This is a genomic window from Actinomyces gerencseriae DSM 6844, assembly GCF_000429265.1.
GTDB lineage: Bacteria > Actinomycetota > Actinomycetes > Actinomycetales > Actinomycetaceae > Actinomyces > Actinomyces gerencseriae.
Genome location: NZ_AUBN01000019.1, coordinates 1 through 45,973, shown reverse-complemented (window position 1 = coordinate 45,973; position 45,973 = coordinate 1). Strand labels below are relative to the sequence as shown.

Annotated in this window: 36 protein-coding genes, 3 tRNA genes and 1 pseudogene; 13 read left to right on the top strand and 27 right to left on the bottom strand. The window is 68.1% G+C overall.

The window, feature by feature from the left end; genetic code table 11:
* A partial coding sequence (locus G448_RS0109085; protein WP_156910873.1) for an ISAs1 family transposase occupies positions 1 to 347 on the top strand: 347 nt, incomplete at its 5' end.
* Here the strand turns inward: G448_RS0109085 and G448_RS18400 are convergent.
* From G448_RS18400 to G448_RS15985, 3 genes are all read right to left on the bottom strand, one after another.
* Complete coding sequence (locus G448_RS18400; protein WP_169720845.1) at positions 328 to 699, bottom strand: hypothetical protein; 372 nt, start codon at positions 697 to 699, stop codon at positions 328 to 330. The two genes, G448_RS0109085 and G448_RS18400, sit on opposite strands and share 20 nt — an antisense overlap.
* A 28-nt stretch (positions 700 to 727) precedes the next feature.
* Positions 728 to 1,201, bottom strand: a complete 474-nt coding sequence (locus G448_RS0109080) for a helix-turn-helix domain-containing protein (protein ID WP_084436590.1) — start codon at positions 1,199 to 1,201, stop codon at positions 728 to 730.
* Between the two features lie 135 nt (positions 1,202 to 1,336).
* On the bottom strand, positions 1,337 to 2,224 hold the full coding sequence (locus G448_RS15985) for a DNA-methyltransferase (RefSeq protein ID WP_051268841.1): 888 nt from the start codon (positions 2,222 to 2,224) through the stop codon (positions 1,337 to 1,339).
* On the opposite strand from G448_RS15985, the gene G448_RS15980 reads away from it, so the two are divergent.
* Positions 2,211 to 2,405, top strand: a complete 195-nt coding sequence (locus tag G448_RS15980; RefSeq protein ID WP_245572266.1) for a helix-turn-helix domain-containing protein — start codon at positions 2,211 to 2,213, stop codon at positions 2,403 to 2,405. The two genes, G448_RS15985 and G448_RS15980, sit on opposite strands and share 14 nt — an antisense overlap.
* Before the next feature lie 261 nt (positions 2,406 to 2,666).
* Complete coding sequence (locus tag G448_RS17600; protein ID WP_156910994.1) at positions 2,667 to 3,524, top strand: hypothetical protein; 858 nt, start codon at positions 2,667 to 2,669, stop codon at positions 3,522 to 3,524.
* Between the two features lie 13 nt (positions 3,525 to 3,537).
* Here the strand turns inward: G448_RS17600 and G448_RS18150 are convergent, their stop codons facing one another.
* The 4 genes from G448_RS18150 to G448_RS0109050 all read right to left on the bottom strand — a co-directional run bounded on the left by G448_RS18150 (position 3,538) and on the right by G448_RS0109050 (position 7,681).
* Positions 3,538 to 4,044, bottom strand: a complete 507-nt coding sequence (locus G448_RS18150; RefSeq protein WP_156910993.1) for a hypothetical protein — start codon at positions 4,042 to 4,044, stop codon at positions 3,538 to 3,540.
* A 19-nt stretch (positions 4,045 to 4,063) separates the two neighbouring features.
* Complete coding sequence (locus G448_RS18145) at positions 4,064 to 4,981, bottom strand: hypothetical protein (protein ID WP_156910992.1); 918 nt, start codon at positions 4,979 to 4,981, stop codon at positions 4,064 to 4,066.
* Between the two features lie 338 nt (positions 4,982 to 5,319).
* Positions 5,320 to 5,535 carry a hypothetical protein gene (locus tag G448_RS0109055; RefSeq protein WP_026407717.1) on the bottom strand — a complete coding sequence of 72 codons (216 nt, stop codon included), beginning with the start codon at positions 5,533 to 5,535 and terminating at the stop codon, positions 5,320 to 5,322.
* Between the two features lie 991 nt (positions 5,536 to 6,526).
* Complete coding sequence (locus tag G448_RS0109050; RefSeq protein WP_026407716.1) at positions 6,527 to 7,681, bottom strand: MFS transporter; 1,155 nt, start codon at positions 7,679 to 7,681, stop codon at positions 6,527 to 6,529.
* Between the two features lie 137 nt (positions 7,682 to 7,818).
* Between G448_RS0109050 and G448_RS0109045 the strand changes: the two genes are divergently transcribed.
* From G448_RS0109045 to G448_RS0109030, 4 genes are all read left to right on the top strand, one after another.
* Entirely contained in the window at positions 7,819 to 8,190 is a 372-nt protein-coding gene (locus tag G448_RS0109045; protein WP_026407715.1) for a MerR family transcriptional regulator, read from the top strand.
* A 195-nt stretch (positions 8,191 to 8,385) separates the two neighbouring features.
* Positions 8,386 to 8,472, top strand: a tRNA-Ser gene (locus G448_RS0109040).
* Between the two features lie 305 nt (positions 8,473 to 8,777).
* Positions 8,778 to 12,329 carry a S8 family serine peptidase gene (locus G448_RS0109035; RefSeq protein WP_156910991.1) on the top strand — a complete coding sequence of 1,184 codons (3,552 nt, stop codon included), beginning with the start codon at positions 8,778 to 8,780 and terminating at the stop codon, positions 12,327 to 12,329.
* A 317-nt stretch (positions 12,330 to 12,646) separates the two neighbouring features.
* A tRNA-Arg gene (locus tag G448_RS0109030) sits at positions 12,647 to 12,719 on the top strand.
* Positions 12,720 to 13,070: 351 nt separating this feature from the next.
* Here the strand turns inward: G448_RS0109030 and G448_RS0109025 are convergent.
* A complete protein-coding gene (locus G448_RS0109025; RefSeq protein ID WP_026407713.1) occupies positions 13,071 to 15,014 on the bottom strand; it encodes an alpha/beta hydrolase in 1,944 nt (647 codons plus the stop codon).
* Between the two features lie 94 nt (positions 15,015 to 15,108).
* On the opposite strand from G448_RS0109025, the gene G448_RS0109020 reads away from it, so the two are divergent.
* Positions 15,109 to 16,554: a GuaB1 family IMP dehydrogenase-related protein gene (locus G448_RS0109020; RefSeq protein ID WP_026407712.1), complete on the top strand. Its 1,446-nt coding sequence runs from the start codon at positions 15,109 to 15,111 to the stop codon at positions 16,552 to 16,554.
* Between the two features lie 671 nt (positions 16,555 to 17,225).
* Here G448_RS0109020 and G448_RS17080 read toward each other — a convergent pair.
* The 15 genes from G448_RS17080 to G448_RS15955 all read right to left on the bottom strand — a co-directional run bounded on the left by G448_RS17080 (position 17,226) and on the right by G448_RS15955 (position 35,881).
* On the bottom strand, positions 17,226 to 18,959 hold the full coding sequence (locus G448_RS17080) for a hypothetical protein (RefSeq protein ID WP_156910990.1): 1,734 nt from the start codon (positions 18,957 to 18,959) through the stop codon (positions 17,226 to 17,228).
* A gap of 995 nt (positions 18,960 to 19,954) precedes the next feature.
* Complete coding sequence (locus G448_RS0109005; RefSeq protein ID WP_026407711.1) at positions 19,955 to 21,130, bottom strand: hypothetical protein; 1,176 nt, start codon at positions 21,128 to 21,130, stop codon at positions 19,955 to 19,957.
* On the bottom strand, positions 21,127 to 21,420 hold the full coding sequence (locus G448_RS0109000) for a hypothetical protein (RefSeq protein WP_026407710.1): 294 nt from the start codon (positions 21,418 to 21,420) through the stop codon (positions 21,127 to 21,129). The genes G448_RS0109005 and G448_RS0109000 overlap by 4 nt, the downstream gene beginning before the upstream one ends.
* Positions 21,417 to 21,869 (bottom strand): SAV_915 family protein, encoded by a 453-nt coding sequence (locus G448_RS18810; RefSeq protein ID WP_245572265.1) that lies wholly within the window; start codon positions 21,867 to 21,869, stop codon positions 21,417 to 21,419. Before G448_RS18810 ends, G448_RS0109000 begins: the two co-directional genes overlap by 4 nt.
* A 58-nt stretch (positions 21,870 to 21,927) precedes the next feature.
* Positions 21,928 to 23,259, bottom strand: a complete 1,332-nt coding sequence (locus tag G448_RS15965) for a PLP-dependent transferase (protein ID WP_084436586.1) — start codon at positions 23,257 to 23,259, stop codon at positions 21,928 to 21,930.
* A 116-nt stretch (positions 23,260 to 23,375) separates the two neighbouring features.
* Positions 23,376 to 24,767 (bottom strand): MalY/PatB family protein, encoded by a 1,392-nt coding sequence (locus G448_RS0108985; protein ID WP_026407709.1) that lies wholly within the window; start codon positions 24,765 to 24,767, stop codon positions 23,376 to 23,378.
* Positions 24,768 to 25,137: 370 nt separating this feature from the next.
* The gene (locus G448_RS18140; protein ID WP_156910989.1) at positions 25,138 to 25,320 is read right to left on the bottom strand and encodes a hypothetical protein; all 183 of its coding nucleotides are present in this window, start codon (positions 25,318 to 25,320) and stop codon (positions 25,138 to 25,140) included.
* Between the two features lie 401 nt (positions 25,321 to 25,721).
* Positions 25,722 to 26,195: a hypothetical protein gene (locus G448_RS0108975; RefSeq protein ID WP_026407708.1), complete on the bottom strand. Its 474-nt coding sequence runs from the start codon at positions 26,193 to 26,195 to the stop codon at positions 25,722 to 25,724.
* A gap of 549 nt (positions 26,196 to 26,744) precedes the next feature.
* The gene (locus tag G448_RS0108970; RefSeq protein WP_026407707.1) at positions 26,745 to 28,154 is read right to left on the bottom strand and encodes a hypothetical protein; all 1,410 of its coding nucleotides are present in this window, start codon (positions 28,152 to 28,154) and stop codon (positions 26,745 to 26,747) included.
* Positions 28,155 to 28,190: 36 nt separating this feature from the next.
* Entirely contained in the window at positions 28,191 to 29,045 is an 855-nt protein-coding gene (locus G448_RS15960; RefSeq protein WP_245572264.1) for an ABC transporter ATP-binding protein, read from the bottom strand.
* Positions 29,042 to 30,073, bottom strand: a complete 1,032-nt coding sequence (locus G448_RS0108960; RefSeq protein ID WP_026407706.1) for a FecCD family ABC transporter permease — start codon at positions 30,071 to 30,073, stop codon at positions 29,042 to 29,044. The genes G448_RS15960 and G448_RS0108960 overlap by 4 nt, the downstream gene beginning before the upstream one ends.
* Positions 30,073 to 31,176, bottom strand: coding sequence for an ABC transporter substrate-binding protein (locus G448_RS0108955; protein ID WP_026407705.1), 1,104 nt, complete (start codon positions 31,174 to 31,176; stop codon positions 30,073 to 30,075). Before G448_RS0108955 ends, G448_RS0108960 begins: the two co-directional genes overlap by 1 nt.
* Positions 31,177 to 31,455: 279 nt before the next feature.
* On the bottom strand, positions 31,456 to 32,094 hold the full coding sequence (upp, locus tag G448_RS0108950; RefSeq protein WP_026407704.1) for a uracil phosphoribosyltransferase: 639 nt from the start codon (positions 32,092 to 32,094) through the stop codon (positions 31,456 to 31,458).
* A 1,195-nt stretch (positions 32,095 to 33,289) separates the two neighbouring features.
* Positions 33,290 to 34,045, bottom strand: a complete 756-nt coding sequence (locus tag G448_RS0108940; RefSeq protein ID WP_026407703.1) for a response regulator — start codon at positions 34,043 to 34,045, stop codon at positions 33,290 to 33,292.
* Between the two features lie 240 nt (positions 34,046 to 34,285).
* Positions 34,286 to 35,881: a sensor histidine kinase gene (locus G448_RS15955; RefSeq protein WP_084436584.1), complete on the bottom strand. Its 1,596-nt coding sequence runs from the start codon at positions 35,879 to 35,881 to the stop codon at positions 34,286 to 34,288.
* A 143-nt stretch (positions 35,882 to 36,024) separates the two neighbouring features.
* On the opposite strand from G448_RS15955, the gene G448_RS15950 reads away from it, so the two are divergent.
* The gene (locus G448_RS15950; RefSeq protein WP_051268833.1) at positions 36,025 to 36,801 is read left to right on the top strand and encodes an ABC transporter ATP-binding protein; all 777 of its coding nucleotides are present in this window, start codon (positions 36,025 to 36,027) and stop codon (positions 36,799 to 36,801) included.
* Positions 36,798 to 38,153 carry an FtsX-like permease family protein gene (locus G448_RS0108925; RefSeq protein ID WP_026407702.1) on the top strand — a complete coding sequence of 452 codons (1,356 nt, stop codon included), beginning with the start codon at positions 36,798 to 36,800 and terminating at the stop codon, positions 38,151 to 38,153. Before G448_RS15950 ends, G448_RS0108925 begins: the two co-directional genes overlap by 4 nt.
* A 454-nt stretch (positions 38,154 to 38,607) precedes the next feature.
* Here the strand turns inward: G448_RS0108925 and betT are convergent, their stop codons facing one another.
* Positions 38,608 to 40,830 carry a choline BCCT transporter BetT gene (gene betT / locus G448_RS0108920; protein ID WP_026407701.1) on the bottom strand — a complete coding sequence of 741 codons (2,223 nt, stop codon included), beginning with the start codon at positions 40,828 to 40,830 and terminating at the stop codon, positions 38,608 to 38,610.
* A 232-nt stretch (positions 40,831 to 41,062) separates the two neighbouring features.
* Between betT and G448_RS0108915 the strand changes: the two genes are divergently transcribed.
* From G448_RS0108915 to G448_RS18135, 3 genes are all read left to right on the top strand, one after another.
* The gene (locus G448_RS0108915; RefSeq protein ID WP_051268843.1) at positions 41,063 to 41,494 is read left to right on the top strand and encodes a nucleoside deaminase; all 432 of its coding nucleotides are present in this window, start codon (positions 41,063 to 41,065) and stop codon (positions 41,492 to 41,494) included.
* Between the two features lie 1,492 nt (positions 41,495 to 42,986).
* Positions 42,987 to 43,616 carry a DapH/DapD/GlmU-related protein gene (locus G448_RS15945; RefSeq protein ID WP_051268831.1) on the top strand — a complete coding sequence of 210 codons (630 nt, stop codon included), beginning with the start codon at positions 42,987 to 42,989 and terminating at the stop codon, positions 43,614 to 43,616.
* A gap of 112 nt (positions 43,617 to 43,728) precedes the next feature.
* Positions 43,729 to 43,817 (top strand) — tRNA-Ser (locus G448_RS18135).
* A gap of 215 nt (positions 43,818 to 44,032) precedes the next feature.
* Here G448_RS18135 and G448_RS0108905 read toward each other — a convergent pair.
* The 3 genes and pseudogenes from G448_RS0108905 to G448_RS15940 all read right to left on the bottom strand — a co-directional run.
* Positions 44,033 to 44,578 carry an arginine repressor gene (locus G448_RS0108905; protein WP_034494912.1) on the bottom strand — a complete coding sequence of 182 codons (546 nt, stop codon included), beginning with the start codon at positions 44,576 to 44,578 and terminating at the stop codon, positions 44,033 to 44,035.
* Positions 44,579 to 44,713: 135 nt separating this feature from the next.
* Positions 44,714 to 45,685: a carbamate kinase gene (gene arcC, locus G448_RS0108900; RefSeq protein WP_026407698.1), complete on the bottom strand. Its 972-nt coding sequence runs from the start codon at positions 45,683 to 45,685 to the stop codon at positions 44,714 to 44,716.
* Positions 45,682 to 45,973, bottom strand: a pseudogene (locus tag G448_RS15940) (hypothetical protein); the annotation flags it as partial. The gene arcC and the pseudogene G448_RS15940, both read right to left, overlap by 4 nt.

Below are 45,973 nucleotides of genomic sequence, written 5' to 3'. Positions count from 1 at the left end.
AGAGTCCGGGCAAGAACGGTAAGGCCAAGAGGACAACCGTTGAGGTGGTCTACCTGGTCTGCTCGCTGCCTATGGAGCAGGCTCAGCCCGAGCAGGTTGCGGCCTGGGTCCAAGGGCACTGGGGAATCGAGAACCGGCTCCACTGGGTCAGGGACGTGGTCTTCGATGAGGACCGCCACCAGCTGCGCACCCGTAACGGCCCCGAGATCATGGCCGCCCTGCGCAACCTGGCCATCGGCCTCATCCGCCTGGTCCACGGCCCCGGCGCCGGTATCGCCTCGACCACCAGATCCCTGTCACGACGCCCAAAACGAGCCATCAAGCTCATCACCCAGCCAAGCACCTGACCCGACTTTGCCGACCCCCTGGGCCGTAGTCGATGATGTGCTTGAACTTGTGCAACAGTGCCAGGCGGCTGGGCGGTGCTGGCTGGCGGCAGTTGAGGCAGATGATCCAGTCGCGGCCGTTCCAGCGGCTGAAGCTCGGCACCGGCAGGGGCTCGCGCACTACTCGAATGTGCGGCAAGGCAGCGACCCGCTCGTCGGCCGATGTGCGGGGCTGCCCTGGGCTGCTGGTGAGGTAGCGCGTCAGTGTGGCAGCCTGCCGCTCGGCCACGGTAAGCGACTGGCCGAAGCGGCAGCGCGTGCGTGGAATGAGGGCTCGGAGGCTACCCAGGACAGAGCTTTGCGTGGTGTTCATAAAATGCCTCCTTTCATTTGATGAATTGTCAGGTGTGGCGACGCGGTGTGGAATCCGTCGTCTCATCCTGGCCGGGAGCCGGCTCTGCGTGGTGTGGCGTTAGGTCATATTTCTTGGCGATCCGCTCGAAGACGGCGACTAGTTCTTGCTGCGCCTGGCTGGGCATATGGCGGTAGTGCGTGCGCAGATACGTCAGAAATGGCGGCAGGTCGGCCGGTGGTGCATAGCCGGCGGCCTCGATGACGTCGAGTGGCTCGAGGTCGTAGGCGGTGGCCAGACGGCCGAGACGCTGCAGGCTGATGTCCTGCACCTTGCCCTGCTCCAGCATGGAGATGAAGCCGATGGATAGGCCGGATGTGGCAGAGGCTTGCCTGATGCTGAGCCCGGCGGTCACCCGTGCATCGTGCAGGATTGCACTCAGGCTGGGCTGGTGGGCGTCTGCGGCGCGGTCTGTCGCGCGATTAGTGGTTTCCTCCTCTGCTGTGCATTTTCCGGTATCCATGTACCTATTTTACAAGTTCCGTTTGCATATGTGAACAGATTTTCTGTACATAATAGGCGTTCTCTCGGCTGGTTGTGCAATATTGATAGGAATGAACTGTGGTGAATGTGTGGATATGTCTGTGGGGTACGCTGGTCATAGTTTTCTGTCTGCGCGCGCGAAGAATTGGTGGGTCTGGCCTGTCGGCCATTTCTGCGGTGGCACAGTGGTGGCCGCCGTCTGGCGTCGGGTCTGGCGGATGCGGCCGTGTGCCAGGGCGACAAAGGCCGGGTTGATCTCGACCCCCAGCCAGTGCCGCCCCAGCCGTTCGGCGGCGACGGCGGTGGTGCCCGAGCCGAGAAAAGGGTCGAGGACGATGCCAGGCTGAGCTGTTGCCGGAGCGCAGTGGCAGGTCGGCTGCAACGGCAGTCGGGTGGCGGCGGTGCCGGAGCGACGCAGAAGCTGGATGTAGGGAGCGCGGCAGACGGCGCAGCGCTGCTGAGGACAGGCAGCGTGCAGGATGCGCTCCACCAGGTGCTCGGGATAGGTGGCGAAGTGCGCCCCGCGATAGCTCGAGACGGTCAGCTGCCAGACGTCGCCCGGGTTCTTGCCCAGCGGGTGGCTGATGGCGCGCCGCCGCTTCATGGCGCGCAGGCCTTCGTTGGCGTCGGTGTGGTGACCACGCCAGGCCGCTGGCAGCCCCGTTCGATGCGGGTGGCGTGGCCAGCGTGGTGGCTGGCCAGGGCGCGTGGGTGGGTGCTTGGTGAGCGGCTCCTGGCGGATGGCGTCCAGGTCGAAGAAGTAGCGCGGAGCACGGCTGAGCAGGTAGATGATCTCGTGCTTGCAAGCCAGGCGGTCGGTGACGCTGGAGGGAGTGGTGTTGGTCTTGGCCCAGATGATCTGGTTGCGGATGATCCAGCCGTCCGCCAGCAGCGCCAGGGCCAGGCGCTCAGGCCCGAGCAGGAGGGACTTGCGCGGCGCGCCTTCGCGGCGGTGCGTGCTGTAGGCGTCGCCGAGGTTGAGCCAGAGCGTGCCGGTCGGCACCAAGAACCTAAGCCAGGAAGCCCTGGCCCACGCCGCCGGCATCTCCACCTACGCATACCAAAAGTTCGAGAAGGGCGAGTCCCGCCCCGGCACCCCCATGAACCCGCGCCTGCGCACGCTCATCGCCCTGGCGGCGGCGCTGGACATGCAGGTGGAGGAGTTGGTGGGTGGGGTAGTGTGAATAGTTCATACCCCCGCCCGTACTGAAGTGCTTGACTGAGATGCGTGGGCGAGTGCTGGTACCAGTCGCTACACTGTGACCGTGAAAAATCGACGTCGATTCCAGGTTGCTTGAGGCGCGCTATCCGTGCATATCAAGCGAGCATTTAGAAAAGCCAGAACCTGCTCTGCGAAACACATGACGGTGCGCGAAGAGATAGGTTTACGCTGGAATGAGACGACGGTTAGTGAAATCCTGATGTCTTAGGTTGCTCAAGCCGAGGTGGTCTCCGTTGTTCCTTTTACACAACCTGCTGAGGCAATCAGTGGTGCAGATTGGATCTGGTGGTGGGTGGATGATGCGGGCGCATACGGCATGCTGGTTCAAGCCAAACGGGTGACCATCACCGAAGGTAAATGGTGGTTTGGCTTTAATTATGCCAGTGGCCAGCCTAAACGATCGCAGTATAAGCTGCTCCGCTCCACTGCAAATGCGCTTGGCCTTCTGCCGGTATACGCCTTGTATTTGGGTGGCGGTGACTGCCGGAACTGGGAACGGTGCTCTCGCGAGCATCAAGAGCGCAATCACTGTCCCATATGTATGAGACGATCGATCTCTCTTATGCCTGCGTTGCTCGCTTCAGACTGGGCGATCAGCGACGCGAAATCCACGTACGAAGCATCCGTCGCCCTTGGAGATTTATGGACACTTCCAAATGAGCCCGCATCTCTGTGGCCGGCAATGAAGCGTCAATTGGTATCTGAGCTGTTGGATTTCTTGCAAACACGACAAGATGGAACGTATGCGGTGACACGCTCTATGATCGATCGGGTGTTGCGAGCACGCATGGGGCAATTTTTCGATGCGCGGCTAGACGCGCGTGCTCCGATGTACCGGCAGAAGTACGACTACTTCAAGCCTGTCTTCGATCATCTTCCTGATGACTTGGGCCATTGGGACATTCCCTACTTTCCCCACGTACTGAGGCCACTCCGACGGATCGCTCCAGATTATGTACTTGAGATTCTGGACGATCCAGAAGACTTCGGTAGAGGTGATTTTCTTCGAAATGCCTCTGTTGTGACGAATAGTTACCAAGGTAACGTTGCAATGATTGTAGTAGTGCGATTGTCGTGTTAAGTAAGTTAGGCAACTATCGTTGAATATTTCGATACACTGCGCGGAGCCGTTTGATACACATAAGGATAACGAACAGGTAGTGGATGCCTAGCGCGATTATTGCTCCAGCACCCCAACGGCCTACCTGGTCGTTGCCATCACCTGCCGCAGCACACAGCATCAGTGCCGTTGTTAATGCCAGCCCGACAAGCACTGAGTACAGGATGTTGTAGAAAAATTCATCCAGTAGATGGAGCTGGGGTGAACCTTTAGTGGCAACTGTTGCTTGTCTTGTCTGGAAAGCAAAGATCGCGAGACCGAACGAAAATGCGGTGAAGATGGCCGCACCTGCCAGAAGGCTGGATGCACCGTTGAGCGTGAGGTTGCTAGCAACGCCAAGGGTGCCCAGTGCGATAGGAATGCCGAATTGAATGACGTAATCCCATAGGTTGATAGTTGGTTCTTCGGATGCCTGTCCTTGGTTGACAAGCGTGCCGAGATGGTCCTCCACTACAGGTCGAACGTCGAGTTTGCTGGCCATCGTGCACCACCTCCGTTGTCTAGTGCTCCCAGCTAGTGTCCCACCGCCCACCGACACGTTCCATGATGTCATTGACCTCCTCGGCACACATGCGAATGTGGGCGTCGTCACTCAGTGCTGGTGTGCCGTAGTCCGAGAAGAGCCAGCGCGCCATGGGGGTTCGTTCCTCGTCAATAGCAAAAGTCTTGGTTTTGCCGCTGCCTTCCATCGTGACAGAGATCGAGTCGGGTTCTTTGTCGTCATCGCTGCGCCCGACAAGGCGGCCAGCAAGCTTTTTGTTGTCGCGCACCAGGTTTAGTGTCCGTCTTGGGAAGTACTTACCCTTTGCTGGTTTGAGAACGGAGGTGACGCTGCCTGCGATGGCTTCTTCTCCGTGGTCTGCGATGTCGGCTTGCTGATCAAGATACTTGACCTCTATTTTAGTCATCTCGGCCGTCTCAAGCCAGGACTCCGACTCGACGATGTTGTCCACCTTGAGAGTGAATCTGGGAAACTTTGTATTCCATAGTTCTCGCAAAGCTGTCACATATGGCTGCTTAAGGCTGCCTTCTTGGATCATCTCGACAACCATATACGCCTGCAGGCAAGGATGCGTGTCGGGTACGGCAAGCACAAGGCGAACTTCGGGTTCGTTAACGAGATTTCCGTCGTGCTCCATGATGATCTCATCATCGTCAATATTTCGAATGCGAGCCGGTTCCCCGTAATGGCCGATGCGGCCCTTCAGTAGTGCTATGCGCCCATGGATTACCGGCTCTGTGATGTCATAGACTTTTTCGAGCTCGTGATCTTTGGTGGAAACTCCCTTCCATGCTTCGACAGCGAAGTCAAAGAAGTCTGTTCCGTCGGGGAGGGTTCGAAGGTTGCAGTCTGGCGCTCCTCTTCGGTATTTTTCGTGGTACTTGAAGGAGATTGCGGTTGCGGTGTGACGCGGCATTTGCTCCCTCTCTTGTTGCTGCGGGTGGGCTGCTGGAGTGCTAGCCCCATGGGCGATTATCGCGAGGGGCTCGTGTGGTTGCGGCAGAAGTGATCAATTCGTAATATTGGCGGCACGCCCGACGCTGGGGGGTGCTGAGTGTCATGACCGATGGCTCTTGCGAGCCCGATGGTCACGATCGGTGTGGAGGGCGGTTTGCGCCGAAGTTGTCTGACCGGCACGCTCTGCGTCTATAGATGGGCTACCGGGCGCTGGGGCATGTAGGTGTTGCCTCGTGTCATGGGGGACATGCTGTGCATGCTCTTGGGGGCGGTTTGGGAGACGTATTGGTGCGGAGACTACGTGAGCGCCTCCGCTCGCTCGCGCTTGGCCTGCTGGATGTACTTGCCGACTGTGCTCAGTGCCACACCGTACTTTTTGACGACCTTTGTGTAGGTCAGCCCGCGGTCGAGGTGGTCGGCCACCAGCTGCTCGATGCCTCGCCGCCCGAACCGCACCAGGAGGCTGCGCTGCTTGAGGTTTACTCGCTGCTCAGCCTGCCTGCCTCCAGCCATCGCCGCCTCCAACGCGCGTCGGGTTGCTGCCAGTGTGTAGCCGTATCTGGAGTAAGCCTGCAAGATCTCCGCTGCTCCCCCGGAGGCCCTCGACGGCACGGGGGCGGCCGGGGCCTGCTGGTTCTCGGCGTGCGCCGGGCTTCCGCAGGGTGGATGGCTCTGCGCTGCCGAGACTGCCGAGCACCTGCCCGTGATCCGGGTCCGACGACGGCGCCGTCGGAGCCGGGGCCAGCCCTCCTGCGGCTCCGGTGGCGCGCCATCACTTGTTCCCGGGCCCGGCACTCACCCTGCTTACGCAACAGGCCCTAAGCCTCGTCTCACCACCTGGTACACCCTTACCACGATGATCATCGCCTCTATCCGACAGAGCACCGCGCCAAGGGATTTGCCCCGCACCCCCGCGAGGGCCGCCCGCGCCGCCGCGTTCTCCGCGGACAACGGTGACGCCCTCCCGCACCCCCGCGAGGGCTGCCCGCGCGGTCGTACCCGAGGTCGCGCGGTCGTACCTTAGAGTCTTCCTAAGGTACGACCCGGGGCGAGAGGGTACGACCGCGTGGAGTTTCGTACGACCGCGCGGCACCGCGTCCGACCCCGGCGCACGAGGGCGCGACCGCGCGGCACCCCGGGAGCACCGAGCCACCGGCACCCACCCTTCCGGTGGGGCGCGTGGGGCTCCTGTGGTGCAACGGGACTCATCCGGGCGGATACGTGTCCGAATCTGCCGCAAAGAGCTCGTTCTGCACCATGCGGCGCGCTGCGGATCGTTGGAATCACGCGGATCTCCCACGTCCTCGAGTGGACAAGAATCGCCTTTGTGGCAGATGCGGACATCTTCGGAGATCGAGGCCGCCGTGGGCGGCAGCGCCAAGGCGCCATCGCGCCATCGAAGCGGGCGTCATCGAGACGGGAGCCATCGACGTCCGCGACGGGTCGTTCTCGCGTTCGGTCCAGGACCGCGCCGCTGGCCGGCACCGCCCCTGCGAGCGGTCCACTACTGCTCGATTTCCGCCCGGGGCCTGTCCGGACGGATCATCAGCGCGCTGACGGTGCTCAGGAGGAACGCGGTGATGCCGATGGCGGCGAAGTCGTCGGTGAGGGTGAGCAGGGGTCCGCCGATGAGCCCCGCGACGGTCGTGCCGAGGTACATCACCGCGCTGGTGAGGGTGGAGATGGTGCCGCGTGCCGTGCTGCCGAGCTGCTGCAGGTGGAGCATGCGGACGCTGAGCATCGCGCCGCCGCAGGCGAAGAGCGGCAGGAATACCAGGCCCACGACGACCGGGGGCGGGGAGGCTGCCAGTGCCAGGTAGGCGATGCCCATCACTGCGGCGCTCAGGTGGATCGCCCGGGTCGGGGTCACGCGACCGGTCAGTCGGACGCCGAAGAGGCTGCCGATCGTGTTGCCGATCCCGCCGGCCAGGACGATGAGCGCCACGGTGGCCTTCGAGGTGCCCAGACCGTCCTCCAACCAGGTCGGTGCGTAGGTGAACACGGTGAAGAACGCCAGGGTGTACACGAGGTAGGACAGGAATCGTGTGATCGCCTGTGGCGCGTGGAGCAGGGTCGGGTACGGCTCCTTCTTAGTCGCCGCGGTCGGCCGGATATCGGGGATCTGGTACCAGAGCATGACTGTCAGCCCCAACGAGCAGACCCCGATGATGGGGAAGACGATGCGCCAGTCGATGATCGCGAGAAGACTTCCAAGAGGCACCCCGACGACCTGAGCGATCGACAGCCCGGCGGTCGCATAGCCCATCACGCGCAGGACGCGTTCCGGCGTCGGGCCGACGAGTGCGGGAATCATGGCCCACACTTGCGGTGCAGCGATGGCCGCCGCACCGCCAGTGATGAAACGGAAGGTGAACATCATCCAGAACCCCGGGGAAACTGCACAGGCGGCCGTCGCCAACGCGAAGACCACCATCCCAAGCGTGAGTATGGTCCGGCGATTGCCCCGGTCCGAGACCGGCCCGGACACCAGTCCGGTGACCGCGTAGCCGATCGCGTAGACGCTGACCAGCCATCCGCTCTGCGACGTCGACACCTCGAAGGTCTTGGCGAGCGACGGCAGCAGTGGCGCGACGACGAAGGTATCCGAGCCGATCAGGAACATGACCGCGAACCCGAGTAGCGAGAGCTTTCGATCCATACCATCCTCCTGTTGTCCGGGGTGAGCGCCCCGATGCTAAACTTTGACAGCGCTGTCAATGTCAAGGGCGCGGGTCGATACGGCGCGAGGCCGATCGGCGCCGGGCCGGCCGAGTCCGTCGAGAGGGGGAGTCGCGCATGCGCATCACCGAAGCCGCTCAGTGCGCCGGCACCAGTCCGCGGATGCTGCGCTACTACGAGGCCGAGGGGCTGCTGGCGCCCATGCGCCGCGACAATGGCTATCGCGATTACGGCGCCGGGGAGGTCTCGGCGGCCCGCCAGATCGTTGCGCTGTCTCGCGCCGGACTCCCGCTCTCGCTCATCAGGACGGTGCTGCCCTGCACCACCGAGAACGGTGCGCTGAGGGCCTGCCCGTCCGTCGCGCCCGAGCTGCGTCGTCGCCTCCACGACGTCGAGGAGCAGATCGAGGTGCTCGCGGACAGTGCCAGGGTCATCAGGGACTTCCTCGACAACCTTCAGGACGTCGTCCCCGCCCGGCCCACCTCCTGACCGCGGCGACGGCGTCGTGCTCGGGCTGCGGAGCGCCCGCCTGCTGCCGATCGTCCGCGCGAGGTGAGCCGGGCCCCGCCAGGATCGACAGACGATCCGCGACATCGATCATCCGTGTGCGGTGAGCCATGCCCGACGGTGCGCTTGGCTCTGGCCCATGCCCTGAGGTAGGCTCGTTGAGCCGGTTCGGCACCTGGAGATGTCGCATAGTGGCCTAGTGCGCCTTCCTGCTAAGAAGGTTGGGGATAAAACCCCTCGGGAGTTCGAATCTCCCCATCTCCGCTCTTGAATCCCCGTGCTCCCGCTGTAAGGCCGTGGCGGGAAGCGCCGGGCGATACGCGCTCGTGGCACGATCGCCGTCGTCCTCCGCCCCGGATCTCCACTCGCGGACCGGAATTCCCGGCCTCCTCGCCCCTGCCCGGCCGACGGTGCGGGCATGACCGCGATGCCCTCGGTTCGGCCCTGCGCGGCGCAGCGCGACTCATCCCATGTCACATGATGGACCATCCTGCGCCATATGGTGGCGATCACTTCCGCGAGCCGCTCCGTGGAGGATACCGTGGCAGAAAGAGCACCCCGCTCTTCCCATGACGCACCACGACGTGCGCCTGACCCTGCCAGGAAGAAGAACCGTGCGCCACATCCCGTCACTGCGCCGTGTCGTCGCGGCCAGCGCCGCGGCCCTGATCCTCGGAGCGCTCGTCGCCCCGACCGCGGCCGCCGCCCCCGACCAGTCCCAGACCGTCACCGGCGATCCGTCCTCGAAGATCACCTCCAGGCTGACCAAGCCCGATGGCACCCCCGTCGCCGCGGTCGAGGATCACTGGTTCGTCCAGCTGTCCTCCCCCGCCGTCGCCCAGGGCGGCTCCCGGGCCACGATCGAGGCCGAGCAGACCGACCTCGTCAACGCGATCGAGGGCGCCGGCATCGACGCCCGGGTCACCACGGAGTACAAGACTCTGTGGAACGGCGTGGCCCTGTCGGTCGACGACTCCGAGGTCGATTCCCTCGCCGAGCTCGACCAGGTCGTCTCCATCCAGCCGATCGTCAGCATTCCGCGCCCGAGCGTCGATACCGCGGACGACGCCCGTACCGACGAGGAGAAGGCCGAGGGCGTCTCCTCCCCCCAGATGGCTCACGCCCTGGGTATGACCGGCGTCGACATCGTCCACTCCAAGCTCGGTTACACAGGCGGCGGGGTCAAGATCGGCATCATCGATACCGGCGTCGACTACGACCACGTCGAGTTCGGCGGCACCGGCACTCCGGGCGCCGAGGCCCCCGGCGGCGACGGGTCCACAGGATTCCCGACCTCCAAGGTCGTCGCGGGCTACGACTTCGTCGGCAACGCCTACGGCGACCCCGGCATCGCGGATGAGACGGCGCGCTACACGCCCGCCCCGGACGCCTACCCCGATGACTGCGGCGGTCACGGCACCCACGTCGCCGGTATCGCCGCGGCCAAGGGAACGCCCGGCACCAATCAGATCACGGGTGTCGCCCCCGACGCCGAGCTGGGCGCCTACCGCGTCTTCGGCTGCCAGGGCGACTCCACCTCCGAGGTCTTGACGACCGCCATGGAGAGAGCCGCCGATGACGGCATGGATATCGTCAACATGTCCTTCAGCGCCGACTTCATGGTCTTCAAGGACTACCCGACCGCCGTCGCCGCGGAGAGCCTGGCCTCCAAGGGCGTCATCGTGACCGGCGCCCAGAGCAATGCCGGTGCGACCGGCCGCTGGAGCATGGGCGCCCCCGCCTCGGCCGAGCACGTTCTGGCCGTCGGCAGCGTCGACAACACGGTGGAGACGAACTTCTACCTGACCGTCTCCACCAATCCCGATCAGAAGTACCTCTACTCGGTCGCCGAGGGCGGCGGCGCCCCGATCATCCGTGACAACGCGGTCGCGCACCCGCTCATCGCCACCGGCGATCCGGCCGCCGACGGCGGGGACGAGGCGACCGACGCCTCCCTGCTGTGCACCGCCCCGCCGGCCGGCGCCTACTCCGGCAAGACCGTGCTGATCCGGCGCGGGGCATGCCCCCAGCGCCAGAAGGTTCTCAATGCCCAGGCCGCGGGCGCCACCACCGTCATCCTCGACAACAATCAGCCCGGCGCCTTCACCGCCGACCTCTACGGCGACGGCGAGCAGATCACCATCCCGGTGGCCACCATCTCCCAGGCCGACGGCGATGCCATCCGCGGTGGGCTCACCTCCGACTCCACGCTGACCTTCACCGAGAACGTCGCGGAATTCGACCGGGCCACGGCCGGTCTCGTCTCCTCCTTCTCCTCCTGGGGGCTCAATGAGTCCCTCCAGACCAAGCCCGACGTCGTCGCCCCGGGCGGTAAGATCTGGTCCACCTGGCCGATCGACCACGGAGGTCCGTACCTGACCACGGCGGGGACCTCGATGGCGTCGCCGTACGCGGCCGGCGTGGCGGCTCTCATCATGCAGGCGCACCCGGAGATCAAGGACGCCGCGGGCCTCGAGGCCTTCGACCAGCTCGCCTGGCGCCTGCGCTCCACCTCCAACCCGGTGCCCTGGACCGGGGCCGAGGGTGACACGAGTCTGCTCGAACCCATCGCTCGCCAGGGCGCCGGTCTCATCAGCGCAGACACGGCCATCACCACCTCGATGCAGACCAGCGCCTCGACGATCAGCATGGGCGAGTACGAGAAGTATCCGGACGGCTACCAGACCTCGGTCTCCCTGACCAATCACTCGGGCGCGTCGGAGACCTACACGCTGTCCCACGAGGACACCGTGACGACCACCGGCCCCTCGGAGGCTCCCCAGCGGGGCACGACCTCGCCGGCGACCGTCTCCTCCGACGGCCGGTCGATCACGGTCCCGGCCGGCGGTACCACCACCGTCGACGTCACCATCGGGGCACCGGCCGGCATCGTCGACGGCGACTTCTTCGGCGGCTGGATCGTGCTGACGCCGTCCTCCGGCACCAAGCCGGTGCGCATCCCCTTCCAGGGCGTGGGCGGCAACCTCGCGCTGGCCGGCGTGTTCGGGGGGTTCACCTCCCTGGGCAACCTCAAGGGCGAGGCCGTCGACCCGGCCGGCTACGTGTACGGGGACTCCGCACTCAGCAGTCTGGGCGCCTACGAGGATCTTCCTGTCATGATCATCCAGCCGAGCATCCCCTATCGCGGCTCGACCATGTCGGTCTCCCGCGTCAACGCCGACGGCACCACGGAGGATCTCGGCGTGGTGGCCTCCAGCCCGAGTGCCCGCACTCGCGCGGACCACCCGATCTTCGTGTGGGACGGCAGCTACATGGTCGGCGACAAGGTCATGCAGGCCCCCACCGGGCAGTACCGGATCACCGTGCGCGCGCTTCCCGTCAACGGGGACAAGGACACGGCCTCCGACTGGGCGGAGTGGACCTCGCCGACCTTCAGCATCGACTGGAAGACCGAGGGCTACATCCCCCAGAGCCAGTTGGCCGTCTCCTCGCCCGGCAATGCGGGCGGCGATACCAGTGCGCTGTCCGACGACAACATCTTCACCGTCGCCGAGAGCTCCACCGAGGCCACCTACGATATCGATCTCGGAGGCGTCTACGACATCAGCAAGGTCCACTACACGCCCGAGCAGCGAGTGAGGGCGGGCCATGCGACGCGGTGGACCGTGCAGGCGTCTCCGGACGGGGCGACATGGACCGACGTCGGAGCGGGCGACATCGAATCGGGCTCCTTCAACCCCACGATTCTCGAGTTGGACGCCGCCGTGCGCGCGCGGTACGTCCGGGTCTCCCTGACCAACGGCCAGGACGGCGCGACGGCCCTCCAGGTCGCCGAGCTGCGCGTCGCCGGGACTGCCGCGGGCGACCCGACGCCGGGACCGGGCGACCCGACGTCGGGACCGAGCGGTGCGCCGGCGCCGACCGATCCCGCGCAGCCGGGGTCGCCGACCGCGACCTCCCGGGGATCCGAGGCCGCGGAGGGGGCCGGTGCGGCGTCCGCGACATCCGTGGCGTCCGCTCAAGGACACCACTCCCTCGCCAGGACCGGTGCGTCCATCGGGATCGGGGTCGTCGCCCTCATCCTCCTGGTGGCCGGGGGGCTTCTTCTCCTTCGCCGTCGCGGGGCCGGATCCGATGAGGACGAGCACGGGGAGGAATGAGCCGGGCGGATCCCCGCACGCGGGAACCGCGGCCACCACGACCTGCTGACCACCCGCTGACGGCCGCATGGCGATCCCCGCACGCGGGATCCGCCGTCGGCGAGCGCCTCCGGGGCCCGCGCTCGTGCGATTGACGGACGCCCCGGCGGGCTCTGGGACCGCCGAGTCCCGGAGCCCGCCCCGGGCCCAGGCGGCTCGGTGATGGCCGGACCGCCGGACGGTCCGACCGTGCGCCTTCGCGTGTGCGCAGGCTCACGAGTCTGCGATTTGTCGGGAACCTGGGTGCCGAGTAACCTTCGGATTGTCGAAAACGACATGCGCCAGTAGCTCAACGGATAGAGCATCTGACTACGGATCAGAAGGTTGGGGGTTCGAATCCCTTCTGGCGCACTGACGCCCCGATATCGGCTGAATAGTCGGTTCCGGGGCGTTTTCCATTTCTCCAGTTCCTCCGGTGCTGTTCACTGCTTTCCGCACTTTCCGCCGACGCTGATTTCTCCAGGAGTTCTTCTGAAGAAGGACGAGTCGAGGAGGGCGGTGACAAGACGACGGGAGGACGGACGGTGGAGCGGTGGCGCGACCCCGACTCGGGCCGCGCCACCACCGGCCTCCTTCCGTCCCGCCGTCGTCCTCCCCGTCCTCGGGCGGGGCGCACCTCGGTCGGGGCGCGGGAGGGGGAGACTCACCGGCAACATGTCGCCGCGGACCCGTGTGCATCGGTCGGGGCGGGGAGGGGGACGGTCATCCCGTGATCTCCTGCGCGGGGTCGGCCTCGCAGGTGGCGCCCTCCTCGGGCAGGGTCCCATCCATCAGGAATGCGCTGACGGCGTTGGCGGCGCAGTCGTTGTGAGTCACCGCGCCATGGATGGCGTCCTTGACGGTCAGGAGGTGGCCGTCGTCGAGCTGGCTCGCCAGGGACACCGCCCACGGGTAGGGGGTTTGCGAGTCGGCGGTATTGCCGATGACGATCACGGGTCCCGCTCCCTGCGCGGTGACGGAATGCGGCTGCGTGGTGGTCGTCGTGTGCCCCCAGCCATGGCAGAAGGCGTCCATGTAGGCGGACGACATGTTGTACGAGATCGGGTAGGACGCCTTGAGGTCGGCGGCGTGCGCGTTCCAGGACGCGGTGTCCCCGGTGTCCTGGTAGTCCGAGCACTGCACGCCGTAGTAGGTCACGGCCGCGTTCCGCGGGTCCGCCGGCGTGGTCGGGCCGGCGATGTTCCCGTAGTAGGCGTCCCGCACCTTCTGGTAGTTCCCGTACAGCGTGGTGCCGTTGCCGGTGGTCATGGCCTGAGCCAGGCCACTGGTGAGGTAGGGCAGGTACTCCGGGCGCCGGTTGGACATGAACCGGATGATCGATCGGGTCTGGGTGGTGCTCAGAAGCGTGTTCTTCCCGTCCATCGTCAGGGGCTTGGCGTCGAGGCCCTCCAGGAATGTCTGCAACTGCGTCATGGCCTCATCGACCGTGCCGCTCAAGGGGCAGTTGTCACCGACCTGGCCCGCCATGCAGGACTCGGCGTACGTGCGCAGAGCCTGCTCGTCGTGCGCGATGTTCTCCGAGTGGATCTGGGATCGGGTCATCGAGGGATCCATGGCCGAGTCCAGGATGATGCGCCCGGCGTGAGTGGGGAAGAGGTCCAGGTACATGGCGCCGAGGTAGGTGCCGTAGGAGAGTCCGAGGTAGTTCAGCTTCGTGTCGCCCACCACGGACCGCATGACGTCCATGTCGCGAGCCACCGAGGCGGTGTCCATGTGGTCGAGGATCTCCGGGGTCTCGGAGTTCTCGGCGCAGCCCGCGGCCCGAGTCCTGCCCTGGGTCTCGAAGGTCGAGGCGTCGGCGGTCTGCGCGGCCGGCTGGCCACCCGCCTGAGGACCTGCGGCCTCCTCCTCGGCGCCGTCGTCCGACTCGGTCTCCGGGACGAGCGTCGTGATGTCCGGGACGGTCGTGATGTCGGGGAAGTCCGGGGTGTCCGTGACGCCCGGGACGTCGGCGGCGCCGGGGTTGTCCGGATCCTCGGCGTCCTGCTGGCCGTCGGCGGCGTCCTGCCGCGGGACGTTCTGCTGACCGCCGTCGGCGTTCTGCTTGTTCTGGGTCCAGCAGGTGAGCGGTGTGGATCGTCCGACGCCCCGCGGATCGAAGCCGACGATGTCGTAGTTGGCGTTCACCCTGGACGTCAGCGAGCGGGAGATTCTCTCGACGCTATCGACCCCGGAGTTCCCAGGGCCCCCGGGATTGGTGAACAGGGTTCCGCGATCCGCCTTTCCGTCGGTGGCCATCACCTTCTTCATCGCCACCTTGATGGTCTGGCCGCCGGGGTCGTTGTAGTCCAGCGGAACGGTAATGGTGGCGCAGCTGGTGGCGACGCTGCCGTCATCGCAGTTGGCCCAGGTGATCTCCTGCTCGTAGAAGGTCGTCAGCTCGGCGGGGACGGCGGGTTGATCGGCGGCGGGTTGATCGGCGGCGGGGTGGATGGCGTCGGGCTGGTCGGCGATCGTCTGGGCGGAGACGGGCGGGGCGGTGATGAGATCGGAGGCCGGTGGCGCCGTCGCAGGTTCGGAGCTCCCGGCGGCGAGTGCCGGGTCGTGCCGGCCGGCGACCAGGACGAGCGAGAGCGACACCGATAATGACATTGTGATGAGCGCGGCCGCGCTCCTCTTCTTCAGGGAGTGAGTGAAGGGCCTCATATTGATCACTCTCTCCTCTTGATCCGTGGGGCGCCTCCTCCTGAAGGAGGAGATCACGATCGGGTCACGAGGGGCCGTGCCGTAGGCTCCCGGGGTGGAGTTCCTCAACGGCCTGGAGCCGACCTTCGACCTCACCTACGACGACGTCTTCATGATCCCGTCCCGGTCCGCCGTCGGATCGCGGCTGGCGGTGGACTTGGCCACCGATGACGCCACCGGCACGACGATCCCGCTCGTCGTGGCCAACATGACGGCGGTGGCGGGCAAGCGCATGGCGGAGACGGTGGCGCGGCGCGGGGCGATGGCGATCATCCCTCAGGACATCCCCATCGACGTCGTCGGCGACACGGTCGCCCGGGTCAAGGCCTCGCACCGGCTCTACGACACCCCGGTCACCGTCAAACCGCACCACACCTGCGGCTACGCCCTCGGCCTCATCCCCAAGCGCGCGCACGGCGCGGCCATCGTCGTCGACCCGGACACGAACGTGCCGGTGGGCATCGTGGACGCCTCCGACGTCTCCGACGTGGACCGCTTCACCCAGGTCCGCGAGGTCATGTCCACCGAGCTGGTCACCCTGCCCGAGGGCGTCGATCCGCGCGAGGCCTTCGCCCGCCTGCGGGCTGCCCGCCGCCGCCTGGCGCCCGTCGTGGACGCCTCGGGCCGGCTCGTCGGGCTGCTCACCCGTGACGGCGCGGTGCGATCCACCATCTACGATCCCGCGCTGGACGATGCCGGGCGCCTGCGCGTGGGAGCCGCCATCGGCATGAACGGCGACCCGGCCGGACGCGCCGTCGAGCTCGTGGCGGCCGGTGTCGACGTCATCGTCGTCGACACCGCCCACGGCCACCAGGACCGGATGATCGAGGAGGTCGGCGCCGTGCGCGCCGCCGTGGGCCGGGAGATGCCGGTGGTGGCCGGGAACGTCGTGTCGGCGGCCGGCGTGCGCGATCTGGTGGGGGCCGGCGCGTCCATCGTCAAGGTCGGGGTGGGCCCGGGGGCCATGTGCACCACCCGCATGCAGACCGGCGTGGGCCGCCCCCAGTTCTCCGCCGTCCTGGAGTGCTCGGTCGAGGCGGCCCGGCTCGGCGCCCACGTGTGGGCCGACGGCGGAGTGCGCCATCCGCGCGATGTCGCCCTGGCTCTGGCGGCGGGGGCGTCCAACGTCATGATCGGCTCCTGGTTCGCCGGTACCCACGAGTCGCCGGGCGATATCCGCCACGACGCCGACGGGCGCGCCTACAAGGAGAGCTTCGGCATGGCGTCCGCGCGGGCGGTCTCCTATCGCACCGAGGGCGAGGACGCCTTCGACCGGGCCCGCAAGGCCCTGTTCGAGGAGGGCATCAGCGCGGGCCGCATGTATCTGGATCCGGCGCGCCCGGGTGTGGAGGATCTCATTGACTCCATTGTGGCGGGGGTGCGCTCGTCCCTCACCTATGCGGGTGCCGGGTCGATTCCGGAGTTCCGCGAGCGGGCGATCGTGGGCGTCCAGTCCGCCTCGGGCTACCGGGAGGGCGCGCCGGTGCCGGTCAGCTGGTGAGGGCGGGGCGTCTCGTGTTGTCTCAAGACTTCTGGCGCTGGCGGGAGTCGACTGCCGGATCGATCGCACTCTTGTCGCACCGGCTGTCAGCGGCGGCATGACTTCTGGCGCTGGCGGGAGGCGACTGCCGGACGTCATGAGACAAAGGGCGGGGCATCTCACGTTTCGGCTTGATGGTGCGCGTCCGGGCCGGCTTCGCATCGCCGGGGCGGGTCGATGGCGGGTCGCCGAGGCGCTGCCGGGAGGCCCGGCGTTGGTGATGCGACGAGTGTCTGGCGAATCCGCAGCCTCCTGCCGGGGCGCGGCCGCCGGTGCCCTCGTCGGTGTCCAAATCTGCCACAAAGGCGGTATTTGTATGCTCGAAGGCGCGAGAGATCCGCGTGATTTCAACGATCTGCAGTGCGCCGCATGGTACATAACGAGCCCTTTGTGGCAGATTTGGACAGGACGGGCCGTCAAAAGAGACGCTTCGTGCTGAGAGCCCCGCGTGGTCGTACCCGGGTTCGCGCGGTCGTACCCGGGTTCGCGCGGTCGTACCCGGGCCCGCGTGGTGTACGTGCGTTCGCGCGGTCGTACCTTAGAGCCTCTCTAACATACGACCGCGCAATGTTGGGTACGACTGCGTGAAAAACGGTACGACCGCGCGCCCCTCCAGGGGGCCGATAGGCCGATCAGACGGGAGTGCGCATGAGGGTGCGGACGCGGCTCAGGCCGGCGTCGGTGGCGAGCTCGTCGCGCAGCTCGGGGTGGGTCGAGTAGAACTCGATGACCTGCCGGAGCTGGGTGTACCCGACGGCAACGGCGTCCATGGGCAGGGAGACAAGACCGACGTCGGGGGTGTGTACGAGCAGGTGTCCGGACTTGAGGGCGCCGGCGACCTGCGGCTGTTCCTCCCACAAGAACGTCATGTCACGTGGGGTGTCGGGCCCGAATCGGATGCCGTTCGGGGTCAGGACGACCTCCGGGCCGCCGTGCGGCCGTGTGGATCCCTTCCACGTTCGGATGACGCCGTAGGCGCATACGACCACGGCCGCTATCGACAGGAGGCGAAGCTGTTCCTCATAGGGGCGGGCGCTGACGGCCAGTGACCAACCGAAGAGCGCGACGACGGCGAGCGCCGCCGCACCGAGACGCGTGGTGAGCGGGGCGAGCCAGAACGACGGCAGCTCGATCCCGCCGTGGCCGATGGTCCAGCGGCGATCCGCGTGCTTCAGAGGGATTTGGAGGACCCTGAGCATGATGGCCCGCACCATCAGTAGGATGAGGACGAAGAAGAGCAAACCGACCATTGTCGTCTCCAAACCGGTGGCGGGGACGGCGACGAGGCAGGCGAAAACCCCGAGGACCTGAAGGACGGCGCGGCGGGGCGCGTCGCCTCTCCGTTGGTCGGCGCTCGCGCAGTTGAGGGAGTCGGGGCGCATCGGGACGGGGGGAGAGAAGGTCGTCGGGGCCGACTCCGCGGGCGGGGTCGGGGGCTCCTCCATATGGCGCAATGCGACGTCGTCGACCGGCGCGAGGGCCTCATGATGTGAGATCCCGTTCTGCGGGCCGGCAGCGGCGGAATCGCGGGGCAAGTCCTCGTCGATCTGCCAGACGGGAGTGCGCATGAGGGTGCGGACGCGGTTCAGGCCGGTGTCGGTGGCGAGCTCGTCGCGCAGCTCGGGGTGGGTCGAGTAGAACTCGACGACCCGCTGGAACTGGACGTACCCCAAGGGGGTCGTGTCCATGCCGACGGGTAGGGGGGAGGTGTTCGGGGTCTGCACGAGCAGGGCGCCGGACGCGGAGACCCCGACGACACGAGGCCGGTGCACCCACAGAAAGGTGGTCTCGCGTCGGGTGCCCGGTGCGGTGCGGAAGCCCTGGGTGTCGAGGATGATCTCGGCTCCGAGGCGCGGCCGCGGGGTCCTCCACCAGACGACGACGGCGACGGCGAGGCAGGCCGTTGCGGCGCAAAGGGAGGGAATGGGGAATTTCTCGTCAATGTGCTCATTGAAAAGAACAAGAAAATAACCGAGGAGTCCGAGAAGGGCGAGGATCAGTGCGCCCAGGTGCTGGGCCAGCGGGAGGAACCAGACTCTCGATATGGAGATCCCTTCTGTCCTCCTGGTCCATCGTCGACTTGAGAGCGCTACCGGAATCTGGGCTCCCAGAAGCACAACGGCGTGAAGCAGGAGAATGAGCGCGATGATGAAGACTAGGTGGATGAATGCGCTGTCCTCACCGGTGGGGAGACGCGTGAAGAGAATGAAGACCATCAGGGCGTACAGCAGGAAGCGCAGGGGCGCGCTGCGTCTTCTGCGATCCGCCTTCTCGCAGCCGAGGGCGCCGCGCGGCGTTGGTGTGGGAGGAGGGGGCTCGGGAAGCGGAGGCCGTGCGGGGACGGCCGGTTCGTCCGACTCATCCAACTCGTCCGGCTCATCAACTTGAGCGGGCCGGGCCGGCATCGGGCTCGACCCTACCGGTCGGCCGTTCAGCATTGCCGCCAGAGATGCGATGGCGTCATCGACAGGAGTGATCGCCCGGCGCGGTGAAGCCGTGCCTTGATCTCGACTCCGGTCTTGTCGGCCGGGAGTGGTCGGGGCGGAGCGAGCAGCGGAAAGGCTCTCCTCGACCTGCCAGACAGGGGTGTGCATGAGGGTACGAACGCGGTTCAGGCCGGTGCCGGTGGCGAGTTCGTCGCGCAGTTCGGGGTGGGTCGAGTAGAACTCGACGACCCGTTGCAGCTGGACATAGCCCAGGGGAATGGGGGACATGGGAAATAATGACGTTCTGCTCTGATTCGTGGTGATGACGGCCTGCGGAAACTGGCGGCCCGAGCTTCCTTCAATGAGAGGATTCAGTTCCCATGGTATGTACGTGTGGTGGCGGCCGTCGGGCCACAGACGTATTCCCAAAGGGTCAAGAATGAGTTCGGGTGCTCGTGGCGGATTCACTGGCATGAACGTCCACATGAGAACACTGCCAGCAAGTAATCCCCAGGCGAAGCGCATCGTCCTTCTGGCTTCGGAGTGAGTGATATCCGGAGGTAAAGGCATCCACAGGGCGAGAGCGACACCGATCGTAACCATCAAGGGGGGTATCTGCTCCCACAGGAGAAATCCCCAGGATGGTCCGAACTCAACTGTGCCATCGCCCTGGTGCCAGCGACTGGGGGCTTCGCGGGTTTGACTGCATAATACGAAGCGTCCTGATCCCAGCAGAAGGAGGCTCAGGGCAGCCGAGAGAAGGAGGACGAAGATTGGCGCGAAAGGGTGTGTCAGTGCGACGAGGATGAAAGTCAGAAGTAGAAAGCTGCCGCATGTCACCTCCACCCATGCCTCGACCTCTCGATTGCGATCGGCGCGATCGCAGGAGTAGACTTTCGTCGATGGTCTCCGGCGTCGATGGTCGTTGATATTGATCACCGGGTCCCCATCTTCCATCCGTCTGCAATGAAGTCCGTGAAGTCTTCAATCTTCTCTTCCGCAGAACTGCAGGCATCCCCAAGATTGTCGAAGACCCAGTTCTTGGAATCAACAAGCCCCTCATCGATTTTCTCGCGAGTCTCCTGAGACACCCAGGTTTCATATGCATAACTGGTACCTGTAGAGACTGCCGGTGCTACCAAGATTCCACCGGAACCGGCGGCCGCGGCGGCAATAGTCCCAGTGGTTGCTGTAAGAATCGTCTCGCTGGGCGATTCGCCACGCACAAGATCGTAGACGGCGAATCCGATGGTGATAGCGCCGCCCCCTAGTTTGGCGGCGTTTTTTCCGAACTTCTCCTTGCTGATGGCCTTCTTTTCGAGCTTCCCGGATTCCCCTTTCCCTCTCTTTCGGTCGATGGCCTTATCGCTGGGGCGCGCTTTTCGGGCGTGAACCTGCGGGTTCGCCGATGCGTCTTGCGCCGCCCTTATCGCCGCCTGCTCGGCTGCGCCCCGTAGTTCTTCTGCCGCAGCGGCGTACTTGTGCTTCACGACCTTGCCGTACCCCTTGTCGAGGGCGGAAGCCAGAAGCGCTTCTGTGCCGGTCATGAAGCTGCTTTGAAGAACCTCGGACTCCGCGGTCGCGAGATTCTCGTCGATCCAGTCGTTGAGCTCTGTGAAAGTTCCGTTCACCTTGCCGCGGACCTTCTCGAAGTGCTTCACCTTGCGACGATAGGCGTCGTAGGCCTCGTCAGCGGCATGCCACTCCTCCTGTTCTGCCTTGGTGCATCCCTTGGGAAGGTCGCCCGGGTCGGAGACCGCCTCGGGGTATCGAATGATGTTGCCCTCCACGACGAGGTCGTACCCCCTCGCGGTTTCGAGATGATCATTCATGTCGTCCTTGCGCCAGGAGAGCTGGTTGGCGAAGGAGCGAATGGTGTCGGCGGCCTTCTTGGCGCGATCGTAAGCGTCATTGCAGGCCTTGCTCAGATCATCGGAGAAGGCCGTGACGGCCGATCCCAGTTCGCCGACGAGCGCGGAATTGGCCTGAGTGGAGTTGTTGGTGAACAGCAGATTGGCGTCGCTGAAATTGTCCCGCAGGCCCTCCAGCCAGGACGCGGCGCCGGAGACGGACTCCACGCTTCCCGGGATCGTCACATCGATATCGCTCACGGCATCTCCTTCTCCATGTTGCGGAAGGTCTGGGCGACGTCCTCATCGACCCCGGTGACCAGATCGATCGCGGATCCCATATTATCTCCTCCCAGGGTCGCCGCCTGCGCCAGCGTTCCTGCATCCTCTGCGAGCTGGGCGATCATATTGTCGATATACTCCGTGCCGTTCCCTCCGTCGACCTCCGAGGGCATGGTGGCCGCATCCTCCTCCAGATCGCTCTGTGCGGTGTAGAAGCGCGCTTTGATGTAGGTCGCGGCGTCGTACTGGAATTCAAGGTCGCCGGTCATCGAACTGCTCCATCTTCATCATTATCTTTCGTCTGGTGCCACAGGTTGCGGGGCACCGGCGTATCCAGATAGATCACGTCATAGGACTGGACCGCCTCCAGCTGGTCGAGATTCTCGGTGAGATAGAGAACCCACGGCTGGTTCGGTCCCAGGCAGCGGGCCAGTCGGTCGAGGGCCGTGTAGGCGAGCAGCGCGACACGACCGTCGCGCATCTGACGCAACTCGATCTCCGCCCCCCGCGTGTTGGATGCCCCGGTGGCGGGCAGGTACAGCGCAGGAGGGATGGGCGGGCGCCCGGACTCGGCGGGGCGCCCGGGGCTGGAACGCCCGGAATCGGCGGCGCGCCCGGGGTCGGAGCCGGGAGGCCCGTGCCTCGGATCGGCGCGCCCGGGCCCGGGGCCGGAACGCCTGGGCGGAGGCAGGATCATGCCTTCAGGGATGGATGGCATGCGGCAAGACTATGCGGGTTCGTGATGATGTGTCCATCACCCCTCTACCGCGGGCCCGTCATTCCCCGGCCGCGCTGGCCTCCAGAGCCTGCTCCAGGTCCGCCACCAGGTCGTCGGGGTCCTCGATGCCGACGCTCAGCCGCAGCAGCCGGTCGGTCAGCCCGTAGGCGGCGCGCGTGGCCGGCGGCACGTCGGCATGCGTCTGCACGCTCGGGCAGGTCACCAGCGATTCCACCCCGCCCAGCGACTCGGCGAAGGTGAAGACCCGCACCGCCCCCAGGAAGGCCGCGATATCGACGTCGTCGGCGGGGTCGAAGGAGACCATGCCCGAGCGTCCCGGGTACAGCACCCGGCTCACGCGCGCGCTGGCCTCCAGGAACTCCACGACGCGCCGGGCGTTCTCCTCATGCCGAGCCATGCGCAGGGACAGGGTCTTCAGGCCCCGCAGCAGCAGGAAGCAGTCGAAGGGGCCGAGCGTCGCGCCGGTGGTGTTGAGCCGGTACATGAGCCTCTCGCCCAGGTCAGGGTCGGCCACGACGACGGCGCCAGCCATGACGTCGTTGTGCCCGCCCAGGTACTTCGTGGCCGAGTAGACGACGACGTCGGCGCCCAGCTGCAGCGGTCGGCAGATGACCGGGGTGTAGAAGGTGTTGTCGACGACCAGCAGTGCCCCGGCGGCGTGCGCCCAGCCGGCCGCCCGCGCGATGTCGATCTCCGCCATCATCGGATTGGTCGGGGTCTCGATGATCGCCAGGGAGGCCGGGCGGCCCAGCGCCTCGTGCAGGCCCTCCTCGCCGACGACGAAATCCACCTCGCAGGCGCCCGACTCGGCCAGCACCTGGAGGTAGCGGTAGGTGCCGCCGTACAGGTCCTCCAGCGCCACCACCCGGCCGCCGCGGGGCGCGAGCGTCTCGACCGCGAGCTGGACCGCGGCCATTCCCGATGATAGGGCGAAGCCCGCCGTTCCGCCGTCGAGGCGCGTCAGCGCGTCTTGCAGGACGTCGCGGGTGGGCGAGGCCGTGCGTGTGTAGTCGTAACCGGTCGACTCGTGCAGCCCCGGGTGGCCGAAGGCGGTCGACAGGTGGATGGGCGCGGTGATCGCACCGGTCGCCGGGTCGGTGGCGGTGCCCGCATGGGCGAGCATCGTGTCCAGCCCCCAGGCGGGGGGCTCGGCCGACCAGGAGGCGTGGTGCTGAATCGGGACGGTGCGACAGTGCGAGCGATCGTCGTCGGCCGGGGCTGCAGGGCGCTGCGTCGCCCGGGAGGCGGCGGGGTCCGGTGCGGACCGCGTCGGCCGTGAGGATGGGTGAGCCGTGCGGGGCTGCGGAGCCGCGGTCCTCGGGCTCCCCGAGGAGTCGGAGCGGACGGGTGCGGGGGCGAAGCTGGTCATTGTGCGGGTCCTTCTGGGAATGGGCGCGGTGCTGAACCGATCTCGTGGCGGAATACGACCGATCTCGAGCCGGAACTGGACCGATCTCGGTGCGGAACCGGACCGATCTCGATGAATCAGGCTGCGGGTGCAGTGCCGGTCCGCCGGGCCTGCCTTGCTCGGCGGGCGAGCAGGGCCGCGGCGCCGGCCTCGAGGCGGTTCAGCGCCTCATCCAGCGTGGCGCGCGGGCAGCCGACGTTCATACGGGTGAAGCCCCGCCCGCCGGCGCCGAAGATCGCGCCGTCGTCGAGCCACAGCCCGGCCTCCTCCAGGATCACGTCGTCGAGCCTGTCGGGGGCCAGCCCCGCGGCCGCGAGCAGACCGGTGCAGTCCAGCCACAGCAGGTAGGTGCCCTCTCCGGGCACCGCCTCGACGCCGGGCACGGACGCCAGACGATCGACGACGTGCTCGCGGGCCGCGGCGATGTGCTCGCGCAGCTCGTCGAGCCAGGCGTCGCCGCCCTCGTAGGCGGCCCGGCAGGCGACCAGCCCCAGCGCGTTGGGCTGGGAGTAGCCGGCGGCGTCGAGCTCGGCCCGGAAGCGGGCGCGCAGGGCCGGGTCGGGGATGAGGATGTTGGCGACCTGCAGGCCCGCCAGGTTGAAGGCCTTCGACGGCGAGGTGCAGGTGACCGTGCGGGCGGCTACCTCCTGCCCCAGCGAGGCGAGGGGAGTGGTGCGGTGTCCGGGCAGGGCGAGGTCGGCGTGGATCTCGTCGGCCACGACGACGACGCCGTGACGGGCGGTCGTCTCGGCCAGCTCGGTGAGCTCGTCGCGCGACCAGACGCGCCCCATCGGGTTGTGCGGGTTGCACAGGAGAAGCAGTCGTGCGCCGGTGCGCTCCAGGACCGTCTCCAGGGCGGCGATGTCGCGCCGGTAGGCGCCGTCGGGGTCACGGATCAGCGGGACCGAGGCGACCGTACGGCCGTTGGCCTCCACGACCTCGCGGAAGGGGTAGTAGACGGGCTCCTCGATGACGACGGCGTCGCCAGGGCCGCTCAGTGCCCGCACCGCCGTCGCCAGGGCGGGGACGACCCCCGGGGTCACCACGTTCCATGCGGGGTCGATCCGCCAGCCGTAGCGGCGGGAGAGCCAGCCGGTCAGGGCGGCGTCGTAGGCGGCGTCGGGCTCGGAGTAGCCGAAGATGCCGTGGCGCACCCGCCACAGCAGGGCCGAGGTCACGCAGGGCGCAGTGGCGTGGTCCATGTCCGCCACCCACAGGGGCAGGGCGGAGGCGGGGCGGCCGCGCTCGACGGCGAAGTCCCACTTGAGGCTGCCGGTGCCGGTGCGGTCGTGGACGAGGTCGAACCGGGAGACGACGGAGTCCGCCGAGGAGGGTGTCGAGGTCGCGAGGGCCGCAGGAGGCGGTGCGGCGGGGCGGGCGCCGTCGGAGGGCGAACCGGGAGTCGGGGCGGTCGCGAGGGACGGTGTCGCCGGGACGGGGGAGAGGGCATGGACTGAATGGACTGACATGGCTGACGGATCCTTGGGGCCGGCACGCGGCGGGCGCCGTCGGGCGGCGGGACGGGCGCGTGCGAGAGGCGTGCGACGAACGGAGGGGACGAACACGGGGCCGCCGGGCGGGCGGGGCCGCGGAGTACGACGAGCAGGCGGTGAGCGGTGCTCGGACTCTGACCGTTACTCGGGTTACAGCGACGGCTGGCGCTGTCAGCGCATGCGCATTCGACGCGTGACCAGGGCGCGCACCGGCAGGGCACGGGTCGTGGGCGTCGTGGCGTTCATGGGGTGAGAGTAGCGGCTGGTGCGGCGGGGCGCCAGCCGCGGCGAACGCGCTCGGCTGCGGCGGGCGCGCTCAGGGGGCCGGTCGCCGGGCCGGGCGCGCTCAGCCGGCGGGCGTGTAGGTGGTGAGGGCTCCGTTGCGGGGCGAGTAGCCGACTGCCGTGCGGGGATCGGCGAAGACGAGGTAGTCCCCCTCGGACGGGTCGAGACCGGGCACGTCGATGGTCGTCCCACTCTTCGCGTCGACCATGGCGCAGAACGTCGTCCTGCGGGTGGCTTCCGACACCGCTGAATGTGACGATTCCGTTCCTGCTCGTGGCAGCGGCGTGCGGGCTACTGCAGTCCTCGTCCAGGCCGGTGTTGTAGGAGCGGATCTCATAGACGTGGACCTCGGGGGCGGCGAAGGAGGGCCCGTCGTCCAGGGGCACCCGCGAGATGCAGCTCGCCTCCTTCGTGGTGTACTCGCCCACCCGCTTGTCCTCGGGGATCCCGTCGTCGACGCCGGTGTTCCAGGCGGTCAGCTCGTCAAGGGGGGGGGAATGGCCCCGGCCCAGACGGTCGGGGGTGGGCGCGGTCGCGGTCGGCCTCCCCGACGGCGACGACGTAGTGCTTGCCGCTGCGCACGATCACGCCCTCGCTCACGTTCGCCTCCTCGGTGGCATCGACGCTCCACGCCCTGCTGCCGTCCTACCTCCAGGCGGAGCAGGACCCGCTCTCGCAGCTGAGGGCGAGGTCGTTGACGATGACCGCCGCCCCCTTCCAGGGCGCGCTGCGGTGGTCACCGGTGGCGACGTCGTAGAGCCGGCCGTCGGCGACGATCGTGTCGTTGTCCCAGAACACGATGTACGTCTCCATGATGCTGGCGATCTCGACCTTGACGCTCCAGGACTCACTCGCCCGCCCGCCGGTCAGGGAGTAGCCGGTGAGCGTCGCACCGCTGCTCGATCGACCGATGCCGGAGGAGTCCTTCGAGAGTGCGACGAGGAACGTTCCGTTCGGAGACACAGCGATCGTGGCGTCCTTCTTGATCGTGGAGGACCCCGTCCGCTTCGCCCCGGCGGCCCAGTCGTCGGCGGGCACGACCATATTCGGGTCGATGATGCTCCCAGAGTCGCGCAGCAGGAACCACCAGGCGGCTGTGCCGCCTCCCGCCGTCAGCATGACGACGAGGACGATGATCAGAACAATGAGTCCCGTGCGCTGCCTGGGCGGTTGCGCGGGCGCGCCGCCCGGTACCGGCCCCGGCGGAATCGGCTGCGGGTAGGCCTGCTGGTACGGGGGTACTGCGGCTGCTGCGGCTGCCGCGGATATTGCGGATAGTGAGAATATTGAGGGTATTGCGGGCCCTGCGTTTGCTCGGGTGCAGGTTGATGGGGATAGGGGGAGTAGGAGGGTTGGGAACCGCCTCAGCCTCCCGCGGGCGCACCGGAGCCGGACGGCGGGTAGGGGTACGGATAAGGACCGTCGGAGGGCGCCGGCTGATAGGGCGGATACGCCTGTGTCATGCAGTCATCGTATGAGGTCTCCCGTTCCAGGGGGAGGTCCTATGCGACGCTCGTCTCGTCCGGCCGGGCGCGGCGTCGTCGGACCGATCTCGAGCCGGAACTGGACCGATCTCGGCGCGGAACCGGACCGATCTCGAGCCGGAACTGGACCGATCTCGGTGCGGAACCGGACCGATCTCGGCGAAGGGGGCGGCGGACCAGTGGCTCACCCGTTGGCGGGCTTGTAGCTGATGAGCGTGCCGTCCGCGGGGGAGTAGCCGATGATCTGCTTCGGGGTGACCACGTCGAAGAGGGCCCCGTTGTCCGGGTCCAGCCCCTCGAAGGCGATCCGCTCGCCCGTCGCGGAGTCGAACATCAGTGAGAAGGGGGTCTTGTTCGTCATCTGGGCCGTGCCCACCATCACCACCTTCGCACTGTCGGAGACCTGGGTGGTCTCATCGTTGAAACAGGGGAAGACGTTCTTGTCGAAGCCGGTGAGGTCGATCGTGGCGCCCCCCGTCATCGAGATGCTCTGCCCGCAGTGGGGTTCGCCGGTGGCGCCGACCGTCGGCATTGTCCCGGCCGCCGCACTCAGGTCACCTCTGACCCATATCTTCTTGAGATCCTCGGCCGTGCGCGGGCTCGGGAGGCGCAGCACCCTGGTGTTGTCCCCGAAGGAGCGTTGGATCTCCGTCGATTTGGGCTTTCCCCCGTCTATATCGTAGAAGGACATGTGCCACTCATCGGAGGTCCCCGACAGCACATCGGAATGAGCCGAGGAGATGGCCCATCCCTCAGTGGTGCTCGTGACGGCGTAAACGGCGGGATTTTCCTCCGGCACGGAGAGGCTGATGAATTCACCGGTGTCGATGTTGAAAACGTAATGGTGGGCGATGATGGCGTATTTCGCGTCGACCCGGGTGTATACTGTCGCGTAATTGTGGGCATCATTGATGATGCCCGCGGCGATATCGGTTTCTGAGTTCGTGAGCAGGCTCTTCACCGGGTCATTGACGGCCGAGGACCAGGCGGGGGTGGTGTCGCCTTCGCGGTAGCCTGCGCAGGTGGTTTTCTGGCAGGCGATGACGGTGTCGCCGGCGACGACGGGGACGGCGTCGGTGGGCCATGGGGCGTCGGTGGTGTCGCCGGTGGTGATGTCGTAGAGGGTCGTGCCGTGGATGAGGGTGTTCTTGCCCCAGGTGAGGAAGGCGGGGTAGATGGTGGGGTTGTTCCTGGCGCCGCTTGTGGCGACGGTGTCTCCTGTAGTGTCCACGGTGGCGGTCCAGGCCGTGGACGGGCCGGAGTCGTTCATGGTGTAGGCGGTGAGTGTGGAACTCTGGGTGTTCTCGCCGTCGGTCTTGACGGAGAAGAGGTGGTCGGGGGAGGTGAAGATGGAGGCGCCCGGGTCGATCGCCGTGGACCACTGCTGGGTCGAGCCCGACGCCCACGAGTCCGACGGGGTGGGGGAGCGCGTGCGATCCGTCATGGGAGGCTGGGCGTAGTTGGTGTCTCCGGCGGCCAGCAGTCCGCCCCCGACGACTCCTCCCAGGGTCAGCGCCCCGATGAGGACGGCGATGACCGCCGTGCGCAGGTCGAGGTGCGGGCGGTGATCGGGCGCGGGTGCGGGCGGACTCATGGGGTCGATCGTATGCGATCGAGACGGAATCGTGATCTACGTGCCGGCGTCGCTCGCAGAACCGGCGTCTGCCGCGGAGCCGGCGTCGGGTCGCAGAGCCCGCACCGGCACGACCGTCGTCAGCGACTCCCCGCCGTGATCGAGCTGGCCGATGCAGACCTCGACATCGAAGACCCGGGCGAGCGTCGCCTCATCCATGATCTCGCGTGTCGGACCGGACACGGCGCGATGCCGGGAGTCCAGGAGCAGCACGCGGTCGGCGATGCTCAGGGCGTGCGCCGGGTAGTGCGTGTTCATGATGATGCTCAGCCCCCGATCGTGGACCAGTGTGCGCAGCAGGTCCAGGACGATGAGCTGGTTGTGGAAGTCCAGGCCGGTCTCCGGCTCATCCAGGACCAGCACCTCCGGCTCGGCGACCAGGGCCCGGGCGATGAGCACCATCTGGAACTGCCCGCCGGACATCGTCCGGCACGGCATGAGGGCCAGCGCCTCCGCGCCGATGCCCGCCAGCGCCTCCTCCGCCATGGCTCGCTCCCGCGGCCCGGGCTGGGCGAGCAGCGGCAGGTGGGGGGAGCGTCCGAGCATCACCATGTCCACCCCGGACAGACCCGTCGCGGTGGAGTTGCGCGTTTGCGGCACGTAGGCGATCCGGCGCCCGATCTCCCTGGGGGACAGGGTCGCCAGATCCACGCCGTCCAGGAGAGTCGCTCCGGACTCCCATTTCTGCAGGCCGAGCATGGTGCGCAGGAGCGTCGTCTTGCCCGCGCCGTTGGGCCCCAGGATCGCGAGCAGCTCGCCGTCGTCGACCTCGACCTCGATGCGCTCCAGGATCGGGGCGGGGGCTCCCGGGTAGCGGAAGGTGCCGTCGTGGACCCGCAGTCGCGCGCTCACGTCCGCACCCCGCCCGTGCGGCGCAGCAGCGTGATGAAGAAGGGTGCCCCCACGAGCGCCGTGACCACGGAGACGGGGATCTCCGAGGCGGTGAGGGTGCGCGCGATCGTGTCGATCATGATCATGACGCTCGCGCCCAGCAGCAGGCAGACCGGGATCAGGTACCGGTTGTCGGACCCGATCAGCATCCGCGCCGCGTGGGGCACGATGAGCCCGATCCAGCCGACCTGGCCGCACAGGGAGACCACCGAGGCGGTCACGACCGTCGCGCACACGATCAGGACGATGCGCAGGCGGCGGACGTCGACGCCGGCCGCCCTCGCCTCGTCCTCGGACAGCGCCAGCACGTTGAGCCGCCAGCGCAGGGCCACGATGACCCCGGAGCCGACGAGGATGAAGGGCGTGGCCATGGCGATCTGCCCCCAGGACGCCCCCGAGAGGGAGCCCATGAGCCAGTAGGTGATCTCCGGCAGCTCGCTGGTGGGGTCCGCGGTGAGCTTGAGCATCGACAGGACGGCGTCCACCAGGGCCGAGACGATGACGCCCGCCAGCACCAGCGTGACGACGTCGGTCCCGCCGCCGCGCCGGCGCGCCACTGTCGTCGTGATCGTCACCGTGATCAGGCCCGCCACCAGCGCCGTCAGCTGGACGCCGGTCATCCCCCGGCCCAGCAGCAGGGCGACGACGGCGCCCACGCAGGTCCCCGAGGCCACGCCGAGCGTGTCCGGGGTGGCCAGCGGGTTGGAGAAGATCGACTGGAAGGCGGCGCCCGAGACCGCCATCCCGGATCCGATGAGGACCGCGACGGTGATGCGGGGCAGTCGCAGGTTGAACACGACGGAGTCGGCCCTCCGATCCGAGGAGACCCCGCCCGTGGCGCGGGCGGCGATGGCCTCCACCATCCTCCCCGGGCCGATCCCGTAGCGTCCCGCCATGATGGCCACGGCCACGCAGACCAGGACGAGGAGCGCCAGAAGCGGCAGGACCCATGGGCTCGGGCGACCCCGGTGCAGGAGGGGCGCCGGCATCAGGCGTCCGGATCGATGATGGTGGCGACCTGCTCGTCGGTGAGGTCGAAGGCGTACATCCGGTGGTAGTAGTCCTTGGTCAGGGCCGGCAGGTCGATGTCGGCGAACTGGTCGGGGTAGAGCTCGGAGCCGACCCAGTAGGCGGCCAGCGGCGCGTCCGGGTTGGGCGTGAACCAGTTCCACATGCCCAGCCCCGTGGAGTAGACGGCCTTGTTCTTGTAGGCGGTCAGTTGGGTGAAGTCGACGCCGTCGACGCTTCCCGCCAGGACGTCCGCCGCGGTCAGGTTGCTCATGCCCTTGCCCGTGACCAGGATGGAATCGGGATCCCGGCGGAGGACCTCCTCGAGGGTCATCTGCAGGCGGGACCCCTCGGTGCCCTCGGCGGCGTCGTTGTAGCTCATGCGCTTGGCCCAGCAGTCGGTGAACCAGCCCTCGGTGCCCGCGGCCACCACGGGCTGGCCGCCCTCCACGCCCATGAGCACGAGCGCCGAGAGCCTGTCGGCCTCCGCGACCCGGGCGGCGCGCGCCTGGGCGTCCTCGACGTATCCGGTGCCCAGGGCGATCTTGTCGGTCATCTTGCCGGGCTCGTTGAACACGTCCTCGAGCAGGTGCATCCAGTCGGCGTAGGTGCTGGTCGGGTCGCCCTTCGTGGTGAAGCCGACGGCGGGGATGCCGGCCGTCTCGAACATCTGGCCGTGCTTGTCGTTGAAGGCGTTGTAGAAGACGACGTCGACGTCGAGGTTCAGCAGCGACTCGGTGTTGAGCTCGCCGTTGTCGTAGTAGGAGGTGTCGACCTCGAGGATCTCGGGGGCGATCCGGGCGGCGATGGTCTCCCTCAGGGCGGAGACCCGGTCCGGCCTCATGCCGACGAGGTTGGGCGCCGAGCCGTCGAAGTAGGCGAGGTAGGTCGACTCGATCGGGATCTGATCGAATGCGACGCGCGTGACCGTGGCGGGCAGGGTGACCTGCTTGTCGCCGTGGTCGGTGATCGTGCGGGTGCCGTCGTCGGGGCCCGGGCTCGATGCGCGCGAGCAGGCGGCCAGGGCGGTGCCCGTGGCCACCGTGAGGGAGGCGAGGAGGAAGTGCTTGCGGGAGAGCTGCATAGGGGCCCTTCGGACACGAGCGGATAACGGCGAGTGCCCGAACTTTATGATACGTAAGGCTTTCCTAACAAGGGCGCCGGTGCGTCAGCACATGGGTCGCGGCGATGACGGGTTGGCGGCCCGGGTGCGGCGGCTTGGGGGCCTTCTCGTCGCCCGCGGCCGCGATGGCCGGTGGCTCGTGGGGGCGGCGGCTTGGGCGAGCTCCGCCTCGTCTCGCCGTCGCGTGCCCCCAAGCGGCTCGCGGTGGCCCGAGGCCGTGCTCGGGTGGGCGGCCGGGGGTCAGTCGACGATGCCGTAGAGCCGGTCTCCTGCGTCGCCCAGGCCCGGGACGATGTAGGCGTGCTCGTTGAGCCGCTCGTCCTCGGCCGCGGTGACGACGGTGACGTTGGCGCGACCTCCCACGGCGGTCTCAAGGGTCTTGATGCCCTCGGGGGCGGCGATGAGGCAGATGGCGGTGACGTCGCGGGCGCCGCGCTCCAGCAGGTAGTCGATGGCGGCGACCAGGGTGTGGCCGGTGGCCAGCATGGGGTCGATGACGAAGCACTGGCGACCGGAGAGATCGTCGGGCAGGCGGTTGGCGTAGGTCTCCACCTCGAGGGTGTCGTCGTCGCGCCTCATGCCCAGGAAGCCGACCTCCGCCGTCGGGAGGAGGCGGGTCATGCCTTCGAGCATGCCCAGGCCCGCGCGCAGGATGGGCACGACGATGGGCCGCGGCTCGGACAGGCGCAGGCAGTGGGCGACCGCGACCGGGGTGGTGATCTCGACTCTCTCGGTGCGAACCTCGCGGGTGGCCTCGTAGGCCAGGAGGGTCACGAGCTCATCGACCAACTGGCGGAATACCGCCGACGGCGTCGTCCGATCACGCAGAACGGAGAGCTTGTGGTCGATGAGCGGGTGATCGGCAACGTGAAGACGCATGGGGTCAGCCTACGGTGTACGAGCCCCTCGGACGTGCCGAACCGCGGTCGTCGGCGGTGGCGGGGCGGGGCTCGATGGGGGGGGCTCCGGCGGGGTGGCGACGGCGAGGCGGGGCGGCTCCGTGACGCGGTCGTGTTTCCATGAGACTTATTCGGGCTCGGGTTGTGTCACATGTTCGCGGCGGTTGTGGGCGGGGCGCCGTGGCCTTCGGTGTGTCTGCGGGCATCGCGGGTGGTTCCGGAGCCTGGTTGCGGGCGCGCGGTCGTACTCGGGGGCGCGCGGTCGTACTCGGGGGGGCGCGGTCGTACCCGGGGGCGCGCGGTCGTACCCTAGAGCCTCCCTAAGGTACGACTTGGCGCGGAAGGGTACGACCGCGCGGAGAACAGTACGACCGCGCGCAAAAGGGTACGACCGCGCGGGGCTCTCGCCGCGAAGCAGTACCGGACGACCGGCCCGGCTCCGGGAGCGCGTGGACGGTCCGAACCAGAATCCAGCGAATCAGCCTTCGCGTTGCCTCGACTGACCGGTTTCCGGCCCGATCCCCCGCCAAAGGTGCGGGGAGCCGACTCATTCATCTACGCCAATGCCGGCGGGGTCCTGCCCCTGCCATGGGGCGAGGAACGTCTGGCGGTCGGTGGTGGAGGCGGCGGGGTCCTGCCCCTGCCGCGAGGCGAGGAAACGGCAGCTCACTCACATCTCATTCGGGCTCGGTGGGGCTCTCTGCTGAGGGCCAGAGGAGACGACCCCGGGGCCGGTGAGGGCGAGCCCGGCAGGTCCGGGCGCCAAGAGTGCGAGTTCTGTGGAGCCATACCCGTGATGGCGTTTGGGGAGGGTTCGGTCGGCCAAGGGCGTGAGCAGATGGTGGACCAACGTGCCGACGTGGAGTGCTGCCGCGGTGGGCGTCAAGGGCATGAGTTCCGTGGGCGCCTCACTCCGATGACGACGGTGCGATGCCGGGGCGGGTGGGTACCAAAGACCAGTGCCATCAGGGGTTGCGCGATGAGACTCCGGGGGTACGACGGCGGTTCCCGTCGGATGAGGTCAGCGGGTGATCCGGTGTGCAGCAGAGTTGCACCGGATCCAGGGGATGCTCGATCTCGGCGCGGAACCCGACCGATCTCGAGCCGGAACCCGACCGATCTCGACGAAGGAGTTGCACCGGGTCCGGCGCCCGGACGCTGTTGGCCGCCGTCGGTCAGGCGTGGGCGCGCAACCAGGTGAGCACCGCCCGCACGCGCCGGTTCTCCTCTCCCGGCAGCAGGTCCAGTTTGAGGAAGACATTCGCCACGTGCTTGGCCACTGCTCCGTCGGACAGCACCAGCCGCTCCGCGATCTGCCTGTTGGACAGTCCCTCCGCCATGAGCGTGATGACCTCGGCCTCCCGCGGGGTCAGTCTCCCCAGTTGCGGACCGTCCCGTTCCTCCCGACCAGCGGGAGGAACGGTTGCCTCGTCGTATCCGGCCGTGCTGTGCGCCGTGCCCGCCCCGGCCGTGCTGTGCGCCGTGCCCGCCCCGGCCGTCATAAGGTGAGCCAGAACCTCCGGGTCGATGACGACACCGCCCGAGACCACCACATCCAGGGAGCGCAGGAAGTCGCTCACGCGTCCCACCCGTTCCTTGAGCAGATAGCCGACCGAGCCGTCGTCCCCTTCGAGGAGCTCGCCGAGATAGGGCCCGGCCACATAGGCGCTGAGCACCACCACGGGCAACCCGGGGTGCGACGCGCGCAGGTCGATGGCCGCCCGCAGGCCGTCGTCGGTTCTCGTCGGCGGCATCCGCACATCGGTGACCACGGCATCCGGAGGCTCGCCCTCCGCCATCAGTCGTGCGACCTCGGCGCGCAGCGCGTCGGCGTCGGCCACCTGGGCGACCACCTCGTGGCCCGCTGCGGTCAGCAGTCCCGCCAAACCCTCGCGGAGCAGGACGGCGTCGTCGGCGAGCAAGATCCTCATGCGTTCATAGTGCCTGTCCGCGATCGACCTCTGCGAACTCGTCCATCGCGGGCGCTGTGCGCGCGGTGCGGTCCGCGGGCCCTTCGACCATCGACACGGGCCCGTCCGCCGCGCATTCGCGAGGGCTCCGGGCCCTGCTGCCACGGGGCCGGTCCGTCTGCGCGCCCGTAGATGATCCCGACGTCCCGTCGAACTCTGCTGCCACGGGGCCGGTGCACCGCGACAGCGCGACGCCGCGTTTCAGAAGCCGCCCCTCGCCGCGTCCTCTCCTGTCGCCCACGGCGGCATCAGAGGAGCGGTGATCGTCAGCGTCGTCCCGCCTCCGACGGGGGAGACGACGTCGAGCGCCCCGCCCACGGACTCCACCCGCTGCGCCATGCCGCGCAGCCCCGTCGAGCCGGCGGTCACCGCCTCCGCCCCGCCGCACCCGTCGTCGGCGACCACGGCGGTCAGGCCCTCCGCCGCGCATTCGAGCTCCACCACGGCGCGCGCCCCGGCGCCCGCGTGCCTGGCCGCGTTGGTCAGGGCCTCGGCGATGGCGAAGTAGACGGTCGTGGACACCGGCGAGGAGACCGACCCGCGGTCGATCGCGTCGTCGGAGATCCGGACCGTCGTCGGCAGCGGCGCTCGCCCCGCCAGATCGCGCAGCGCTGCGGACAGGCCCCGCTCGGTCAGGACGGCCGGTCGAATGCCGTGCACCGTCTCGCGCAGCGATCGCAGTGCCGCTTCAGCGCGATCCTGCGCGACGTCGAGGTCGGCGAGCAGGTCGGCGCGCAGCTCTCCCGTCCGTCCCAGGGCATCCAGCGATTCCGTGCGCAGACGGGTCGTGCCCAGGGCCATGGCGAGGGCGACGAGCTCCTGCTGGGCGCCGTCGTGCAGATCCCGTTCGATGCGGGCGCGCTCGGCGTCGAAGGCGTCGACGAGCGTGGCCCGCCCCGCCGTCAGGTGACCGACCTCGGCGGTCAGCGCCTCGATGCGCTTCGCCTGCCGGTTCTCGGAGAGGGCCTCGACCATTCGCGTGCGCAGAGCTCCCAATCCGAGCAGCAGAGCCAGGGTGAGAACCAGGACGGCGACGCCGATCGGTGCCGTCCACCAGATCTCCCCCGCTCTCGCGCCGACCACGTGCACGGCGCACGCGTTGATCCGGATCGGCCGATCGGGGGTGGCCATGAAGGGGATCGCGATGCAGGTGATGGCCAGCAGCCCGCCGATGGTCGTCAGGAAGAAGCCGACCGTCGTCAGCATGAGGGCGCCCAGGCACAGGGGCAGGTCCTGACGCCAGAATGCCGATCTGGTCACGCGGGAGGCGAGCCATCTCCCCAGGCCCTCGGGCGGGGTGCTCCCTCGGGTCCGGCCGGCGCTGCCCCGTGGCCGCCCCGGGTGCTGCGCCTGCGCGGCGCCCAGCCGTGCCGAGGGCGCCTTCGCGCCCACTGCTCGGGCGATCGTTCGCTCGGTCGCGGCGGCCGCGGGCACCACGAGGTGGAAGGCCAGGGCCAGGGGGATGAGCGCGATGAGCAGTGGTATCCACAGGGCGGCGCGCACGATCTCGCCGACGATGAGGACGACGCGACGCAGGTGCGGGTTAACAGCGGCGGGTTCTGCCGGTTCGGCTGAGTCGGCGGGTTCTGCCGGGGTGATGAGCGCGTCCGAGGCGGGCCCCGCCCAGGCCGCCGACTCGGCTGGCTCGCCTGAAGCGGCCGGCCCGGCCGACGTGGACGGAGTGGTGCGCCCCGCCGGCTCGGCCGACCCACCTGATGCGGTGGGTCCATCTGAAGCGGCGGGCCCGGCGGTTCCAGTGCGCTCGCCGGCTCGGCCGGTCCGGTCCGTCGACGTCATGGGGGCGACGCTACGGAACCCGGGGCCTCTGGTCACTGGTCCCAGCGCCCCTTCACGGTGGACCGGGGTCCACCACATGGAATCGCGGAGAACGGGCCCGACCACCAGTGACCGGATCCGCATCCCCCGGGTTCCCTCGGACCATGAATGCTCTTGCCGTGATCGCCTCCAGTATGATCCGCACCTACCCCGTTCCCGGCCATCGGCGCAGCGGGGTCAACGCTCTCGACGTCGTCGACCTCGCCCTTCCGCACGCCTCCTTCACCGCCCTTGTCGGCGCCTCCGGGTGCGGCAAGTCCACCCTCCTCCAGTGCGTCGCCGGGCTCGATCGCCCCACGAGCGGCAGCGTCCGCGTCCTCGGCACCGAGACCACCGCTCTGCGTCCGGCCGCTGCCGCCCGCTTCCGGGCCGACCACATCGGTTTCGTCTTCCAGGAGGACAATCTCGTCACCGCCCTGTCCGTCCGGGACAACGTCGCCCTGCCCGGCCGACTTCGGCGCAGACCCCTGAGCCGCGCAGACGTCGACGCCGCCCTGGAACGCGTGGGACTGAGCCGGCAGGCGCGCCATCTGCCGCACCAGCTCAGCGGCGGCGAGCGTCAACGAGTCGCCATCGCCCGCGTACTCGCCTCCCGCCCCGACATCGTCTTCGCCGATGAGCCCACGGCCGCTCTCGACGTCGCCTCCGGCGCGGCCGTCCTCGATTGGCTCGCCCGGCTGCGCCGGACCGGGACGACGGTTCTCATGGTCACTCACGACGCCGCGGCGGCCGCGCGCGCCCAGAGCGTCCTGGTCATGGACTCCGGCCGGATCGTCGGCGAACTGCCCGGCGGCGACCCCGATGCGGTCTCCCGGGCCGTTCTCGCCGCCCGTGCCGGGAGCCCGAGCCGGATGGGACGGCGGGAGGGGGCTCTCCGATGACGCGTCTCCTCCTCGCCGATCTGCGCCGCCACGCCGGCACCTGGACGTGGACCGTCGCCGTCGCCGTCGTCACCGGGGCCTGCGTGGCCGGTCAGTTCATGGTCATGCGCGGCTCCCTGGACTCCGCCCGCGCCACGGCTGATGCCAGCATGATCGAGGCCGCCTCCGTCGTCACCACCTTCATCATCGTCTCCGTCGTGCTCGCCGCGGTGGCCGTGCTGACCTCCACCAGCGCGCTCGCCGTCGTCGAGCGCGAACGCGACCACGGCCTGTGGAGGGCTCTCGGCATGCGGCCCATCGTGCTGCGCGTCGTCGTCCTCGGGCAGCTGGTCGTCGTGGGCGCCCTCGGATCTCTCGTCGGCACAGCGGCCGGCGTGCTCGTCGCCCGCCTCATGCTGCCCCTCCTCATCGATGAGCGCGTCGCCCTGGCCGGCACCGTGCCGCGGTGGGAACCCGTCGATCTGCTGTGGTCCGCGCTCATCGTCGCGGGCTCGGTCATGATCGGCGGCTGGGGCGCCGCCCGGCGCGCCGCGCGCGCCCCCGAGTTCGCGCTTCTACGCGGACGTGGTGACGAGGAACGGCGCTGGGGTCCTGCCCGCGTCCTCGGCCTCCTGCTTCGGCTGGCCGCAGTGGGCGGGGTCGGCGCGGGTGCGGTCTCCGCCTGGCTGACCATTCGGACCGCGGGCGCCGGCAGTGACGGTGCCGCTGATGCCGCCGCCCTCGGCTCCCTCGGTGTTGTCGTCCTCATATGCCTGCTCACGCCCTGGATCGTCCCCTGGCTGCAGAGGGCGCTCGCGGCCCTGCCCGTCCCCGGTACCGCGTGGCAGGTGGCCGTGCGGACCGCTGCCCTGGAGTCGCGTCGCTCCTCGGCCACGGTCCTGCCCTTTCTCGTGGCGATCGGGTTGGTGGCCGTCCTCTTCAGCGGCAGGTCATTGGGCCTCGCCTCGGTGTCCACCGAGGGCTTCCTGTCCATGTTCGGCCTCGCCTTCGTCGTGGCCTGGAGCGGCGGGGTCGCCGTCATCGCCATGAGCGCCGGGAGACGGCGTCGTGACGCCGCCCTGCTGCGCGCCGCCGGGGCTCGCGAGGGCGGCGTGCTCGCGGCGCAGGTCCTTGAGGGGGCTCTCCATGCGCTCACCGCGGCTGTCCTCGGTCTCCTCGCCCTCACGGTGGCGGGTCCGCTTCTGGGAGGCGCGGCTGGCCTGACGGTGTCCGACGTCCTCGTCCGCGCACCGCGGGTGGAGCTCGGCGTGGTCACGGGCCTGACGCTGGTCACCACCTGCCTGGCCGTCGTGGTCTCCTCCCGCGCTCGCAGTGGGCAGAGCGTCGGGCAGACCCTGCGGGCACGGGACTGAGCGGGGTCCTCCCGCCGGGTCGTGCGTGGCCTGCTGGGGCGCCGGGCCGCCGGGTCGTGCGCGTGGCCCGCTGGGGCGCCGGGCCGCCGGGTCGTGCGCGCACTTCGCCGCCTGAGCCGGCGGCCCGTTGCATAGGGGCGTACGGCACCGATCCAGGTGGCGAAGTACTCGGAGAACCTCGGTCCTTGGGGGGGCGGCCGGCTCGCGCGGTCGTACCCGGGACCGCGCGGTCGTACCTGGGCTCGCGTGGTCGTACGTTATGGCGCGCGGTCGTACCTTAGAAGCCCTCTAAGGTACGACCGCGCGCCGCTGGGTACGGCCACGCAGGGTCATCGTCCGTGGAGCGGAGCCGGACGGCCGGGCTCGTTGCTGAGCATGCGGAACCGGACCGATCTCGAGCCGGAACTCGACCGATCTCGGCGAGGGACGGCGCTGCGGCTCGATGGCCCGCGGCTCAGCTGTACGCGGTCTCGCTCGTGCCCAGGTACTCCAGCCAGCGCTCGTAGTGGTCGAGGACGTCATGGGCGACTTGGTCGGCGGACCAGTCCATGATGTCGTAGCCCCTTCCACCGCCGCGCAGGCGCACCTCGAGCCGCACCGTGACGTCGTCGGCCTCGTTCATGCCGCCCCCGTAGGAGGGCGCCGGAGCCTCGACCATGCGCACCACGTAGCGGAAGACCCGGTGCCCGTCCGCCCGCTCGAGGACCTCGGGCTCGAACTCGCCGTCGCGCGCCTCGCTGTGCGGGTCCGTCACCAGCAGGGTGGCGCGTCCCAGGTAATTGCGCTCGTCGTCGGGGTCGTTGGCCTCTTCTCCCTCGACGTAGACCTCCGCGTCCAGGCTCTCCTTCTCCAGCTCGGCCGCCACCGCCTCCAGCGCCGGCACGATGCGCCGGTCCAGCGCCCGCTGGGCCCGCTCGGCGCTGACGTGGGCGAAGGTATGGGACAGACGGTCGCGCCAGGAGATGCGGTGCATCCCCGCCGCGGTGCCGGTGAAGCCGACCTGACGGTTGCGGTAGGCGCGCGAGCGGGCCAGGTTGAGGGTCGCCTCTTGACGGAGGGCCCTGAGCAGGCAGGCCATGATCGCGACGAGGATGAAGCTGAAGGGCAGCGCCATGACCAGAGTCGCCTGCTGGAGGATGGTGATGCCTCCTGCTATGAGCATGGCGATGGTGAGCACGCCGGTCAGGGTCGCCCAGAAGATCCGCAGCCATGGGGCGGCGTCCTCCCTCTCGCCCTTGATCCGGCTGGACAGGCTCGACATGACCAGTGCCCCCGAGTCGGCGCTCGTGACGTAGAAGAGGATGCCGATGAACAGGGCGAGCGCGATGACGGGCTTCCCCCCGGCGCCGTCGAGCAGGAGGTAGAGGCCCTGCTCGGGCTTGGTGATGGTGGTGTTGGCGAAGTCCTCGTTGCCCGAGCGGATGAGTTCCAGGGCGCTGTTGCCGAAGATCGCCACCCACATCACCACGTAGGAGAAGGGCAGGACGAGGGCTCCGAAGATGAACTCGCGGAGTGTACGGCCGCGGGAGATGCGGGCCAGGAACATGCCGACGAAGGCTCCCCAGGTGATCCACCAGGCCCAGAAGAACAGCGTCCAGCCGTTGAGCCACTCCTCGGGTCGGTCGTAGGCGTAGGTCTCCAGGGTCAGTTGCGGGAACTGGTAGATGAAGTCGCCGATGCTCTGGATGAGCGAGTCCATGAGGAAGGCCGTGTTTCCCGTGATCAGCACCCACAGGGCCAGGCCGATGGCGAGGACCACGTTGATGTTGGACAGCACGCGCACTCCCCGGTCCACGCCGGTGGTGGCCGAGATCGTCGCCATGATGACGGACAGCGCGATCAGGCCGATCTGCGCGCCGATGCCCTGGGGGATGCCGAAGAGGATGTCGAGGGCCACGTTGAGCTGGACGACGCCGACTCCCAGCGATGCCGCGATGCCGAAGACGCCGCCGACGAGCGCCGCGGTATCGACGACATCGCCGATCCAGCCGTCCACGCGGCGGCCGAGCATCGGGCGCAGTGTGGACCGCACCGCCAACGCATCGCGCCGTCGGTAGGCGAAGTAGGCCATGGCCATGCCCATGATCGCGTAGACGCCCCAGCCGGAGATCCCGTAGTGGAAGATCGCCAGGACGACGGCGTGGCGGGCGGCTTCGATGGTCTGGCCCTCGCCGACGGGCGGCTTCATGTACTGGGCCACCGGCTCGGCGATGGCGAAGAACATGATGCCGGTGCCGATACCGGCGGCGAAGAGCATGGCGGCCCAGGAGAAGGTGGAGAAGTCCGGGGTGGAGTTGTCGGGGCCGAGCCTCACGCGCCCGTACCTGCTCATGGCGATCAGGAGGACGAAGATGAGAGCGGCCGTGATGAGCAGGATGTAGAAGGAGCCGAACCACTTCCCGGCCCAGGCGACGGCGGTGTCGAAGGCGCTCTGCACGGCCGACGGCGCGATGAAGGCGCCGGCGGTGACCACGGCGATGATGAGGGCGGAGGCGATGAACACGCCCCAGTTGATGGGCTGCCCGGAGGGATCGGGGGTATCAGGGGCGTCGGTGGGATCAGAGGGGTCGGGATCCGTTGGGGCGGGGTTGGGGGAAGGGACGGTGGGCGACTCGACGTCGAGGTCGGTGGCGTCCGAGCCGGTGGGGTCGGGTTTGCCGTTCGCTGGCGGTTCCATGCTGATGTGACTCCATTCACCATAGTGATGACAGCGCCAAAGCCTTGCAGGTGCGGGCGCGGAGAGCAAATGGAAGTGGCGGATTCTCGCCGGAAGAAGCGGGTCGGAGGCTGCGTGGGGCTTATGGTTTCCCGCATTGAATATGAAGTAGATCACATTTTGACGAGATCTCGGATTCCGGCAGGCTGGCGGGGTGAGCACTGGTCTGGTCGAGGCGCGCTACGGCGCCGCCATGGATCGCGCCCTTGCTCTCGCCGCCGCCGCCGGCCGAGCCGGGGAGGTGCCCGTGGGCGCCGTCGTCCTCGGTCCCGACGACGACGCCCTGGTGGAGGCCGCCAATGCTTCACGGACCGCCCGCGATCCCACGGCGCACGCCGAGATCCTGGCTCTGAGGGCGGCCGGGGCGGCGCTGGGGGACTCGCAGCTGGAGGGGTGCTCGCTGGTGGTCACCCTCGAGCCCTGCACCATGTGCGCCGGGGCGATCCGGCTGGCGCGGGTCGTGCGTGTGGTCTTCGCCGCCTGGGAGCCGAGAACCGGGGCCTGCGGCTCTGTGCGCGATGTCCTGCGCGATCCGCGCGCCAATCACCGTGTCGAGGTCGTGTCCGGGCTGCGCGAGCGAGAGTCCGAGGCGCTGCTGCGGCGCTTCTTCGTCGAGCGCCGGTGAGGGGGCGGTGCTGACGGCGGGGTGGTGGGGGTGGCGGGGCGAGGGCCGTGCGCCCCCTTTTTTTTTCGTCGAGATCGGTCGAGTTCCGTGCCGAGATCGGTCCGGTCTCATCGAGGGGATGAAGGGCCTGATGCTCCTATATCGCTCTAACGGATGGGGGCTATTGGTATAATGGTGTGATAAAAAGGGTTGATGATATCGATGGATAAGGGGTCATGTCCGTTGCTGTGTCCCCGGAGGCGGGCCTGGTAGTTCAACGGATCCTTGCGCTGAAGGTGGTCTTGAAAGCGGTACCGCAATCCTCCTCGCCCGGTCGTTCTCGAATCCGCGCAGTCGTACGTTAGGGGGCAGTCAAGGTACGACCGTGCAGGAGCGCGTACGACCGTGCGATACGTGGTAGGACCTCGCGGGGTGCGTGCGATGGCCCGATGCGGATTTGCGGCGCTGGTGTATCGCTCTTGCGGTTCACGGAGGTTTTCAAGGGGTGCCCCCTTCTTATGCTCGCATTCTTCCCCCATTCCATCGATCTCCAAGCGCGCTCGTAGCGCCTTCGCTGGCGGGAGCTGCCCCGGAGTCCGTTGAGAAAAGCCGGTTCCTCGTGTTGCGGGGGTGTGGTGGGTGGGGTGCGTACGGTTGTTCGGGTCTTTTCTCGTCGGGGTGCTGGTTGACGATCCCGGGGCGGGTGCGAGTGCCGGCCCCGGGGCTGCGTCGTCCTCCTGCGACGCTTGCGTGACGCACGCAAGTTCACCTCGGCGGGTCCCGGGCCTGCGGCGTTCTGCCGGCCGGGATCGCTCGTCGTCGTACCCGCGGAGGGCGCCGGCTCGCGCCGCGTCGTCCGCCCGCTGGGTCCGTCCCGGCGCCGGCATGGGTTCTGCTGAGTTCCATAGGCCCCGCGCGGTCGTACCCCACCGCACGCGGTCGTACCCCCGGCGCTCCCGGTCGTACGCAACTCCACGCGGTCGTACCTTAGAGCCCCTCTAAGGTACGACCACGCGCTCTCGGGTACGACCACACGCCCCGAGACGCCGAACCACCGGCACCCACCGACCCCGACCGCACCCTCACGCACGATGGGACGAAAAACCTCGCTGATGCTCGTGCTCAACCGGATGGGAGGAGGGCGTGATCGTCTTGCGAAAAGGCTCTCATATTCAGGCATTAGCTTTGTGAATCCGGTATGACGGTGTTCATGGGGAGGGCGTGTATGTGCGCGGTTTCTGGTCAAACTTTTGACTGGCACGGCCGGGGTGCCGAGGTCTTGCGGCGTTGCGTGTCCCCGTCGTATGTGCTACGTGCGGTCCGGGTTCACTTCTCGACACGGAACTCGACCGATCTCGAGCTGGAACTGGACCGATCTCGGCGCGGAACTCGACCGATCTCGACACGGAACTCGACCGATCTCGGCGCGGTGTTGACATGCGCCGCGCGGGCGAGTGCCATGATCGTAACCACCGCCCGCTAAGATCCGCGGTGTCGAGACGTAAGGAGCCCCATGGAACTGGCCGACTTCCTCCGGCACGTCGATGCCGGACTGCCCGTGCGCGACGGCACCCCCGCTGCCGTCTTCCAGAGCCGACGCGCCGCCGAGGTTCAGAGGCTCACCGCCGAGCTCAACACCGGGTACCGCTCCCCCGAGGAGATCCGCGACCTCATGGAGCGGATCGTCGGTCGTGCAGTGCCCGAGTCCTTCCGCCTCTTCCCGCCCTTCACTACCGATTTCGGCGCCAATATCCACCTGGGCGAGCAGATCTTCATCAATTCCGGATGTCGTTTCCAGGATCAGGGGGGCATCTGGATCGGGGACCGCTGCTTCATCGGTCACGACGTCGTCATGGCGACCCTCGACCACTCCCTGGCCGTGGCGGACCGCGCCACCACCCATCCGGCGCCGATCCGCCTGGGCTCCGATGTGTGGGTGGGGGCCAAGGCCGTCATCACCTCGGGGGTGACCATCGGCGACGGCGCGGTGATCGCGGCGGGCGCCGTCGTCACGCGCGACGTGCCGCCCTGCACGATCGTCGGTGGAGTACCCGCCAAGGTCATCCGCCGCCTCACCGCGGATGAGGCCGGTGACGCGGGACGGGCCGTCGATGAGGCCGACGACGGGGAGGCCGCGGGCTGAGACTGGGGGAGCGGGGCTGAGGCCCCGAGCGAGCGGCTCCGGCCCCGTGAGCGACTTCGCACCCGCAGCGGATTGGGGCGGATGCCGCCTGCCGTGTACTCTCGACCTCTGAGGTAGCGTGTCCGAGCGGCCGAAGGTGCAGATCTCGAAAGTCTGTGTGGTTCATAGCCACCCTGGGTTCGAATCCCAGCGCTACCGCCACGGTGGTCCCGGGCCCGGAGGGGTCCGGGACCTCGATTCTCCTGCGCGGAATATGATGGGGTGGGTCGAGCTCCGACCTCTCCGCGCGGGATGTGATGCCCCGCGCTGCGCGGCCCGACGCGGGCCCGCCTCGTCGGAGCCCGCGTCGCCCCCTTCACCAGGGCCTTGTCGAGCCCGACGGCGTCATACGGGGGCGCTGCTCGTGAGATCCCCTCTTAATGAGGACCGGGGCTCTCGGGAGTGCGATCCGACAGCGAGGCGATGTGCTGAGCGATCGCGAGGCCGGTGGCGTCCCCGGTCGTGGCGATGAGGATCGTGTTGTCTCCCGCGATGGTCCCCAGGACGCCGGGGAGCATCGCGTCGTCCACGGCGGCCGCCATCAGCTGGGCGGCGCCCGGCGGCGTCTGGAGAACGACGTCCCCGTGGGCGCAGGCCACCGAGACCAGTAGCTCCTCGGCCAGATGCGCGAGATGCTGGTCGGCCTGCACCTCGGCGTCGTCGGGAAGGCGCTTCTGCCCGGGGGCGCCCGCCTCGGGCAGGACGTAGACCTGCTTCCCGCTGGCAGTGCGGGCCTTGGAAGCGCGCATCGCCTTGAGATCGCGCGACAGCGTCGCCTGGGTGACGGTGAAACCATGCGTCACGAGCATCTGCTGCAGCTCGCGCTGCGAGTGGATGCGGGTCGTGCTGATGATCCGCTCGATCAAGCGGCGCCGCGCGGCCCGTGTACGGGCCGCGATATCAACATCCTGTTGCGGTGACATGATTTTCACGGAACCTCCATGGTCGAGACCGACGTGCGTCCGGGAGGCGCGGGGAACTCCCGCCCTTCCGGACGCACGTCGGTCTCATCTCCTCCTCCTAGACACTGCGTTGCGTAATAGATACCTGTGCGAAGCCTACGCGATAAACTCGTGTGGTGGTTCGTGCGGTGGTTGGAGGTCGTTGGGGTGGCCGTAGTTGCCGGCGGGGGTGATGATGGTGCCGGTGGTGCCGTTGAGGATGGTGTGGGCGTCTTGGAGTCGGCCGATGGCGGCGATGTCTCCGGTGAGTTCGACGAAGCGGCATGCGGCTTCGACTTTGGGTCCCATGGAGCCGGCGGGTGGGTTGAGGGCTCTGAGGGTGGCGGGTGTGGCGCGGGGGATGTGTTGTTGGTGGGGTGTGCCGTAGTGGGTGTAGACGCCGTCGACGTCGGTGAGGATGAGCAGGGCGTCGGCTTCGAGGTGCTCGGCGAGGGTGGCGGCGGTCAGGTCCTTGTCGATGACGGCTTCGATGCCCTGGAGTCGTCCGTGGGTGTTGCGGATGACGGGGACGCCGCCTCCGCCGGCGCAGATGACGATGGCGCCGGTGTGCAGCAGGGTGCGGATCAGGCGGGTCTCGATGACGCGTTGGGGTTGGGGGGAGCCCACGACGCGGCGCCAGTGGGGGCCGTCGGGTTTGAGGGTCCAGCCGCGTTGGTCGGTCAGGTCGTCGGCTTGTTGGCGGGTGTAGACCTCGCCGACGAATTTGGTGGGGTTGTCCAGGGCGGGGTCGTCGGCCAGGACGAGGGTCTGGTTGATCATGGAGGCGACCTGGCGGCCGGGCAGGGCGTTCTGCATGGCTTGGAGGAGCCAGTAGCCGATCATGCCCTGGGTCTGGGCGCCCAGGGTGTCGAAGGGGTAGGGGGCGCTCAGGCGCTGGTCGTTGGCGGACTGCAGGGCCAGGACGCCGACCTGGGGGCCGTTGCCGTGGGTGATGACCAGCTCGTGGTCGGCGGCCAGTGCGGCCAGCTGGGCGGCGGCGGTCTGGACGTTGCGGATCTGGGTGTCGGCGTCGGGCTTGTCGCCGCGGCGCAGCAGGGCGTTGCCGCCCAGGGCTGCCACGATTCTCATCGGGCGTCCTCCTCGCGGTTCTCCCGGTCGGCGCCGGTGGTGCCGGTGGTGGTGCCGGTGGTGGTGGGGTAGGGGGGATCGGCCAGGGTGGCGACCATGACGGCCTTGATGGTGTGCATGCGGTTCTCGGCCTGGTCGAAGGCGGCGTTGGTGCTGGTCTCGAAGACGTCGTCGGTGACCTCCAGGCCGTTCATGCCGGTCTTGTCGTAGATGTCCTGGCCCACGGTGGTGGCCCGGTCGTGGAAGGCGGGCAGGCAGTGGAGGAACTTCACGTCGGGGTTGGCGGTG

What these genes read in the sequence shown, in the direction of transcription:
- G448_RS0108940 (WP_026407703.1), bottom strand. Translation starts at nt 34,045, where the DNA reads ATGAGGATCTTGCTCGCCGACGACGCCGTCCTGCTCCGCGAGGGTTTG.
- G448_RS15950 (WP_051268833.1), top strand. Translation starts at nt 36,025, where the DNA reads ATGAATGCTCTTGCCGTGATCGCCTCCAGTATGATCCGCACCTACCCC.
- G448_RS0109050 (WP_026407716.1), bottom strand. Translation starts at nt 7,681, where the DNA reads ATGGATCGAAAGCTCTCGCTACTCGGGTTCGCGGTCATGTTCCTGATC.
- G448_RS0109045 (WP_026407715.1), top strand. Translation starts at nt 7,819, where the DNA reads ATGCGCATCACCGAAGCCGCTCAGTGCGCCGGCACCAGTCCGCGGATG.
- G448_RS15955 (WP_084436584.1), bottom strand. Translation starts at nt 35,881, where the DNA reads ATGACGTCGACGGACCGGACCGGCCGAGCCGGCGAGCGCACTGGAACC.
- G448_RS0108970 (WP_026407707.1), bottom strand. Translation starts at nt 28,154, where the DNA reads ATGAGTCCGCCCGCACCCGCGCCCGATCACCGCCCGCACCTCGACCTG.
- G448_RS0108960 (WP_026407706.1), bottom strand. Translation starts at nt 30,073, where the DNA reads ATGCCGGCGCCCCTCCTGCACCGGGGTCGCCCGAGCCCATGGGTCCTG.
- G448_RS0109080 (WP_084436590.1), bottom strand. Translation starts at nt 1,201, where the DNA reads ATGGATACCGGAAAATGCACAGCAGAGGAGGAAACCACTAATCGCGCG.
- G448_RS0108925 (WP_026407702.1), top strand. Translation starts at nt 36,798, where the DNA reads ATGACGCGTCTCCTCCTCGCCGATCTGCGCCGCCACGCCGGCACCTGG.
- G448_RS0109025 (WP_026407713.1), bottom strand. Translation starts at nt 15,014, where the DNA reads ATGAGGCCCTTCACTCACTCCCTGAAGAAGAGGAGCGCGGCCGCGCTC.
- G448_RS18400 (WP_169720845.1), bottom strand. Translation starts at nt 699, where the DNA reads ATGAACACCACGCAAAGCTCTGTCCTGGGTAGCCTCCGAGCCCTCATT.
- G448_RS0109000 (WP_026407710.1), bottom strand. Translation starts at nt 21,420, where the DNA reads ATGACCGGCGACCTTGAATTCCAGTACGACGCCGCGACCTACATCAAA.
- G448_RS0108915 (WP_051268843.1), top strand. Translation starts at nt 41,063, where the DNA reads ATGGATCGCGCCCTTGCTCTCGCCGCCGCCGCCGGCCGAGCCGGGGAG.
- arcC (WP_026407698.1), bottom strand. Translation starts at nt 45,685, where the DNA reads ATGAGAATCGTGGCAGCCCTGGGCGGCAACGCCCTGCTGCGCCGCGGC.
- G448_RS18145 (WP_156910992.1), bottom strand. Translation starts at nt 4,981, where the DNA reads ATGCCGCGTCACACCGCAACCGCAATCTCCTTCAAGTACCACGAAAAA.
- G448_RS15965 (WP_084436586.1), bottom strand. Translation starts at nt 23,259, where the DNA reads ATGACCAGCTTCGCCCCCGCACCCGTCCGCTCCGACTCCTCGGGGAGC.
- G448_RS0109035 (WP_156910991.1), top strand. Translation starts at nt 8,778, where the DNA reads ATGACGCACCACGACGTGCGCCTGACCCTGCCAGGAAGAAGAACCGTG.
- upp (WP_026407704.1), bottom strand. Translation starts at nt 32,094, where the DNA reads ATGCGTCTTCACGTTGCCGATCACCCGCTCATCGACCACAAGCTCTCC.
- G448_RS0108955 (WP_026407705.1), bottom strand. Translation starts at nt 31,176, where the DNA reads ATGCAGCTCTCCCGCAAGCACTTCCTCCTCGCCTCCCTCACGGTGGCC.
- G448_RS18810 (WP_245572265.1), bottom strand. Translation starts at nt 21,869, where the DNA reads ATGCCATCCATCCCTGAAGGCATGATCCTGCCTCCGCCCAGGCGTTCC.
- G448_RS0108905 (WP_034494912.1), bottom strand. Translation starts at nt 44,578, where the DNA reads ATGTCACCGCAACAGGATGTTGATATCGCGGCCCGTACACGGGCCGCG.
- G448_RS0109055 (WP_026407717.1), bottom strand. Translation starts at nt 5,535, where the DNA reads ATGGCTGGAGGCAGGCAGGCTGAGCAGCGAGTAAACCTCAAGCAGCGC.
- G448_RS0108975 (WP_026407708.1), bottom strand. Translation starts at nt 26,195, where the DNA reads ATGCTGACGGCGGGAGGCGGCACAGCCGCCTGGTGGTTCCTGCTGCGC.
- G448_RS18150 (WP_156910993.1), bottom strand. Translation starts at nt 4,044, where the DNA reads ATGGCCAGCAAACTCGACGTTCGACCTGTAGTGGAGGACCATCTCGGC.
- G448_RS0108985 (WP_026407709.1), bottom strand. Translation starts at nt 24,767, where the DNA reads ATGTCAGTCCATTCAGTCCATGCCCTCTCCCCCGTCCCGGCGACACCG.
- betT (WP_026407701.1), bottom strand. Translation starts at nt 40,830, where the DNA reads ATGGAACCGCCAGCGAACGGCAAACCCGACCCCACCGGCTCGGACGCC.
- G448_RS15945 (WP_051268831.1), top strand. Translation starts at nt 42,987, where the DNA reads ATGGAACTGGCCGACTTCCTCCGGCACGTCGATGCCGGACTGCCCGTG.